Source organism: Aquiflexum gelatinilyticum (assembly GCF_024813435.1).
Taxonomy (GTDB): Bacteria; Bacteroidota; Bacteroidia; order Cytophagales; family Cyclobacteriaceae; genus Cognataquiflexum; species Cognataquiflexum gelatinilyticum.
This window is the reverse complement of sequence record NZ_JANAEZ010000005.1, coordinates 284,317-341,987: the sequence shown is the minus strand read 5'-3', so window position 1 is coordinate 341,987 and position 57,671 is coordinate 284,317. Positions and strand designations below refer to the sequence as shown.

At 39.5% G+C, this 57,671-nt stretch carries 52 protein-coding genes, 1 tRNA gene and 1 riboswitch (2 of these 54 only partly in view); of the genes, 30 read left to right on the top strand and 23 right to left on the bottom strand.

The annotated features are described in order from the left end of the window. The 3 genes from NK987_RS13410 to NK987_RS13400 form a co-directional block, all read left to right on the top strand. Positions 1-934 carry the 3' portion of an RraA family protein gene (locus tag NK987_RS13410; protein WP_258423131.1) on the top strand. Its footprint begins 17 nt before the window's first position, so 934 of the gene's 951 nt are visible here — the last part of the coding sequence; the start codon falls outside the window, past its left edge; the stop codon is at positions 932-934. Positions 935-991: 57 nt separating this feature from the next. After that, positions 992-2,476, top strand: a complete 1,485-nt coding sequence (locus NK987_RS13405) for a mandelate racemase/muconate lactonizing enzyme family protein (RefSeq protein WP_259264265.1) — start codon at positions 992-994, stop codon at positions 2,474-2,476. Between the two features lie 99 nt (positions 2,477-2,575). After that, entirely contained in the window at positions 2,576-3,655 is a 1,080-nt protein-coding gene (locus NK987_RS13400; protein WP_259264264.1) for a bile acid:sodium symporter family protein, read from the top strand. 79 nt (positions 3,656-3,734) lie between these two features. On the opposite strand, the gene thiL is transcribed toward NK987_RS13400, so the two are convergent. Together thiL and mce are read right to left on the bottom strand one after the other, a co-directional pair. Continuing rightward, positions 3,735-4,763, bottom strand: coding sequence for a thiamine-phosphate kinase (gene thiL, locus NK987_RS13395; RefSeq protein WP_258423134.1), 1,029 nt, complete (start codon positions 4,761-4,763; stop codon positions 3,735-3,737). Positions 4,764-4,874: 111 nt separating this feature from the next. After that, positions 4,875-5,279: a methylmalonyl-CoA epimerase gene (gene mce, locus NK987_RS13390; RefSeq protein WP_258423135.1), complete on the bottom strand. Its 405-nt coding sequence runs from the start codon at positions 5,277-5,279 to the stop codon at positions 4,875-4,877. Between the two features lie 91 nt (positions 5,280-5,370). Here mce and NK987_RS13385 point away from each other — a divergent pair, with 91 nt between their 5' ends. The 15 genes from NK987_RS13385 to NK987_RS13315 all read left to right on the top strand — a co-directional run bounded on the left by NK987_RS13385 (position 5,371) and on the right by NK987_RS13315 (position 21,125). Next, entirely contained in the window at positions 5,371-5,697 is a 327-nt protein-coding gene (locus NK987_RS13385; protein ID WP_113924754.1) for a HesB/IscA family protein, read from the top strand. 118 nt (positions 5,698-5,815) lie between these two features. Next, complete coding sequence (gcvT, locus tag NK987_RS13380; protein ID WP_259264263.1) at positions 5,816-6,910, top strand: glycine cleavage system aminomethyltransferase GcvT; 1,095 nt, start codon at positions 5,816-5,818, stop codon at positions 6,908-6,910. Between the two features lie 64 nt (positions 6,911-6,974). Further along, positions 6,975-7,697, top strand: coding sequence for a 2-phosphosulfolactate phosphatase (locus NK987_RS13375; RefSeq protein ID WP_259264262.1), 723 nt, complete (start codon positions 6,975-6,977; stop codon positions 7,695-7,697). 111 nt (positions 7,698-7,808) lie between these two features. Beyond that, positions 7,809-8,735 carry a ribose-phosphate pyrophosphokinase gene (locus tag NK987_RS13370; protein ID WP_259264261.1) on the top strand — a complete coding sequence of 309 codons (927 nt, stop codon included), beginning with the start codon at positions 7,809-7,811 and terminating at the stop codon, positions 8,733-8,735. A 40-nt stretch (positions 8,736-8,775) separates the two neighbouring features. Beyond that, positions 8,776-9,348 carry a 50S ribosomal protein L25/general stress protein Ctc gene (locus NK987_RS13365; protein ID WP_258423139.1) on the top strand — a complete coding sequence of 191 codons (573 nt, stop codon included), beginning with the start codon at positions 8,776-8,778 and terminating at the stop codon, positions 9,346-9,348. A gap of 86 nt (positions 9,349-9,434) precedes the next feature. Then, positions 9,435-9,995, top strand: coding sequence for an aminoacyl-tRNA hydrolase (pth, locus tag NK987_RS13360; protein ID WP_258423140.1), 561 nt, complete (start codon positions 9,435-9,437; stop codon positions 9,993-9,995). Between the two features lie 287 nt (positions 9,996-10,282). Then, positions 10,283-10,390: riboswitch (SAM riboswitch) on the top strand. 259 nt (positions 10,391-10,649) lie between these two features. Beyond that, on the top strand, positions 10,650-11,819 hold the full coding sequence (locus tag NK987_RS13355) for a trans-sulfuration enzyme family protein (protein ID WP_259264260.1): 1,170 nt from the start codon (positions 10,650-10,652) through the stop codon (positions 11,817-11,819). A gap of 56 nt (positions 11,820-11,875) precedes the next feature. After that, a complete protein-coding gene (locus NK987_RS13350; RefSeq protein ID WP_259264259.1) occupies positions 11,876-13,123 on the top strand; it encodes a serpin family protein in 1,248 nt (415 codons plus the stop codon). A gap of 142 nt (positions 13,124-13,265) precedes the next feature. Continuing rightward, positions 13,266-13,820 carry a YdeI/OmpD-associated family protein gene (locus tag NK987_RS13345; protein WP_259264258.1) on the top strand — a complete coding sequence of 185 codons (555 nt, stop codon included), beginning with the start codon at positions 13,266-13,268 and terminating at the stop codon, positions 13,818-13,820. 4 nt (positions 13,821-13,824) lie between these two features. Then, complete coding sequence (locus NK987_RS13340; RefSeq protein ID WP_259264257.1) at positions 13,825-14,250, top strand: DUF1801 domain-containing protein; 426 nt, start codon at positions 13,825-13,827, stop codon at positions 14,248-14,250. A 99-nt stretch (positions 14,251-14,349) separates the two neighbouring features. Further along, complete coding sequence (locus tag NK987_RS13335) at positions 14,350-14,763, top strand: hypothetical protein (RefSeq protein ID WP_259264256.1); 414 nt, start codon at positions 14,350-14,352, stop codon at positions 14,761-14,763. Positions 14,764-14,840: 77 nt separating this feature from the next. After that, a complete protein-coding gene (locus NK987_RS13330) occupies positions 14,841-16,337 on the top strand; it encodes an efflux RND transporter periplasmic adaptor subunit (RefSeq protein ID WP_259264255.1) in 1,497 nt (498 codons plus the stop codon). Positions 16,338-16,404: 67 nt separating this feature from the next. Continuing rightward, on the top strand, positions 16,405-19,494 hold the full coding sequence (locus tag NK987_RS13325) for an efflux RND transporter permease subunit (protein ID WP_259264254.1): 3,090 nt from the start codon (positions 16,405-16,407) through the stop codon (positions 19,492-19,494). Next, positions 19,491-20,672, top strand: a complete 1,182-nt coding sequence (locus tag NK987_RS13320; RefSeq protein WP_259264253.1) for a TolC family protein — start codon at positions 19,491-19,493, stop codon at positions 20,670-20,672. The genes NK987_RS13325 and NK987_RS13320 overlap by 4 nt, the downstream gene beginning before the upstream one ends. Before the next feature lie 57 nt (positions 20,673-20,729). Beyond that, on the top strand, positions 20,730-21,125 hold the full coding sequence (locus tag NK987_RS13315) for a hypothetical protein (protein ID WP_259264252.1): 396 nt from the start codon (positions 20,730-20,732) through the stop codon (positions 21,123-21,125). 20 nt (positions 21,126-21,145) lie between these two features. Here the strand turns inward: NK987_RS13315 and NK987_RS13310 are convergent, their stop codons facing one another. The 4 genes from NK987_RS13310 to NK987_RS13295 are packed head-to-tail and all read right to left on the bottom strand — an operon-like array spanning position 21,146 to position 24,767. Beyond that, entirely contained in the window at positions 21,146-22,603 is a 1,458-nt protein-coding gene (locus NK987_RS13310) for a sulfatase family protein (RefSeq protein WP_259264251.1), read from the bottom strand. A 21-nt stretch (positions 22,604-22,624) separates the two neighbouring features. Beyond that, positions 22,625-23,176 (bottom strand): NADPH-dependent FMN reductase, encoded by a 552-nt coding sequence (locus NK987_RS13305; protein ID WP_259264250.1) that lies wholly within the window; start codon positions 23,174-23,176, stop codon positions 22,625-22,627. Between the two features lie 52 nt (positions 23,177-23,228). Beyond that, positions 23,229-23,672, bottom strand: coding sequence for a DUF1572 family protein (locus NK987_RS13300; protein WP_259264249.1), 444 nt, complete (start codon positions 23,670-23,672; stop codon positions 23,229-23,231). Between the two features lie 3 nt (positions 23,673-23,675). After that, entirely contained in the window at positions 23,676-24,767 is a 1,092-nt protein-coding gene (locus NK987_RS13295) for a 6-phosphofructokinase (RefSeq protein WP_259264248.1), read from the bottom strand. Between the two features lie 169 nt (positions 24,768-24,936). Between NK987_RS13295 and NK987_RS13290 the strand changes: the two genes are divergently transcribed. After that, entirely contained in the window at positions 24,937-25,674 is a 738-nt protein-coding gene (locus tag NK987_RS13290) for an NYN domain-containing protein (RefSeq protein WP_259264247.1), read from the top strand. Positions 25,675-25,767: 93 nt separating this feature from the next. After that, positions 25,768-26,979: a tRNA 2-thiouridine(34) synthase MnmA gene (mnmA, locus tag NK987_RS13285; RefSeq protein WP_259264246.1), complete on the top strand. Its 1,212-nt coding sequence runs from the start codon at positions 25,768-25,770 to the stop codon at positions 26,977-26,979. Between the two features lie 80 nt (positions 26,980-27,059). Here the strand turns inward: mnmA and NK987_RS13280 are convergent. After that, positions 27,060-27,133, bottom strand: a tRNA-Ile gene (locus NK987_RS13280). A gap of 87 nt (positions 27,134-27,220) precedes the next feature. Here NK987_RS13280 and NK987_RS13275 point away from each other — a divergent pair. The 3 genes from NK987_RS13275 (at position 27,221) to NK987_RS13265 (ending at position 29,974) form a co-directional block, all read left to right on the top strand. Further along, on the top strand, positions 27,221-27,853 hold the full coding sequence (locus NK987_RS13275) for an HAD family hydrolase (RefSeq protein ID WP_259264245.1): 633 nt from the start codon (positions 27,221-27,223) through the stop codon (positions 27,851-27,853). Continuing rightward, on the top strand, positions 27,843-28,961 hold the full coding sequence (locus tag NK987_RS13270; RefSeq protein ID WP_259264244.1) for a site-2 protease family protein: 1,119 nt from the start codon (positions 27,843-27,845) through the stop codon (positions 28,959-28,961). The genes NK987_RS13275 and NK987_RS13270 overlap by 11 nt, the downstream gene beginning before the upstream one ends. 83 nt (positions 28,962-29,044) lie before the next feature. Beyond that, complete coding sequence (locus NK987_RS13265) at positions 29,045-29,974, top strand: DMT family transporter (RefSeq protein WP_259264243.1); 930 nt, start codon at positions 29,045-29,047, stop codon at positions 29,972-29,974. A 56-nt stretch (positions 29,975-30,030) separates the two neighbouring features. On the opposite strand, the gene NK987_RS13260 is transcribed toward NK987_RS13265, so the two are convergent. After that, positions 30,031-30,558 (bottom strand): hypothetical protein, encoded by a 528-nt coding sequence (locus tag NK987_RS13260; RefSeq protein ID WP_259264242.1) that lies wholly within the window; start codon positions 30,556-30,558, stop codon positions 30,031-30,033. Positions 30,559-30,690: 132 nt separating this feature from the next. Beyond that, entirely contained in the window at positions 30,691-31,047 is a 357-nt protein-coding gene (locus NK987_RS13255; protein WP_259264241.1) for a hypothetical protein, read from the bottom strand. 144 nt (positions 31,048-31,191) lie between these two features. Between NK987_RS13255 and NK987_RS13250 the strand changes: the two genes are divergently transcribed. Further along, complete coding sequence (locus tag NK987_RS13250) at positions 31,192-32,154, top strand: calcium/sodium antiporter (RefSeq protein WP_259264240.1); 963 nt, start codon at positions 31,192-31,194, stop codon at positions 32,152-32,154. A 30-nt stretch (positions 32,155-32,184) separates the two neighbouring features. Then, a complete protein-coding gene (locus tag NK987_RS13245) occupies positions 32,185-33,216 on the top strand; it encodes an LLM class flavin-dependent oxidoreductase (protein WP_259264309.1) in 1,032 nt (343 codons plus the stop codon). 28 nt (positions 33,217-33,244) lie between these two features. Here NK987_RS13245 and NK987_RS13240 read toward each other — a convergent pair whose 3' ends face one another. Beyond that, complete coding sequence (locus tag NK987_RS13240; protein WP_259264239.1) at positions 33,245-34,990, bottom strand: tetratricopeptide repeat protein; 1,746 nt, start codon at positions 34,988-34,990, stop codon at positions 33,245-33,247. Positions 34,991-35,950: 960 nt separating this feature from the next. Here NK987_RS13240 and NK987_RS13235 point away from each other — a divergent pair. Continuing rightward, positions 35,951-36,481 carry a hypothetical protein gene (locus tag NK987_RS13235; RefSeq protein ID WP_258423164.1) on the top strand — a complete coding sequence of 177 codons (531 nt, stop codon included), beginning with the start codon at positions 35,951-35,953 and terminating at the stop codon, positions 36,479-36,481. 116 nt (positions 36,482-36,597) lie between these two features. Here NK987_RS13235 and NK987_RS13230 read toward each other — a convergent pair whose 3' ends face one another. The 6 genes from NK987_RS13230 to NK987_RS13205 all read right to left on the bottom strand — a co-directional run bounded on the left by NK987_RS13230 (position 36,598) and on the right by NK987_RS13205 (position 42,513). Beyond that, complete coding sequence (locus NK987_RS13230) at positions 36,598-37,278, bottom strand: hypothetical protein (protein WP_259264238.1); 681 nt, start codon at positions 37,276-37,278, stop codon at positions 36,598-36,600. A gap of 3 nt (positions 37,279-37,281) precedes the next feature. Beyond that, positions 37,282-37,938 (bottom strand): NAD(P)-dependent oxidoreductase, encoded by a 657-nt coding sequence (locus NK987_RS13225; protein WP_259264237.1) that lies wholly within the window; start codon positions 37,936-37,938, stop codon positions 37,282-37,284. Positions 37,939-38,171: 233 nt separating this feature from the next. Then, entirely contained in the window at positions 38,172-39,608 is a 1,437-nt protein-coding gene (locus NK987_RS13220; RefSeq protein ID WP_259264236.1) for a S41 family peptidase, read from the bottom strand. Positions 39,609-40,019: 411 nt separating this feature from the next. Beyond that, positions 40,020-40,433: a hypothetical protein gene (locus tag NK987_RS13215; RefSeq protein ID WP_259264235.1), complete on the bottom strand. Its 414-nt coding sequence runs from the start codon at positions 40,431-40,433 to the stop codon at positions 40,020-40,022. Between the two features lie 71 nt (positions 40,434-40,504). Then, positions 40,505-41,836, bottom strand: coding sequence for a TolC family protein (locus tag NK987_RS13210; protein WP_259264234.1), 1,332 nt, complete (start codon positions 41,834-41,836; stop codon positions 40,505-40,507). Between the two features lie 2 nt (positions 41,837-41,838). Further along, positions 41,839-42,513: an ABC transporter ATP-binding protein gene (locus NK987_RS13205; RefSeq protein WP_259264233.1), complete on the bottom strand. Its 675-nt coding sequence runs from the start codon at positions 42,511-42,513 to the stop codon at positions 41,839-41,841. Between the two features lie 249 nt (positions 42,514-42,762). Here NK987_RS13205 and NK987_RS13200 point away from each other — a divergent pair, with 249 nt between their 5' ends. Both NK987_RS13200 and NK987_RS13195 read left to right on the top strand, forming a co-directional pair. Continuing rightward, positions 42,763-42,912, top strand: a complete 150-nt coding sequence (locus NK987_RS13200; protein ID WP_259264232.1) for a hypothetical protein — start codon at positions 42,763-42,765, stop codon at positions 42,910-42,912. Between the two features lie 146 nt (positions 42,913-43,058). Continuing rightward, complete coding sequence (locus tag NK987_RS13195; RefSeq protein ID WP_259264231.1) at positions 43,059-43,736, top strand: hypothetical protein; 678 nt, start codon at positions 43,059-43,061, stop codon at positions 43,734-43,736. A 215-nt stretch (positions 43,737-43,951) separates the two neighbouring features. Here NK987_RS13195 and NK987_RS13190 read toward each other — a convergent pair whose 3' ends face one another. Next, positions 43,952-46,348, bottom strand: a complete 2,397-nt coding sequence (locus NK987_RS13190) for an ABC transporter permease (RefSeq protein ID WP_259264230.1) — start codon at positions 46,346-46,348, stop codon at positions 43,952-43,954. Between the two features lie 313 nt (positions 46,349-46,661). Here NK987_RS13190 and NK987_RS13185 point away from each other — a divergent pair, with 313 nt between their 5' ends. Together NK987_RS13185 and NK987_RS13180 are read left to right on the top strand one after the other, a co-directional pair. Then, entirely contained in the window at positions 46,662-46,817 is a 156-nt protein-coding gene (locus tag NK987_RS13185) for a hypothetical protein (RefSeq protein WP_259264229.1), read from the top strand. A gap of 240 nt (positions 46,818-47,057) precedes the next feature. Further along, positions 47,058-47,771: a class I SAM-dependent methyltransferase gene (locus NK987_RS13180; protein ID WP_259264228.1), complete on the top strand. Its 714-nt coding sequence runs from the start codon at positions 47,058-47,060 to the stop codon at positions 47,769-47,771. Positions 47,772-48,417: 646 nt separating this feature from the next. Here the strand turns inward: NK987_RS13180 and NK987_RS13175 are convergent. The 6 genes in view from NK987_RS13175 to NK987_RS13150 are tightly spaced (at most 5 nt apart) and all read right to left on the bottom strand, a layout consistent with a single transcriptional unit that may run on beyond the window. Then, positions 48,418-49,467 (bottom strand): DUF3644 domain-containing protein, encoded by a 1,050-nt coding sequence (locus NK987_RS13175; RefSeq protein WP_259264227.1) that lies wholly within the window; start codon positions 49,465-49,467, stop codon positions 48,418-48,420. Positions 49,468-49,472: 5 nt separating this feature from the next. Beyond that, a complete protein-coding gene (locus NK987_RS13170) occupies positions 49,473-52,517 on the bottom strand; it encodes a type I restriction endonuclease subunit R (RefSeq protein ID WP_259264226.1) in 3,045 nt (1,014 codons plus the stop codon). Positions 52,518-52,519: 2 nt separating this feature from the next. Then, on the bottom strand, positions 52,520-54,487 hold the full coding sequence (locus tag NK987_RS13165) for a DUF262 domain-containing protein (RefSeq protein WP_259264225.1): 1,968 nt from the start codon (positions 54,485-54,487) through the stop codon (positions 52,520-52,522). Then, the gene (locus tag NK987_RS13160) at positions 54,475-55,908 is read right to left on the bottom strand and encodes a DUF262 domain-containing protein (RefSeq protein ID WP_259264224.1); all 1,434 of its coding nucleotides are present in this window, start codon (positions 55,906-55,908) and stop codon (positions 54,475-54,477) included. Before NK987_RS13160 ends, NK987_RS13165 begins: the two co-directional genes overlap by 13 nt. Then, positions 55,905-57,230, bottom strand: a complete 1,326-nt coding sequence (locus NK987_RS13155; RefSeq protein ID WP_259264223.1) for a restriction endonuclease subunit S — start codon at positions 57,228-57,230, stop codon at positions 55,905-55,907. Before NK987_RS13155 ends, NK987_RS13160 begins: the two co-directional genes overlap by 4 nt. Then, positions 57,230-57,671: the 3' portion of a type I restriction-modification system subunit M gene (locus NK987_RS13150; protein ID WP_259264222.1), read on the bottom strand. Its footprint extends 1,367 nt past the window's final position; the window shows 442 of its 1,809 coding nt (coding positions 1,368-1,809); its start codon lies beyond the right edge, outside the window; its stop codon occupies positions 57,230-57,232. The genes NK987_RS13155 and NK987_RS13150 overlap by 1 nt, the downstream gene beginning before the upstream one ends.

Here is a 57,671-nt window from a genome sequence, read left to right as displayed (position 1 = left end):
ATTAACCCAATTGATCCTAGGAGCTTTCCTTATCCTCGCTACAGGAATAGTAGAAGGCCAAAATGTGGGCTCCTCTCCTGAATATATCAAAGCACTGACTTCAGAATGGAAGGGTGAAAGGTTTTCAGACGGTAGGCCTAAAGTCTCTGACCAAATTCTGGAAAGGTTGAAAAACATCTCCATCGAAGAAGCTTGGGGAGTACTCAGAAACAAAGGATACCAAAATCAATATGAAGGGAATTGGCAGATAATGCTTGAAGATGAGGCCATGACAGGACGGGTTGTTACTGCCCAATACATGCCTTTGAGACCTGACTTGCAAAATCAGATAAAAGATCAGGGAGTCAACAAAGAAGGAAGATCACCTAAGGGAGGCACCAATTCTTGGCCTATTGATATCCTGACCAACGGTGATGTTTATGTCGCTGATGGTTATGGTAAAATTGCTGATGGCACATTGATCGGTGATAATCTTGGTAATTCCATTTATGCAAAATCAAAACGTGGGGTGATTTTTTATGGTTCGGTAAGAGACCAAGAAGGCCTTTCCGAAATCAAAGGATTCAATGCCTGGCATAAAGGCCAAGACCCTTCATTTATCAATCAAATGATGCTGACATCCATCAATGCTCCCATCAGGGTTGGAAGAGCAACTGTGCTTCCCGGAGATGTCGTTTTAGCTAAAAAATACGGAGTAATCTTCATTCCGGCGCATTTGGTGGAAGATCTGGTGATCACCTCAGAGGTGACAGGCTTAAGGGATGAATTCGGTCACCAAAGACTAAGAGAAGGAAAATATCTTGCCGGAGAGATAGACAGTGAATGGACTGAAGCTATCAAAAAAGATTTCTTGGACTGGTTGAACAAATATCCGGGAAAGCTGCCAATGACAAAACAAGAATTGGATAATTACCTCAAGGAACGAAATTATTGATTGTCTTAATCACTGGAACACTTTGAATAAAAATTTCAACAATAACCCATAGACAAAATGAAAAACACTTTAAAAAGCATTATTTCGGATCAAAAAGAAAAGGAGCGGCAGTATGCAATTCAAAGACAAGCTGAAATCGACCACATTGACACCAAAGCCAATAGAAGGGATTTTTTAAAAAAAACAGCTCTTGGTGGTATGTCACTGACCGCATTGATGGGATTGAGTTTTGAAGACTCAATGGCCCAGACAACATCCAAAGTTCAAAAGGCTTCAGCTCCTTCTGATCTGAAAATCACTGACCTGAGATATTGTGTTACCACAGTATTGGGACGGACAGCCATCATCAGGATTGATACCAACCAGGGAATTTATGGACTTGGCGAAGTAAGAGATGGCGCAGATCCGCGCTATGCCTTGATGCTTAAAAGCAGGATTTTGGGAGAGAATCCATGTAATGTAGAGAAGATTTTTAAAATTATTAAGCAGTTTGGTGGCCAAGCCCGTCAGGCAGGCGGTGTGTGCGCAGTAGAAATGGCATTATGGGACCTTTGTGGCAAAGCTTATAATGTCCCTGCATGGCAATTGCTCGGAGGCCGATACAGAGATTCTGTCAGACTTTATGCAGATACACCTACCGGTGAAAATCCTGAAGATCAAAAGGAAAAAATCAAGTACAGAACAGAAGTGCAAGGATATTCTTGGCTCAAAATGGATGTATCCATCAATCAGGTAAAAAACATTCCCGGCACGCTGAACAACACTTCAATAATGAATCAAAATTCAAGTCAGTGGCAAGGAGGATACATGTCGTATGCGAATACCAAACATGCATTTACCGGAGTTCAGATCACTGAAAAAGGTTTGGATGAACTAGCCAAAATTGTCCATAATGTCAGAGAAATGGTGGGATACGAAATTCCGATTTCAACTGATCACTATGGGCATATAGATGTCAACAATTGTATCAAATTGGGTAAAGCACTCGAAAAATACAACTTGGCTTGGTTGGAAGATATGGTGCCTTGGCAATGGACTGAGCAGCACAAAACAATTACAGATGCTCTTGAAACCCCAACAACAACCGGTGAGGACATCTACTTACTCGAAAACTTCAAAGACCTGATCCATAACCATGCAGTGGATATTGTGCATCCGGACCTTGCTTCTTCGGGTGGTCTTCTTGAAACCAAAAGACTTGGTGATTATGCAGAAGAATTTGGTATAGCTATGGCAATGCACCAAGCAGGAACGCCTGTTTCCTTTATGGCCAATGTTCATTGCGCAGCTGCAACACAGAATTTCCTTTCATTGGAACACCACTCTGTGGATCTTCCTTGGTGGGAGGACATGGTCAGGACCACTGATGGCGGCAAAATGATCGTTAAAGGATATGCTCCGGTTTCCCTTACTGCTCCTGGTTTGGGAATTGAATTGAACGATGAGGTCATCAAGCAACATCTTCATAAATCAGATACTTCCTACTTTGCACCGACCACCGAATGGGATGAAAAAAGATCCCATGACAGAACTTGGAGCTAAGTAGATTGATTGTAGTGATAGTGCCATCCGAAAGCCGGGAGCAATCCTGGTTTTCGGATATTTTTCCTACTATAGTATTTCCATTAAGCCTAAACCATTTTGAAAAATCCAGTTATCAAAATCGCCACCATTCTATCAGCCATTTTTTTGCTTTTATCCTTAGGAATCACCCTTTTTCAAGGATTAAGTAATTCAGGACCATATTGGATCCTATTTTTGATTGCCCTTGGAATCATGTTTAGAGGATATGAGAAGCTTAAGGGCTTTACTTATACAGTAATGATTTTCGCCTGCGTCACGGCAGCAATGTTTTATCCAATCACATTCGTACAGGTTGGGGATTATAAATTGAGCGGATTGATTGTTCCACTCCTCCAAATCATCATGTTTGGAATGGGGACTTCCATGAGCTTAGGGGACTTTGCAGGCGTGGTTAAAATGCCAAAAGGAGTCATCATTGGGATTATGCTTCAATTTACCATTATGCCTTTTATTGGATATACTTTGGCCAAACTGAGCGGTTTTCCTCCTGAAATCGCAGCCGGGATTATCTTGATCGGTTGCTCGCCGAGTGGCATGGCTTCCAATGTGATGAGCTTCCTTGCAAAAGCAAACCTTGCGCTATCGATTACCATTACAGCATTCACCACGATGCTGGCTCCATTTGTAACCCCGGTATTGATGGGTTGGTTGGCAGGAGAATTCGTAGAAGTGGATGTCTGGAAAATGGTTTGGGACATCATCAAAATTGTCATTATACCGATTGGTGCAGGTTTGCTTTTCAATAAATTCCTGAGCGGGAAAGTTAAGTGGCTGGATGCAGCGATGCCTTTGGTTTCCATGATCGGGATTGCTTTGATCATCACCATCATTACCGCAGCCGGAAGGGACAGCTTATTGAATATCGGCCCAATTTTAATTTTACTCGTAGTGTTCCATAACATGGCAGGCTACACTTTGGGCTATTGGGCCGCCAAGTTATTCAGGATGGACGAGCGGGATTGTAGAACATTGGCATTGGAAGTCGGGATGCAAAATGCCGGATTGGCATCAGGTATTGCCAAAGAAATGGGAAAAATTGCTACCGTGGGTCTGGCTTCTGCAGTCTTTGGACCTTTTATGAATATCACCGGATCAATATTGGCTTCGTATTGGCATAGAAAGCCACCGAAGGATTGAAATTATTTACGATTTAACTGCAAAAAGCCCTTGAGAATTTATTTCTAAGGGCTTTTACAGTTTTAATAAGATGCCAAACCTAAAAATGCTTCCAACCCTGAGCCTTTAAGGAAACCACCGTCCCACTTTTGGTTACCATAAGTTTGCCATCCTCAGCTTTGGTCACATGGCCGATGAAATGAATATCGGGGTGTTTTTCGAGTTTTGAGAAATCCTTTTGGTCGATCGTAAAGAGCAATTCATAATCCTCTCCCCCATTTAACACACAGGTAATCGGATCAAGATTCAGTTCTACCGCAGTATCAAAAGTTTGTTTGTCTATAGGTAACTTGTCCTCATAGATCGTGACCCCTACCCCTGAAGCTTTGCAGATATGAAAAAGCTCCGAAGCCAAACCATCAGAAACATCGATCATGCTTGTAGGCACTACTTCCATTTCCCGCAATTCGTGAATGATGTCCATTCTCGCTTCGGGACGGAGTTGTCGTCCTGTTACATATTGGAAGCCGTCAAGTTCAGGAGTCATTTCAGGATTAGCAAGATAGACTTGCTTTTCCCTTTCCAATATCTGCAATCCGACCAAAGCACCACCCAGATCTCCGGTCACACAAACGATGTCATTGACTTTGGCACCTGATCTGAAGCTAAGTTGTTCTTTTTTTGCGTCTCCGATGGCTGTAATGGATATGACCAAACCTGACCTTGAGGCCGTGGTATCTCCGCCAATTACATCTACTCCGTAATGTTCGGCTGCGGCGTTGATTCCTGAATAAAGCGCATCTACGGCTTCCACCGAAAACCTGTTGGATAAGGCAATACTGACTGTTATTTGTTTGGGGATGGCATTCATGGCTGCAATATCGGATACATTCACCGCAACAGCCTTAAATCCCAAATGTGGCAACGGCGCATAAGAAAGGTCAAAATGTACACCTTCCAACAACAAATCCGTTGTCACTACTTTGACATGGTCGCCTGCTTCGATAACGGCTGCATCATCACCGATTCCTCTCAAAGTAGAATTATGTTTTATAATGATTTTTTCACTAAGATGGTCTATCAAGCCAAACTCGCCTATCTCACCTATTTCTGTTCTTTTATCTGACATTATGTTCTTTTTAAATGGAGATTTCTCCAATTACGTTTTAAACAATGAAGAATTTTTCGAAGGTAATTTTCAAATCTTTCAATTTTTCAATTTTCCAATCTTTAAATTCTCTCAACCTTTTTTCTCTTGGCACAATTCCACCAACACCCCATTGGTCGATCGGGGATGCAAAAATACAACTATTTTGTTGTCTGCCCCTTCTTTGGGAATTTCATTCAGGATTTCAAAACCCTCACTTTTCAACCTGTCCATTTCAGCAAAAATATTTTCCACATCAAAAGCGATATGGTGGATCCCTTCCGATTTTTTATCCAGGAACTTTGCAATAGGGCTATCAGGTCTAGTCGCTTCCAACAATTCAATTTTTGTCTCTCCAATCATAAAAAACGAGGTCTTTACCCCTTCCCCTTCCACCACTTCTTCTTTATAATTATCCTTTCCCAATAATTTTGCAAACAGTTGATTGGATTGTTCGAGATCCTTTACCGCAATCCCCAAATGCTCTATTTTTCTCATTTCAATAATTTTTTATCTTTGCTATTGAATTTATTCAACTTAAAGCATGTTAACTTCATGCTTTATACAACTGAATTTAATACTTAAAGATATGATAACTGTTTCGGAAAAGGCAAAGGAAAGAATCCTTTCATTGAGAAAAGAGGAAGGAAGAACCGAAAATGAAAACATCAGGGTTTCTGTCAAAGGAGGCGGATGTTCAGGATTGATGTATGATCTTGGATTTGATGCCAGTTTGGTGGAGACTGACCATGTCTTTGAAGACAAAGGCATCAAGATTTTGGTGGACAGAAAAAGTCTTCTGTACCTAGCAGGAACCGTTCTTGAATTTACGGATGGTTTGAATGGCAAAGGTTTCCAATTTGTCAATCCAAATGCATCAAGAACCTGCGGATGCGGAGAAAGTTTCTCGGTATAAATCACAACTTCAAAATTTAAAAAGGAATGCTGATAAGTTTTATCAGCATTTTTTGTTTGTGGTAAAAAATCTTTTGTCTCAATTGTTACCTTTGCCCACAAGAAAATAAACCCCTGATATGTCAGAAAACATCAAAAAAATACAGCTCAATGACCTCCATGTTGCTCTGGGAGGCAAAATGGTTCCATTTGCAGGATTCAATATGCCAGTAAGGTATTCTTCAGATACTGAAGAGCACCATACCGTCAGACAGGGAGTGGGTGTATTTGATGTTTCTCATATGGGTGAATTTAAAGTTACAGGTCCAAAGGCTCTTGATCTGATCCAAAAAGTCACTTCCAACGATGCTTCCAAACTTGTTGTAGGCCAAGCCCAATATTCCTGCTTCCCAAATGAAACAGGTGGTATTGTAGATGATTTGATCGTATACAAATTCGGTGAGGAAGAATATATGTTGGTCGTCAATGCCTCCAATATCGAAAAGGATTGGAATTGGATCAACAAACACAATGACATGGGTGCCAAATTGGAAAATATCTCTGACAGCATTTCCCTTTTTGCCATACAAGGACCAAAAGCCATCGAAGCGGTCCAATCACTTACAAGTGTTAATCTCTCTGATATCAAATTTTACCATTTTGCAGTTGGGGATTTTGCAGGGGTTCAAGATGTCATCATCTCAGGAACAGGCTATACCGGTGCAGGTGGATTTGAAATTTATGTGAAAAATGAGGATGCAGAAAAAGTTTGGAATGCTGTTTTTGAAGCAGGAAAGCCGTATGACATCAAGCCGATTGGTCTAGGAGCAAGGGATACCCTGAGATTGGAAATGGGTTATTGCCTATATGGAAATGACATCAATGATGAAACTTCGCCGATTGAAGCGGGATTGGGTTGGATTACCAAATTCACCAAGGATTTTATCAACAGTGAAAATCTCAAAAAACAGAAAGAAGAAGGCGTTTCAAAAAAATTGATTGGGTTCATATTGCAGGAAAAGGGCATTCCTAGGGGCAACTACCCTATTGTCAATCTTGAAGGAGAAACTATCGGCGAGGTCACTTCAGGAACAATGACACCTTCTATGGGAGTGGGTATTGGAATGGGTTATGTCAGATCGGAATACGCTACTCCTGGCACAGAGATCGCCATAACCGTCAGGAACAAAAATCTTTTGGCCAAGGTTGAAAAATTCCCTTTGTACAAAAAATAAACTCAAATTAAACATTCACACCCGCAGAAGGTATTCCTTTGCGGGTTTTTTTATTAAATCAAGCATGAGAAATATTGAAGTCTGCGTGAGTCCTGAATTGATTCACCTGTATGATACCAAAGGGAAAAATGTGGTCATCGTGGATATTTTTAGGGCGACTTCTACGATGATGGCAGCTTTAGCTAATGGTGTTGAATCAATCACACCCATCATGGACCTAGAGACTTGCCGTGGATTTGCTTCCAAAGGTTATGTCATAGCCGGAGAAAGAAACGGTCTTGCAGCGGAGGGATTTGAATTGGGAAATTCCCCTTTGGCCTATCTCAACCAAGCCTATGCAGGCAAGAAGATAGCCATGACGACAACCAACGGTACTTTGGCCATAGAAAAAACAAAAGCAGAGGCAAATCAGGTTCTGATTGGAGCATTTGTCAACCTCAAAGCCACAGCAAAATACCTTATTGGACAGCCACAAGATATTTTGATCCTATGCGCAGGGTGGAAAGGAAAATTCAATTTGGAGGATTCTTTATATGCGGGAGCTTTAGTCAGTAGTTTACATCCACATTTCCAAACAGAATGTGACTCGGCAATTGCTTTAAAGAGTCTTTATGAAAGCAATTCCCACAGACTTCAGATTTTCTTGGGACAAGCTTCCCACGCCAAAAGATTACAAAATCACAACATCGAATCAGATATTGATTTTTGTCTGACTTTGGATATTTATCAGATAGTCGGCTTGCTTTGCGGAGAGGTTTTGAAAGGTATTGATCCCAATGCCCAATAAAGTCAAATAATATCCCAATTATCGTTTGTTAAATTCTGAAAGCAATCAATTTTCAATACCTTTGCACCTACAAAGAAGCCTTTCTATTCACAGATTATCCTGTATACCATCATGTCTGAGGTCAAACTCTTCTCCGGAACCAATAGTATCCAACTTTCAGAAAAAATTGCCAAACATTACGGAAAACGTCTCGGGGACCTGACACTCTCCAAATTCAGTGATGGGGAAATGTCTCCAAGCTACAATGAATCAATAAGGGGCTGTACGGTATTCTTGATTCAGACCACCAATCCCACCGCCGATAATCTTTTAGAACTTTGCCTGATGATTGATGCTGCCAAAAGAGCAAGTGCTTACAAAGTATGTGCAGTGATTCCTTACTATGGGTATGCAAGACAAGACAGGAAAGACAGGCCTCGCGTTTCAATAGCAGCGAAACTCATTGCCAATATGTTGACCTCCGCAGGTGCTGACAGGATCATGACTTGTGATTTACATGCAGGACAAATTCAGGGTTTTTTTGATATTCCTTTGGATCATTTAAATGGATCAGCTATTTTTGTGCCCTATTTGGAAAGGCTGGCTTTGGACAATATGATTTTTGCTGCCCCCGATGTGGGAGGTGTTGCAAGGGCAAGAGCCTACGCCAAGCATTTCGAAGTAGAAATGGTAGTCTGTGATAAGCACAGAAAAAGAGCCAATGAGATAGCCTCTATGCAGGTTATAGGAGATGTGGAGGGTAAGGATGTAATTTTGGTAGATGACTTGGTGGATACTGCAGGAACACTTTGCAAAGCCGCACAAATCCTGATGGAAAAAGGTGCTACTTCTGTAAGGGCAATTGCCACACATGGGGTTTTATCAGGAAATGCATACCAAAATTTGGAGAATTCTGTTTTAAAAGAATTGGTAATCACAGATACCATTCCGATGAGTCAGTCATCCACCAAAATCAGAGTCCTTTCGGTTGCGGATTTGTTTGCCAAGGCAATCCATGCTGTGACAGGAAACACCTCCATCAGTGCATTATTTATTTAGGATTACTTAATCAATTATATACAAACAAATTAAAAAATTTATGAAATCATTAGAGATTATAGGGTTTAAAAGAGCAAATCTCGAGAGTGGAGAGTTGAAGCAGATCCGTGAAGAAGGTAGTGTACCTTGCGTAGTTTACGGTCCTGCGATCAAAGAACAAATCCACTTTTATTCTCCTGCCATTCTTTTCAGAGACCTTGTTTACACACCAGATGTGCACATGGTTGACTTGAATATTGAAGGCACCAAAATGAAAGCTGTATTGAAAGATTGCCAGTTTCACCCTGTAAGTGACGTATTGTTGCATGCGGATTTCTTGGCATTCAGTCCTGATAGACCTATCAAATTTGAAATTCCTGTAGAAATCGTAGGAACTGCTCCAGGTGTTCAAAAAGGTGGTAAGTTGGAATTCAAAACAAGAAAAATCGCTGTAAAAGGATTGGCAGCAAATCTTCCGGATAAAATCAGAGTTGACGTATCAAACTTGGATCTTGGAAAATCATTCAGAGTAGGCGAAGTTAAAGCTGAAGGCTTTGATATCCTGACAAGTCCAAATGTTTCGATCATCTCTATTGGTATCCCAAGAGCGTTGAGAGGTAAAAAAGGTGAATAATTTCACTTCTTTAACCAATAAATCAAATCCTGCTTAGTCCATAAGCAGGATTTTTTATTTTTGCTTTACATTTGAAATTTGAATTGATGAAATATTTGATTGTTGGACTTGGAAATATCGGTCCTGAATATGAACTGACCCGACATAATGTTGGATTTTTGACTGTAGATAGACTGGCAGACAAGCAAGGCGTTACTTGGAAAAGTGACCGGCTTGCATTCAGTACCAATTTCAAATACAAAAGCAGACAGATTTATTTGATCAAACCTACCACTTACATGAATCTCAGCGGTAGGGCTGTGAATTATTGGATGAAAGAATTGGGTATTCCCAAAGAGAACATCATGGTCATCGTGGATGATGTCGCATTGCCTTTTGGTAAATTGAGAATGAGGGGAAAAGGATCTTCAGCCGGTCACAATGGATTGAAAAACATCGAAGAACTTACAGGTGGTCAAGAATATCCCAGATTGAGATTTGGTATTGGAGATGATTTTCCCAAGGGAAGGCAAATAGAATATGTTCTCGGCAGATGGACTCAAAAAGAAATCGACGAACTTCCGATTTTTATGGACAAAGCCATAGATATGGTGCTGAGCTTCTGCACGGTCGGAATCAATATGACGATGACACAATTTAATGATTAAATGAAGATTTGAGATTTGAGATAAGAGATGTGAGACATGAGACACAAACCCCAAATCCTAACCGAATCCAATGTCCATTAATATCCACTATCTATAAATATCCATTATTACCCTATTCACAATTTATTTCAACCTTATTTCTATCATTTTTCTATAGTATTTCAACCTTATTTCCAGCGTATTTCAACCTTATTTCAATACTATTTACCTTCAATGAAAAAGTATTATGGAATAATCTTTTGAAATCAACTTTTTCGAAACTTAATTTGTGAACACTTCAGGCAACTGATTTATAAAGAAGAGGCAAGAGAACAGGCTCGCTGACCCTCTGGCAACCACCCCGACACTTCGGGAAAGGTGCCAATACCTGCCCGAACTAAAGGGAACTATAAATTAGACATTATGCGATTTTATTTTCATTTATTGGGTGTTTTCAAGTTTGATAAGTACGATGTACGAAGTACGATGTACGAAGCACGAAGTACGAAGAATGATGAAGCGCATATTTCTAATTTTTCATCTATCTTAAATAATCTGTTTCCTTGCCATAAATTTATATTGGCACTGATTTTTTTTTTCTACCAAATTCCAATCACGCATTTCCTTATTTCAATACACTTCTAACCTATTAACCAATAGCTAAATACCATTTCTATGTCCCGTTTTGAAACAGATGCCATCCGCATCAATGCAAGCAAATCAAGCCAAAGAGAGCATTCCTCGCCGATTTACCTGACTTCAAGTTTTACTTTTGATTCAGCAGAGGAAGCAAGGCAGATGTTTGCAGAAGAAATTGAAGGAAATATTTATTCAAGGTATTCGAATCCCAATTCCTCTGATCTGATCCAAAAAGTATGTGCAGCAGAAGGAACAGAATCCGGAATTGCGACCTCGTCCGGAATGGCGGCCATGTTTGGAAGTATTGCATCCCTTTTGCAGCAAGGAGACCATATATTGGCTTCTCGCTCTCTTTTCGGTTCTACTCATCAGTTGCTTACGCGCATATTTCCAAAATGGGGAATTACTTCTACTTACGGAGATATTTCGGATTTTCACCATTGGGACAAACTGGTGCAGCCCAACACCAAAATGCTGTTCATCGAGACACCTTCCAATCCGGGATTAGAAATCATTGACCTGGAGTGGGCAGGAAAATTTGCGGCTGCGCACAACCTGATCTTAGTAGTGGACAATTGCTTTGCCACACCTTACCTCCAGCAACCTGCAAAATGGGGAGCGCATATCGTCACGCATTCTGCCACCAAGTACATCGACGGTCAAGGTCGTGTTTTGGGAGGATTGATTTTAGGAAAAAAAGAACTGATCAAAGAAGTGGAATTTTTCACAAGACATACTGGCCCATCGATCTCCCCTTTCAATGCCTGGATTTTGTCAAAAAGCATGGAAACATTGGCTGTCAGAATGGACAGGCATTGCGAAAATGCTTTGAAAGTGGCCTCCTATTTTGAGGGGAATACAGAAATTGACTTTGTCAAATATCCTTTCCTTCCCTCCCATCCCCAATATGATCTTGCCAAAAAACAAATGAAACAAGGAGGAGGCATCATCACCCTGACCTTGAAAGGAGGATTGGCAAGGGCACAAAAATTCATAGATTCCCTTCAGATGGTATCCATCACTCCAAACCTCGGAGACAGCCGCAGCATCATCACCCATCCTGCATCTACCACGCATAGCAAACTCTCGGTGGAGGAAAGGGCTAAAGTCGGGATATCGGACGGATTGGTAAGACTTTCAGTCGGTTTGGAACATTATGAAGATATTATTCAGGATGTAGAAAGGGCATTGGTGAAATCTAAGTAATTTTCTTTGTAGCGTTTTGCCACTATTCTCCGTTTAGTCAATCAAATGCTCAAACTATGAAAAAACTTCTCTTTCCCCTCTTTTCATTTGGTGCACTATTTTTTGCCTGTGTGCCTTCCGAAGAAATAAAACCAGTAGAAGCAAATTTGAGAACATTGGCCACATATGAGAAAGAACTGGCCAATTCAAGTACAAAATTCGCGCTTGATCTTTTTGCACAGTTGAATGACCCTGAAGAGGCCAATCAGTTTTATAGTCCTTATAGCATTCATCAGGCACTTTCTATGACCATGAACGGAAACGAGAGTGAAGTTCTTCAAGAATTTATAGATCTTCTGCGGTATGAAGGGATGAGTATAAATGATGCCAATCGAGGCTCCAAAGAATTGACCGAGTTTTTGCTCCAAGTTGATCCGAAAGTTAAATTGGCCATTGCCAATGCCATTTGGTACAAGCAGGAGTATCAAGTACAAGTGCCTTTCAAAAATACCGCTAGGGAATACTACAATGCTGAAATCGCAGGACTTGACATGCTCAATCCCAATTCAGTCAACATCATCAACAACTGGATAGCCCAAAAGACCAACAACCTGATACAAGATATGCTGGATGAAATCCCCACCGATGCAGTCATGTACCTGGTCAATGCTATTTACTACAAAGCTGATTGGAAGTATCAATTTGTAGCCTCCAAAACTAAAAAGGAGCCCTTTTATTCCAACCCAGAGAAAACTATTCAGGTAGATATGATGGACTTGGATAAACCATCCGCATTTAGAAGTTATTTTGGAGATGGATACCACTACTTTGAAATACCCTATTCCACAGGCCAATATTCCATGGCAATTCTGTACAATCCGCAAGGAGATCTTGATCAGGTAAGCCCATATTTAAACCTTGGTAACATTGAAATGTGGCGAGAGAATGCCCAAGAAAGAAATTTCATTCTAAAAATGCCAAAATTCAAGATGAAGTACAAAATGGCAAACATGAAAGATGACCTCAAGGAAATGGGATTGGTCAAGCCTTTCTCTTTCCATCCCGATAACTTCACTAAATTGTTTTCTAATCCCACTGATGATCTGAAAATCTCAAGGGTCATTCACGATGCAATGATTGAAGTGGATGAAAAAGGCAGCGAGGCGGCAGCAGCTACCATTGTGGAAGTCATAGAAAAAACTTCAGCCGGACCTTCCTTACCTTCAGTAGTTACTTTGGACAAACCTTTCATTTTCTTTATTCAGGAAAAACACAGTGGTGCGATTCTATTTATGGGAAAACTGGGTGATCCTTCAAAACTTTGATGTTATGTGAGTTAGGACCAATAGGCATAAAAGGCCGACTTTTGTGCCTTTGGTGCTATTTCATTATTTTTTGTCCAAGCCTAAGGCTGGTATTTTATCTGAATCAGAATTAAATTAGATTCTGATTCAAATCCTTCCCAAAATGATCAAAAACCCAAAGGAAATATTGGAAAAACTGAAATCCGTTATTTCACAAACGGAACTTGTGAGAACTGTCAAATGGGGAATTGATGTCTATACTTATCAGGGTCAAAATGTTTTGGGCATCGCCGCATTCAAATCCTATGTCGGGATTTGGTTTTATAACGGAGTATCTCTTTCGGATCCTGCGCAGGTTTTGGTCAATGCACAGGAAGGGAAAACCAAATCCCAAAGACAATGGAGATTCCATTCCATAGAAGAAATCAATCGGAATTTAATAGTTTCTTATGTTAAGGAAGCAATTGAAAATGCAAAAAAAGGATTTAAGCCAGTAATCCAAAAATCCGAAGAAATAGAATTTCCACCTATACTTTGTGAGGCTTTGGGTTCGAATGAGGAACTCAATTTCTGTTTTGAAAAACTCAGCTCCTCCAAACAAAAAGAATATGCTGCCTATATTTCAGAAGCCAAAAGGGAAGCAACTCAAATTGCGCGGATAGAAAAGATAAAACCGATGATCATGCAGGGAATCGGCCTTAACGACAAATACAAATAAAACCATGACCAAGAACAAAACCCAGGAAACTGAGAGCCCAGTAATTGATTTTATCAATTCCATTGAAAATGAGCAAAAACGAAAAGACAGCTTTGAACTGATCAGAATTTTTCAAGAGGTGTCAGGATTTGAACCCAAAATGTGGGGAACAAGCATCATCGGTTTTGGAAACTATCATTACAAATATGAGAGTGGACATGAAGGAGATGCTCCTTTGACAGGATTTTCACCAAGAAAGGCTGCTATTTCCCTATATTTTTCTTGTGATATAGAAGATCAGCATGGTTCTCTCCTTGCCCAGTTGGGAAAATTCAAAAACGGTAAATCCTGTGTCTATATCAACAAACTTTCTGATGTAAAAGAAGAAATAATCAAAGCCCTAGCCAAAGAATCCATCCATTTTATCCAGGAAAAATATCCTATTAAGTGACATCTGTCATAAACCGTTTTATTTAGAGTCTTTATATTTAGAGCAGAAAATCAGGAAATTGTTGAGATTCCTTTCGCCCGTTACATATATTTGAGTTAAATGATAAAAAGGTACTTCTCCTTATTTTTTCTTGCCCTCTCTACATTGATTATGTTGGGACACAGCATTATTCCTCATCAACATCCCGGATATCTAGATAAATCTCACCACAATCACCATTCAGACCAAGGCAAAATCCTAGGATTCAATACAGCAGATCATCATGGCGTTTTGGATAATGTCTTTTCCTTTGTTCCTCATGGACAAAAAGGTGTCGAATGCGTCTCTTGTCCTAATATGGACGAAACATACAACAAACAATACTTTGATTTCAATGCCATAATCCCAATCCATAATCTAATAAATTATAGGATATCCGACATTCAACCATACTTTTTTGACTATCCTGATGCTTTACTTATTTCAAGATATTTTCCACCGGGCGGCCTAAGGGCACCGCCGTTTTTCTCCTAATTTTCCCCTGACATCAAATCCACTCAGATTTGATAAATTACCCATAATTTCCAATTCAAAACTTTAATTGAAATTCCATGAAAAAGGTTTTTACCCTTTTGGCTTGGCTACTGATTATTGCTTTCAGCTGTAATCAACCACATGACCACAGCCACGATGAAGAGGAGGCTATCCCTCCTGTAGCGTTGACTTCTTATTCAGATAATACTGAACTTTTTGTTGATTTTCCTTATCTGATTGCAGGCAAGCCAACAACATTGATGGTTCACCTTACCCGACTTGGAGAGAAATTCCAACCCATCCAAGATGGAAAAATTACGGTAAACCTCAATATTGAAGGAAAAACAAATTCAATCAAAACTGAAAGTCAATCGAATCCTGGAATCTATGAGGTGGAGATAATCCCTGAAATCGCCGGTACCGGAAAACTTATTTTTGATATCCAAAGCGCTGAAGTTTCAGAGAAATTTGTTTTTGAAAATATTGAAGTATTCAGTGACTTGGTAGCTGTAGTCAGAAACCAGAAAGAAGCAACAGCCGCAAATGAAATCTCTTATTTGAAGCCTCAGGCTTGGAACATTGATTTTGCAAATGAACCTGTTCGCAGGACCACTTTCAGGGAAATCCTCAAATCGAGCGGTCAAGTCCTTGCCGCACCCGGTGATGAAACTGTAATCACAGCCAATTCAAGCGGAGCTATACTTTTTGCCAGCAATAAAACCATAATCGGCTCTACACTGAATGTTGGAGATCACTTATTCACCATTTCGGGAGGAAACCTTGCTCAGCAAAACCCAGAAGTGTATTACAAAGAAACCAAAGCCAAATATGAATTAGCAAAAGCTGAATTTGAAAGGGCCGAAATTTTGGTCAAAGACAAGATTATTTCGCAAAAAGATTACCTCCAATCCAAGCTTGAATTTGAAAACATGCAGGCTAACTTTCAGGCTGTATCCAAAAATTATTCAGCCTCCGGCCAAAAGGTAACTTCGAATTCAACCGGTTTTCTTAAAAACCTCTTGGTATCCGAAGGGCAATATGTCGAACCAGGTACTCCATTGGCAATCATCAGCAAAAACAAGAAAGCACTGCTTCAGGCTAATGTTTCCCAAAAATACTTCCAAAAGCTAGCCGTAATTAGTGCAGCAAATTTCAAAATTGTAAGCGATGAGTCGGTTTTCAATACAGAGGAAATGAACGGAAAAGTCATCTCCTACGGAAAAAGCACTTCTGAAAACGCCTCTTACATTCCTATCACTTTTGAAATTGACAATATTGGAAACATTATTCCAGGTTCGGTAGCTGAGGTCTTCCTAAAATCTAGCACAATTCCGGATGCTTTGGTTATTCCTATTTCGGCTCTGATGGAAGAGCAGGGCAATTTTTTTGTGTTTGTACAAACAGGTGGAGAAACTTTTGAAAAGAGGGAAATAAAATTGGGTGGGAATGACGGGAGGCACGTACAGGTACATTCAGGGCTGAAAGAGGGAGAAAGGGTAGTCACCAAAGGAGCTTATGCCATCAAACTGGCAAGTGCATCAGGGGCGATTCCAGAGCATGGTCATTCACATTGACCTTGAATAGTTTTGTAGGTAAATAAATATATCCTACTGATTTTCAATTTAATAAATCAAAAAAAACATGCTCAACAGAATCTTAAAATTCTCTCTTAATAATAGACTTTTGGTCATAGTCGGCTTTGCCCTGCTATCACTTTTTGGAACATACATCGCTTTCAATATGGAAGTGGATGTATTTCCTGACCTGACAGCCCCTACAGTAGTGGTTTTGACTGAAGCACATGGAATGGCTCCTGAAGAAGTCGAGCGGCTAGTCACTTTTCCCATAGAAACTTCAGTCAATGGTGCAAGCAATGTCAGACGTGTCCGCAGTGCTTCCTCTGGTGGATTTTCTGTCGTATGGGTGGAATTTGAATGGAACACAGATATTTATCTTGCAAGGCAGGTAGTCAATGAAAAACTGGGTACAATCGCAGATAAACTTCCTGTGGGTGTTGGGACCCCTACCATGGCCCCTCAATCTTCCATAATGGGAGAAATCATTTTTGTCGCCTTGACTGCTGACAGCACTTCTATGATGGAACTGAGGACAATGGCAGATTGGATAATTAGACCACGGCTTTTGGCCACAGGAGGGGTAGCACAGGTTATCGTCTATGGCGGAGACTTCAAACAATACCAAATCCAGGCCAATCCCCAAAGGATGAATTTCCATCAAGTTTCACTTTCAGAACTCATAAAAGCTGCCAAAGAATCCAACGGCAACTCTTCAGGTGGGTTTTTAAATGAATATGGAAATGAATACATCATCAAAGGAATCGGCCGGACAAATGATATAAACGAAATCGGAAGATCCGTCATCAAAAAATCAAAAGGACAAGTCATCCGAATTGAAGACATCGCAGAGATCAAAATCGGAGCTGCGCCAAAAATCGGAGATGCCTCAAGCAATGGAAAGCCTTCGATTGTTTTGGCAGTTTCCAAACAACCAAACGTCAATACCTTGGTTTTGACAAACAAGATCGACGAGGCAGTCATTGATTTACAAAAATCACTTCCCGAAGACATCAATTTTAACACCAAGGCTTTCAGGCAGGCCGATTTCATCAATGCCTCCATCAGCAATATTCAAAGAACCCTGATGGAGGGAAGTGCCTTTGTAGTGATCATTCTTTTTTTGTTTTTGATGAATTGGCGGGCAACAGTGATTTCCCTTTTGGCAATTCCGATATCTTTATTGGTCGCGATCCTGACACTGAAATGGCTTGGATTTACGATAAATACCATGAGTTTGGGAGGAATGGCGATCGCAATCGGTGATTTGGTTGACGATGCCATCATCGATGTAGAGAACGTTTTGAAAAGGCTGAAGGAAAATGCCAAAAAACCTCTCAAGGAAAGGATAAATCAGCTTGAAGTGATTTTCAATGCTTCTTTTGAAATCCGTCAGTCAATCATCAATGCGACTTTCATCATCATTGTGGCTTTTCTCCCTTTGTTTTTTCTTTCAGGAATGGAAGGAAAACTTTTGGCTCCTTTGGGCATTGCCTTTATTGTGGCTCTTTTTGCTTCTTTGATCATTGCTATCACTCTGACGCCTGTCCTGTGCAGTTACATGCTGACAAATGAAGCTAGACTCGAAAAACAGGAAAAAGAAAGTTGGCTTGTGACAAGGCTTCAAAATTATTATGTCTCCTTCTTGGAATTTGCGATGAAGTGGAAAAAAGCTTTCATCGGTTCCGCGTTGGCGATGTTGGTGGTAGCGGTTTTGGCATTTACACAATTGGGGAGAAGCTTTTTGCCTGAATTCAATGAGGGAGCTTTGACTATTGCGGCTGTATCTCTCCCGGGACTTTCTCTTGAAGAAAGCAATAAAATCGGTAAAAGAGTTGAGGAAGCTTTGTTGACTGTTCCTGAGGTCATCTCGACCACAAGAAGGACAGGCCGGTCTGAACTTGATGAACATGCACAGGGAGTCAATTCCTCTGAAATCGAAGTTCCTTTTGAACTTGGAGAAAGAACAAGAGCGGAGTTTTTGGCGGATGTGAGAGAAAAGCTTTCCGTAGTCAAAGAAGCCAATATTTCCATTGGTCAACCGATTTCGCATAGGATTGACCATATGCTTTCGGGCACAAGAGCAAACATTGCCATCAAAATATTCGGCTCGGATCTCAACAGGATGAATTCCCTAGGCAATCAGATCAAGAATGAAATACAGGATATCGAAGGATTGGTGGACCTCAGCGTGGAACCCCAAATCGAAATACCCCAAATCCAGATCAAAGCTAAAAGAGAACTCCTGAGCCATTACGGGATTACCATCGGGCAGTTCAATGAATTTGTGGATGCGGGATTATCGGGTGAAAAAGTGTCTGATATATATGAGGAAAACCGCTCTTTTGACCTTATTGTGAGGTTTGACCCACAAAATAGAGAAAAAATGGAAGACATTCTCAATACTCAGATTGACACCCATTCTGGAGAAAAAATCCCGCTTCATTATGTCGCTGAAGTCATTTCCACCAGCGGGCCAAATACCATCAACAGGGAAAATGTCCAAAGAAAAACAGTGGTATCTGCAAACGTGGCCGGCAGAGACCAAAAATCTGTGGTGGATGAAGTGCGTCAAAGAATCAATGACAATATAAAATTGCCGGAAGGCTACCATGTCGAACTTGGTGGTCAATTTGAAGCTGAGGAAGAAGCCTCTTCTACCCTATTGATCGCTTCCCTGTTTTCCATTTTAGTGATTTTTCTAATCCTTTTTCAGGAATTCAAAAACGGAAAAATTGCAGCCATTATCCTGATCAACCTCCCATTGGCTCTGATTGGTGGTATTTTGAGTATTTATTTTTCCAATGGGATTTTGAGTATTCCTGCCATCATCGGATTCATCACATTGTTTGGAATTGCAACAAGAAACGGGATCTTGCTTGTATCGCACTATGAAACCTTGAAAGAACAAGGAATGGACCTTTACCAAAGAGTCATCCAAGGTTCCAAAGACAGATTGAGTCCTATTTTGATGACTGCCATTACAGCAGGTCTTGCTTTGATACCATTGGCACTTGCAAGTGACCTTCCGGGAAATGAAATCCAAAGCCCGATGGCAAAGGTCATTTTGGGCGGATTGACGACTTCAACGCTTTTGAACCTTATCATTGTGCCAATGGTGTACTATTTATCCAAATCCAAATCTGAGATAAAATGAAAAAATTGATTCATTCATTCCTGCTGACATCCGTACTTTCCTTTCAGGTATTGGCCCAGGTGAGCATGGAGGACATTTTGGGGGAGATTGAAAAAAACAACAAAACCTTACAAGCCAATGCCCAAAATTTAGAGGCGCAAAAGCTTGCTTTTAAATCCTCCAATCCTCTTTACAACCCAAATGTAGCATACGATTTTATGTATGGATTTCCTTTAAACGCCGGAAACCAAACAGATTTTCTGATCAATCAGGCCTTCGATTTTCCTACTTCCTACGGAAAAAGAAAACAACTTGCCGAGGGGAGATCTACTCAATCTGATCTTCAATACAATGCAGGAAGACAGGAAATACTCTTTGACGCACAGAGTACCTGTCTTGAACTTGTCTATAGAAACAAACTTCAGGTTCAGCTTCAGGAAAGAAAAGCGTATACTGAAGGTTTGTTGGAAAGCTTTGAAAAAAAACTGAATACAGGTGAAGGCAATATCCTTGATGTCAATAAGGCCAAACTCCAACTCATTGAAATCAATAAAGACTACCAGCTTAACCTTTCCCAGATCAACCAGCTTACCCAAAAATTAACTGGCTTAAATGGAGGAAATGACATCATGTTCCTGTCCACCCAATATCCAATAATCGATCACATTGGGGATTTTGAGGAGCTATATGCAGAAATTCAATCCAAAGATCCTACTCTGAAGTTCATCGAAATGGATATTTCTTCAGCCCAAAAACAGGTAGAACTTTCCAAAGCGATGGCACTGCCAAAACTCGAAGCGGGTTATCGACACCAAGCTATTCTGGGCCAGCGCTTCAATGGTTTCCACCTTGGAACTTCCATCCCACTTTGGGAAAATAAATATAAAGTGAGACAAAGTGAAGCTGAACTTTCAACTTCTAGCCTCAAAGTTCTCCAATATCAAAATGACAAATACGCGTCCTCAAGACAGCTTTTTGAAAAATATGAGAAGCTAACCCTCACTTTGAATGAATACAAAACAGTCCTATCGGCTCTCAATAGCAAAGAATACCTGGACAAAGCTTTGGCTGTGGGGCATATCTCTACCATCGAATATTTTTTGGAAAGCAATTACTATTACATGGCATACAACAATTACCTTCAAACAGAATTTGAATACTATGCCACCATTGCGGAAATCTTAAAATTCAGATTATGAAATTGATGCTCAATTACCTGATTATTTGAGACCATATCATATTGAAATTAATCGCCAATGAAAAAATTTCTTACTCAAAACTTCGCCGCAAATGGAATCCTGCTAATTACCTCAGCTACATTGGTGTTCCATTTTTTAATTCTCTTTGGAATAATTCCTTTTGAGAATACCTGGGGTGGAAGGTTGGAAAATAGAGAGCAGATGATTGTTTTTGAATCCATTTCCATATTAATTACCATTTTGGTAATCATTGCGGTAGGGATTAGGATTGGATATTTGAATTGGGATGTCAAGCACAAATTACTTAGCGTATTTTTTTATATTCTCTCACTTGTCTTTGGACTCAATACTTTGGGGAATATTTTCGCAGACAATGACTTTGAAAAATACTTTGCAACCCCGTTGACCTTGATTTTGGCTATTTTTTGCTTGAGGCTCGCAAAAGAAAAATAAACTTTCCTGAAATCTTGGATTCAATTGACATTACCTGGTTCCCTGGTATTTTTGCCTTGTCGGTTTTGTAGGGCATCTCCCATATCTGCCCGTGCTTTTTCTGCCAATGCATTCATTTTGAAGACAATTTCAGGATTTTGATCAAATACATTTTTTGACTCTGAAGGATCTGTCGGAATATGGTAAAGTTCCATTTCTTTCATATCAATCATGTAATAATCGATCGGATTACCATCATTTCTAAAAGCTTGACCCGGAGCAATGCTTCTGTATTTGTGGGGGAAATAGAGTTTCCAGTCTCCCATGACCACCGCCTGAAGTTCATTTCTGTTGTAATAAATAAAATAGGCCTCCTGCTGTGAGGTTGCATTTGCATCGGTAAGCATGGGAAAAATGTTTTTCCCATCTATAGGTAAAGAAGGTAATGATGCTCCTGTCAACTTTGCAATTGTCGGCAAAATATCAATACTCATGGCAGGATTCTGCTGTACCAAACCCGCAGGAATATGACCTTTCCACTTCATGATGGCAGGAACTTTGACACCGCCATCCCAAGATGTACCTTTTCCTTCCTTTAGTGGTCCTGCCGAACCTGAATGTCCCGAATAAGAAAGCCATGGGCCATTATCTGAAAGGAAAATAACCAAAGTATTTTCTTCCAAACCGCTATCTTTCAATGCCTTCATTAACTCACCCACTGACCAATCAATCTCCATGACTACATCTCCATATAGTCCTTTTGGAGACTTTCCTTTAAACTTATCAGAAACAAAAAGAGGCACATGAGGCTGAGGATGTGCGAGATATAGAAAAAAAGGCGATTGCTTATTCCGCTTAATAAATTCTACAGCCTTTTGGGTAAATTCTGTGGTCAACGTGCTTTGGTCTGAAAAAAGTGTATCGATAACTTTCTCATTATAGTACAATGGAAGCGGTGGATAGTAATTTTTGGTTTGTGGATGGTTTGGCCACATGTCATTGGAATAAGGAATTCCATAAAACTCATCAAAACCCTGATTGGTAGGTAAAAACTCAGGCTGATGTCCCAAATGCCATTTGCCAAAGATAGCAGTTTGGTAACCTGTAGGCTTCAGCATTTCCGCAATTGTAGTTTCCTTAGGATTCAAGCCATGCTTTGCCATATGGTCTAAAGCCCCATGTATGCCAATCCGATTGGAATATGTCCCGGTCAACAATGCTGCTCTTGAGGCTGAGCAAACTGCCTGAGCTACGTAAAAATTGGTAAACTTCACTCCTTCTTTGGCCATTTGATCAAGATTTGGTGTGGCAATATCAGGAGAGCCATATGTTCCCAAGTCACCATAACCCAAGTCATCGATGAAGATCAAAACCACATTGGGTTTTTTTTCATCTGTTTTTGAATCCAAATCCGCACCCGATAATATGGTCGGAAAACCAATTTTGAAAATAAAAACTATGGTTAAAATCAGCCTTTGAATTGAAATGATGTTATTCATATATTTTCCTAAGACTGTCAACTATTTACCCAATCTTTCCACCAACCAAAAATAATCTTCTAAAAATCTCTCAATCGGCTTTTCAAATGAGGCATCCAAAAGTTCTCCTTTTTCATCAAACTTTTTGTCCATCTGGGGGGTGACCAACAAAGTCGGGGAAACAATCCCAAATAGTGCAACCGACAATTGGACAAGCTGTTGTGCAGCACGCATCCCTCCCATCAGTCCTGTTGATCCTGTGACGATGCCAAAGGCTTTTTGCTTAAAAATAGGTTTTGAAAAATAGTCAAGGAAATTTTTCATCACAGAAGAATAGCCCCCATTGTATTCCGGTGATACGATTATAAATCCATCTGCCTCATCCATTTTTGTAAACAAATCCAAATATTCAGCAGGGACATCATCCTTTGATTGCCAGACTTTTTGGATAGGTGGCATGAATGATTCTTTCATGTCGATCAAGTCGATTTGGAGATTTTCTTCCTTTGCCAACTTTTTAAAAAGGTTTACGGCAATTCTATTGGAAATAGAACCATTCCTTGGACTCCCAGAAATAATTACAATCTTTTTCATCAAAAATACTTTAAAATACTGAAAATAAATTACTTATGAACCCATTACTTAATCAATTGTCCAATAACCTTCTGTGGTAATTTACCTGACCCATGTGGTAATTCAAATGCCCTTGTAAGTGCATCATGAAATATTCGTAGGTCATGGGTTTACCAAAAACTTCAAGTGGATAGTTTGAAGAAAAGTTGTTTTCCCCAAAACCTGACATTGTTTCATTGATGACTTCGATAGTCTCCAAAACCTGAACAATTAATTGGGCTCTCGGAATATTTCTCAAGGAAAATTCCGCCTCTCTGTTTCTGATATATCCGGTATTTCCCATCACAGCACCAATAAAATGATTGAGATTACCGACTAGGTGAAGCGCCAAGGTCCCTGCGGAATTGGTGATAATCCCTGATACCTCCCATATATTTTTCTCATCCTTGTAGGCCTCCAATTCGGATATGAGTTTCTTCAAATCCCTTTCAAACAATTGAATCAATACATCTTTCATAGTCTAATCTCCAAATGTAATACCGAGGTCTTTTGCTCCTTTTACAATAAAACTGTCTTTTTTTACAAAATTATAATCCTTTGTTGCTTCCTCTAAAGGGACAGCTATGAAATCGTTATTTTTGAACGAAACCATTTTTCCAAATTCACCATTGGCGACCATCTCAAAAGCTTTGACCCCAAACAAGGAAGCCAAAACCCGGTCAAATGCTGAAGGTGTTCCTCCCCTTTGAACGTGACCTAATACTGTTTCCCTGATTTCGGCAGTGATACCGGCATCTTTGAGCTGTTGGGTCAATTGATAGGCTACACCTCCCAATCTCACATGTCGGGAACCTTCATCACCAGCATGTGATACTATGGTACCTTCTTTGGCTTTTGCCCCTTCGGCAATAACAATGATGACAAATCCTCTTCCTTTATCATATCGGGATTGGATTTTCTCCACCAATTTCTTGATATCATACGGAATCTCCGGAATTAGGCAAATCTCTGCTCCACCCGAAATCGCCGTATGCAATGCAATCCAACCGGCATCCCTTCCCATGACCTCCATGATCATCACCCGATGATGGCTTTCGGCTGTAGTCACCAACTTATCTAAACTGTCGGAAGCAATTTGTACTGCCGTCTGAAAACCAAATGTCATATCAGTGGCAGAAAGGTCATTGTCGATGGTTTTGGGAACTCCCACGATGTTCAGCCCATGTTTGAAAAGCGCTTGGGAAATCTTTTGTGAACCATCTCCCCCGATATTGATGACAGCATCAAAACCAAGTTCTTTGATCCTGTCAGCCAAAACATTGGTTCTGTCCACAAATTTGAAATTACCTTTTTCATCTTTGACAGGAAAATGCAAAGGATCAGCTTTATTGGTGGTTTTCAGAATGGTGCCCCCCTTCACATGGATGCCTGCAATTTTCTTCTTTGTAAGTTTTATAATTTCAGGAGGATCAGAATAAACCCCGTTAAAAGCCTCCCTGCTTCCATATACTTCCCAATCTTTTTCTTTTTTGGCTCTTTTGCAGATCCCTCTGATCACTGCATTCAACCCGGGGCAATCTCCTCCTCCGGTTGCTATTAAAAGTTTTTTCATGTTGTCTTAAAATGCTTAGTATGGAATCTGCAACTTACGAAATTAGTACCTTAATTCAGGAATACAGATTAAGTAATTCCTTCCATAGGTAAAAGAATGCTGCCAAACCTGGCAGTTTTTTTATACATTTAATACACCAATATTTTTATTTTAAATCTTACCTAGCTTTATGCAAACCGATATCAAAATAGCCGTACTCATCGATGCAGACAATGTTCCTGCAGGACAGGTCAAGGAAATGATGGAGGAAATAGCCAAATACGGCAACCCTACCATCAAGCGGATCTATGGTGACTGGACCAAACCACAATTGGGAAAATGGAAAAACGTCCTACTCGAAAATGCTATAAATCCCATGCAGCAATACGGCTATACCTCCGGCAAAAACGCCACGGATTCTGCCATGATCATCGATGCCATGGATATCCTATATTCGGAAAAAGTCAATGGATTTTGCATTGTGTCGAGTGACAGTGACTTCACCAAACTTGCAACAAGGTTAAGGGAAGCAGGTATGGTGGTCATCGGGATGGGAGAAAAGAAAACCCCCGATCCTTTTATAGTTGCCTGTGATAAATTTATTTACCTCGAAATACTCCAAAAACAAACAGAAGAGCCTGTTGACCAAAAAGACAAAACTACCCCTGCACCTCAGGTGGACAAGATTAATGAAAAAATCATCAGGCTGATAGCTGCCACCATCTCGGATTTGGCGGATGATGAAGGTTGGTCATTTTTGGGCGATGTGGGCAATTTGCTGCAGAAAAAACAGCCCAACTTCGATGCAAGAAACTACGGATTCCAAAAACTCACTCCACTGATCAAATCCATTCCTGCCTTTGAAATCGACCACCGTGAAAACATCAAAGGAAAGACAAAGCTGATTTATGTAAGAAATAAGTCCTAATGGATTAAATTTGCGAACCAAAATCCAACAGAATGATGTTGGATGCTTATGTGAAACCTCATGGACCTTGAACCCATGAATAATTTCAAAACCATGGAAAACAAAAAAAGGGTAGTCGTCGGACTATCAGGCGGAGTGGATTCATCCGTCGCTGCATACCTCCTCAAAGAACAAGGCTACGAAGTCATCGGCATGTTTATGAAAAACTGGCACGATGAATCTGTCACCATTTCCAACGAATGTCCTTGGATGGAAGACAGCACAGACGCCATGCTTGTGGCCCAAAAGTTGGACATTCCTTTTCAAGCCATCGACCTCAGCGAAGAATACAAAGACCGGATTGTGGATTATATGTTTGCCGAATATGAAGCAGGCAGAACTCCGAATCCCGACATCCTTTGCAACAGAGAAATCAAATTTGACATTTTTCTAAAAGCCGCCCAAAAGCTCAAAGCAGATTTTGTAGCAACAGGACATTATTGTCAAAAAGATGAAATTATAGTAGAGGGAAAACTGGTTTACCGCTTGCTTGCAGGTGCTGACAATAGCAAAGACCAAAGTTACTTCCTCTGCCAACTCAATCAGGAACAGCTTTCAAAAGCATTGTTTCCGATCGGCCATCTTCAAAAATCCGAAGTCAGGAAAATTGCCAAGGAACAAGACCTAATCACAGCCGACAAAAAAGACAGTCAGGGACTCTGCTTTATCGGAAAAGTTCGTCTTCCCGACTTTTTGCAGCAGCAGCTCCAACCAAAAAAAGGAGCTATTGTAGTAATTTCGGAGGATCTTCCCATTTACAGTAACAAAAAAATCCCTGCCGGAATCGATCAGGAAGATTTTGAATTGGAGAATTTGGATTCCATTTGTTTCCCAATCAAATACCATCCGGAACATGGAAAGAAAATCGGCGACCATAACGGTGCACATTACTTTACTGTGGGACAAAGAAAAGGGCTCCAAGTGGGAGGAACAGGAAAGCCTCTTTTTGTGATCGCGACGGATACCAAGTCAAATGTAATCTATACGGGCCTGGGCGAAGACCATCCGGGATTGAACAGATATGGACTTTTTGTACCAAAAAACGACATCCATTGGATACGGGAAGACCTGAAAATGGAAGTTGGCGGATCCAGGAGATACCTTTCTAGAATTAGATACCGTCAACCGCTGTCATGGGCAACCTATCTGATGAAGGAAAATGGGTTATACATCCTATTTGACGAGGCGCAACGGGGAGTTGCCTCCGGCCAGTTTGTAGCTTGGTATGATGGCAATGAAAGTATTGGTTCGGGGGTGATATTCTGATTTCAATTAGAAAAAAATAAAACTCCTTTATTGAAGGATCATTAAAAAAGCCACTCATTTAGTTTTGAGTGGCTTTTTTGTGGGCCCACTTGGAATCGAACCAAGCACCTACTGATTATGAGTCAGTTGCTCTAACCGAATGAGCTATAGGCCCGATATCTGCGCGGTTTTTTTGAAAACTACCTTGCAAATGGGAGTGCAATGTTACATATTTGGTTTTAATTTTACAACCTGAGTGCAAATGAAAAAACTTAAGAATATCGATTTTTTGATCTTCGATTTAGGCAATGTGATCATTGATATCGATTATAGTTTCAGTATCAATGAGTTGAAAAAAATCCTTCCTGAAGCCAAACATTCCTTGACAGACAGATTTTTTCCTTCCACTTTTCACAAAGATTATGAGAAAGGTTTGATCAATTCTGCCCAATTCAGAGACGAAGTTCGGAATCTCTATCAGGAAGATTGGTCTAATTCACAGATTGACCATGTATGGAACAGTCTTCTAAAAGATATACCATTAGAGAGAATTGACCTGTTAAAAAAACTAAGGATGGATTTTGGGACGGCTGTTCTCAGTAATACCAATGAAATACATATCGAAAAGTTTGATGAACTTCTTGTGGACCAAACAGGTGAAAAATCAATTTATGATCTTTGTGACAGAATTTTTTTGAGCCACCTAATGGGCCTTGCCAAACCTGATGAGAAGATTTATGAAGCAGTATTGAACGAAATCCAAATTAAACCCGAGCGGGTTCTTTTTTTTGATGATTTATATACAAACTTAGAAGGTGCAAAAAGAGTTGGGTTACAAACATTTCACATTACCCACGAAAGAGCATTAATCCAATTCTTTGAGAATGTATACTAAGAAAGAATACCTGATCCATATTTCACTTTTTGTCCTGACGCTTGTCACTACCACTTTGGCTGGCGCAGAATGGTTATTTGGTAAATCAATTTTAGCTGAAGGGGAACATGCACTTACTTGGGAATACTTCGTCAAATCTTTGCATTTTTCTGCTCCGTTTCTTGGGATTTTGCTTGTTCACGAATTGGGGCATTTGTTCACCTCATTACACTATAAAGTAAAAACCTCCATGCCGTTTTTTATTCCCGGATGGTTGGGTTTTTTGGGAGCCCCTTCAATCGGTACTTTCGGGGCCATTATTAAATTGAAAAGTTATATCAACAGCCGCAAAAAGTATTTCGACATTGGCGTTGCTGGGCCGCTTGCAGGATTTATAATCGCTTTCGGGGTGCTTTGGTATGGTTTTACACATCTTCCTGAGGCAGATTATATCTATCAGATTCATCCCGAATACCTTGACCCTGAATTCAAAGGACACAGTGCCGAAGAAGGCTACCTCAATATTGAAATGGGTTACAATCTGTTGTTTTATGGGATGGAAAAAGTTCTTGCAGAACCTGAGAAAATGCCCAATATGTCAGAAATCATCCATTTCCCTTACATATTTGCCGGGTACTTAGCCTTGTTTTTTACAGCATTGAACCTGCTTCCTATCGGACAATTGGATGGAGGTCATGTGGTTTTCGGTCTTTTCCCAAAGCATCACAAACAGATATCCTTGGTTTTCTATATTGCTTTTGTCTTTTATGCTGGACTTGGCTCCATCAATCCTTATCATAGTATTGATAGGCTGATCTTCAGCATCCCCTTGTATATCGGTTTCCTTTATTTCTGCTTTAGCCGATCAAGGATATTGGACACACAAACAAAGTGGATGGTGATTTTGGTGATTGCTTCTGTTCAATATGCATTGGTTTATGCTTTCCCGACTTTACAGGGATACAGTGGGTGGTTGCTTTTTGCTTTCCTTTTGGGCCGGGTGATGGGACTCGAGCATCCGGAAGTTTCAGGTTTTAAACACTTGGATAGGAACAGAAAAATCCTAGGTTGGATCAGCATCATTATCTTCTTGCTATGCTTCAATCCACAGCCATTTCAGATCAGTTGAAATTCAAAAAATTACCAGAATTCTTTTTTTAGAGGATACCAAATCACTTTTTCATTCAGTAAATTTGAAACTCATCCATCCTTATGATCTCAGCCTCTCTGCCTGCGGGTATTGCTTCCAAAAAATCAATAAAAGGTTTTTCCATGGCCTTGGCGGCAGCGGTGTTTTGGGGTGTTTCAGGAACTTGTGCGCAATTTTTATTTGAACAAAAAGGAATCAATCCCGCTTGGCTTGTCTGTTGGAGATTGCTGTTGGCAGGGATAATTCTGATGACATTTACCATAACCCGCAAAAATTCCGACGTCTTCAAAATCTGGAAAAATCCAAAAGATGCGCTTCAATTATTATTCTTCAGCATTTTTGGTATGGTGGCGGTCCAATACACTTATTTCTACAGCATCAACCTTTCTAATGCGGCCACAGCAACTGTTTTGCAATATATAGGTCCTTTGATTGTGGTGGCGTTTTATGCAATACACCACAGGAGATGGCCCATTTTGGTGGAGTATGCTTCTCTGGCTTTTGCGCTGACAGGTACTTTCCTGCTCGTCACCCATGGAAGTTTTCAACAGCTGGTTATCTCCGAAAAGGCTTTATTTTGGGGGATCCTCTCAGCATTTTCTCTGGCATTTTACACGATCCAACCTGTCCGATTGCTTAGAAAATATTCGGCGGCTACAGTTACAGGGTGGGGAATGCTAATAGGTGGAATCGCATTCTCTTTTATCAGCAAGCCTTGGGATTTTCATGGAACATGGGATGCTGGAACATGGACAGCTTTTGCCTACATTGTTTTGTTTGGTAGTGTCATTGCCTTTTATTTTTTCCTGACTTCGGTGACCATAATCGGTGCACAAACAGCAAGTTTGCTCTGTTCTGTAGAACCACTTTCTGCGGCTGCCGTAGCGGTGATATGGCTGAACGTCTCCTTTGGAGCAATGGATTGGTTGGGAACGCTCTTTATCCTGATCACCATATTCTTGCTCACTTTGGGGACAAAGCAAAAAGCATAAAAAAAATGCCAACGGAATGAATCAAACCGCTGGCATTACAATTATCCTTTCGGATATTAGATATAAACATTTTTTTTAACTTGACTTTGGCTATTTTTCTGGAAAGGCTTAAGTGTTTTTTCCCATTTCTGAATCAATGGCAATTCACCCAAATTATCAGAAAATAATTCCGAGTCATAAAACTCCAACATTTTTGTCTCGGTCTTTTCTCCATAAATTTCAATTTTTAAGGTCAAGCTGTCAATAACATTCAAAGTCTTCCCTTCTACATTGACGGGTGTTTCCATTTTGAGAAGCTTCACATCGGTAACTTTATCGAGGTCGATTTTGTGAATAGTGTTTTCGGTTCCAAATTTTACATAAACTAAAATTTTTCTAACCGAATCCATCCCGATAAAATACATGTCTCTCCAATCATCAGTTTGATCAAACTTAAGGTAAGAATTGCTTTCAAGCTGTTCCAAAAACAGCTTTTGAGATTTGATTTTTTCGGATTGTTTCCTTTTAAAAATTATAAAAGGAATTGAAAATAAGACAATAAGGACCATGGAAATAACCAGGGACACAGGTTCAATGTCAATCATGTTGCTGTAATTTTTTAGTTTTTTATATAGAAGAATATAGACAGACCTGATTTGTATCCATTACAAATCAGAAAGTCCGTTTGGGTCGATTTCGATTCCTCAAAAGAATGGAAATCATGTTTTAAAAAAAGATTACCAGAAGTAATGGAAGGGATAAAGAAAAATATGTATGCTAAAAAACAGGTTGTCCCTTTGCAGCCAATTGACTTTTAAGGCATCGTGTTCTGTATGGGAAAACAAAAAATCAAGAGGCACATTGACCAAGTCAAATACCGTTTCCAAAACTTTGAAACCGGGAACATGGATATTGGTTTGGGAAAACTCAAGGCCCTGATCAAACTCAGGAATCAAATCAGAATACGAAACTATTTTGGTTTTTTCCGTTCCAATTTCTTGGCAGGATTCCAAAAAATAGTCACTCCCAATACCGGTGAACCCGATAAGGGTAATCAAAAAGAAGGAAATGAATTTCTTAATCCGGATTTCCATAAAATTCCAAGAATGGAATCAAAATGAGCGATTTCAATTTTGACACGACAAATAACCTGCTATTTTTCTACATAAAAAAATAAATCATTTCGGAAAAGAAACTTCCCCTAAATACCACATATCTTTCGGCAAAATTCAAATCTTATGATACTATCCATTGTCTTGTTATTGATCGGATTTGTAGTCCTGATCTTTGGCGCTGATAAACTTGTCGACGCAGCCTCGGGTCTTGCCGCAAATTTTGGGATTCCCAATATTGTAATCGGATTGACCGTAGTGGCATTTGGTACCTCAGCGCCTGAGCTTGTAGTCAACGTATTCGCAGCTGTAAACGGATCCTCCGAAATGGTAATGGGCAATGTCTTGGGGAGCAATATTTTTAACGTTCTCGGGATATTGGGTATCTCTGCCATTATTTTTCCGTTGACCGTAAAATCCAATACCACTTGGATAGAAATTCCCCTCAGCTTCTTGGCCGCTTTGGTGGTATTGATTGTCGCCAATGATTTTCTGTTCAATGCAGGCAATACCAACCTGATTTCATTTGGAGACGGAATAATCCTGCTCTTGTTTTTCAGTGTTTTTCTGGTGTATAATATAATGGTTTCCAAACAGCCGGGTGGACTGACAGAATCCCTGGAAATAAGCAAATTCACCACGGGAAGTGCCATACTTTGGATCATAATCGGGCTGGCAGGACTTGTTTTGGGAGGAAAACTAATCGTGGACAATGCTGTTTCCCTAGCAGTCGAATTTGGCTTGTCCCAAAGATTGATTGGCCTTACAATCGTCTCTATAGGAACTTCCTTACCCGAACTCGCTACTTCCATAGCCGCTGTCAGAAAAAAGAAAGTCGACATCGCCATCGGAAATGTTGTTGGGTCCAACATTTTCAATATTTTCTTTGTCCTTGGGGTATCCTCCATAGTCAATCCTGTAGCCATCGCAGAACCAAATTTCATCGATATTTACATGAATATTCTTTCGGGTTTGTTATTATTCCTCTTCCTGTTTACAGGAAAAGGAAGAAAACTCGAAAGGTGGGAAGGTGTGATTCTTCTAATTTTATACATCGTATATCTGACTGCACTGATCATGGAATGGTAAGATGAATTCTAATTTAAATAGGTTTTGATGATGGAAATAGGGATAGACAGTTTTGCGGCAGCAGCAATCGGTGAAGGACCGGATCGGACAAAAAACAGCATGCAGGCTTTGTCTGAATTACTGGAAAGAATCCAAATTGCCGATCAGGTGGGATTGGATGTTTTTGGAATCGGAGAGCACCATAGAAAGGAGTTCCTAGACTCCGCCCCTACAATGATTCTGGCTGCAGCGGCTGCACAAACAAAAAATATCAAACTTACCAGCGCAGTCACTGTCCTGAGCGCTGCCGATCCTGTCCGGGTTTTTCAAAATTTTGCTACCTTGGACCTGATCTCCAAAGGCCGGGCTGAAATGGTCGTGGGCAGAGGTTCTTTCACCGAAGCATTTCCACTTTTCGGATTGAATCTTAAAGATTATGATGCGCTTTTTTCAGAAAAACTTGACCTCCTGCTCAAAATCAGAGACAATGAATTTGTGACTTGGTCAGGAAAATTCAGACCTGCCTTACATCAGCAAGCTATTTATCCAAGACCATTGCAGGATCCATTTCCTATTTGGTTGGGTGTTGGCGGTACACCAGAATCATTTGTCAGGGCCGGAACTTTGGGCTTACCTTTGATGGTCGCTGTGATTGGTGGGGAAACGCACCGGTTCAGTCCATTGGTTGACTTGTATAGAGAAGCGGGAAGAAGAGCGGGACATGGACCCGATAAACTTAAAGTTGGTCTCCATTCCTTGGGTTATGTCTCAGATACAACAGAAAAAGCTGTTGCTGAATATTACCCCGGCTATGCTGAGACCTTTACCAGAATAGGAAAAGAACGGGGTTGGCCTCCGGTGACTTTTTCCAGATTTGAAGCACAGCGTGGCCCAAGAGGTGCCTACCTTGTAGGAGATCCTGAGGAAGTAGCAGAAAAAATCCTGAGACACAGTGAGTCTTTGGGGGGTCTAGCCAGGGTTTCTTTCCAGATGGACAATGCCAACCTGAGCCATGCTCAATTGCTGAAAGCCATTGAGATCATCGGAACGAAAGTGAAGCCATTGGTGGCATCCAATTCTTAGAAAATTAATATCAGTAAGAGCCTATTAATCACTTAATCCTTGAAGAACTCAATGTGGCATCAGCATATTTCCAGGTAAGATCAAATTGTTCTTTTGCCGTTTTTGCTTCAGTTTCATTTCCGGATTTCTCCAATGCCAACATCAACCCGTAATAAGCCCAACCGTTGTTGGGAAATTCTTCCAAATCTTTTCTAAAAACAGATTCAGCTTCTTTGTATTTCTCAGCCTCCAAAAGGACTGCTCCTAAATGGTGTCGGGTAGATAAAAACCAATCAGGTGGTTCATTGTATAGAAGCTTATCTTCCAATTCAGAAGCTAAAGAAAGCTTATGGATTGCCTCTGAATACTTTTTATTACTTGCCAAAATTTCTCCTTCCAAGACCAAAGAGGCGATATTTATGATTGCTCCAAAGGAATTTATTCCCCATATGGTCAGGTTTTCAAGACTTTCTTTAGCAATGATTTGCTGTATAGCCTTAAGCTCTTTTTCTGCATATTCCAACTTTCCTTTTCCCAAATAGGCCATTCCCAAAGCATAATGCCTGATTCCTTCTTGGTAATCCGTTCCTTTTTCCCATAAAGAAAGATTCAAAATCTCATCCCACATTCCGAACTTGACCCTTACAAAATAGGGAATGGTCGAAAAGTGTTGGATTACTTCCAATCCTTCCTCTTCCATCAGACTTTGATCCAAATGGTCAAAAAGCCGGTCTGCTGCAAAAACAGCCCATTTACTACTGCCTTCCAATATTGCTGTACCTGCCATGAAATGATAATTATGGGGAAAGTAAGCCAGGGGATAAGTCCCTTGTGCCTTACAGGTCTCAATGTAAAGGCTATCTACCTTGGCTGCACGGAGATTGGAAAGTGTACCTTCGTGATAATGGCCTGTACGGATATAAATATGGGAAGGCATATGAACCAAATGACCTGCCATAGGTGTCAATCCTTTATCAAACTTTCTGGCTGAATTCAATCCTTTATCAGGATTATTTGATCCTTCTACAGCATGGATATACAAATGGTGGACGCCAGGATGATCGGGATGCTTTTTTATAACTTCTTCCAATACTTCCAAAATCAGGGTAGTATTACCTTTTGGATCGCCTTCTTTGGTCCAAAGATCCCAAGGCTGAAGGTCCATCAAGGCCTCAGCATAGAGAGTGCCTGCTTCTGCATCTTCAGGGTATTTTTTCCATAGCTTGGCCATATACTGCGCATAAGCCTCATCCAAAGCCGACCTATCTTCCAAATATTCAGGTTTATACCTTTGGTCCATGGCCATAATAAAAGCCGCTTCCTTAGCCGAAACTTTGGTTAAAAGGCTTTTGGCTTTCTGAATTGCTTCGAATGCCAATTGATAATGTTCAGGTTCCATACCCGCATTGTAATTGGGACCTAGGACATAGGCCTGTCCCCAATAAGCCATAGCAAAATCAGGATCTAAAGTTGCTGCATACTGAAATGACCGCTCCGCTTCGGCATGGTTGAATCCATAAGCCAATAGAAGCCCCTGATTAAAATACTTTCTTGCTTCAGGATTGTTGGTTGAAACAGCAAAATCCAAAACATCCATTCCTTCCAAAAAAGGCGCTTTTCCTTCCGAAAAATCCCATTTCATGCCCGCAGGAATAAAACAAAGACTTATTGCCTGCTGAAATGGATCAGGCTCAGAATCAGCATTGATATTTGGTTTTTGGCAGGAATATAGACTGCAAAACAGACCAATAACTGTCAAAGCATAATTCCTTTTTACCGAATTTGCGATTGTCATAATTTCTTGAATGTAGACGGTTAAATTCTATTTGATTTTGGCACACACGCGTTAATCGGATATTTAATTAATACAGAATAACCCAATAGATAATAGTTTAAAATTTGAAAAAAGTTATGAAATGGAGCAACAATACCATCCTGTTGGTAATTTTAAATTTACCATTTCATCCAATCAATTTCAAGATTCAATTAGAAGTTATTTGACGGGAATTATTTCCGGACCTACCTGATATTTTCCCGCTTATTCCCTTGAATAATTAATTACCAATCCATACACAATCGAAATTTATCGTCAGCCATTTTTTTGATTTTGAAAGAAAAAGATTCAGCATCCAAAACGGGGGTTTACAGTTTCAATACGGTGGAAGCATTTAAAATTTTCCAGTAAGATTGATTTGACCATTTTCCACATTGGCAGTTAACTTACCTAAAGGTGAAAGTTCAATTTCAGGATCCCCAATTTCAAACGAACCAACTTTCATTTATTTTAAATATTCCTTTCCTACAAGTTCAGGCTCTGCTTCATCGGATTTCAAAACCACTGTACAAAATTCAAGAATAGATTTTCCTTCACCATCCATTTAATTGCTAAATACTTCCCTTCCGCGGCTCATCATTCCCCGATAATCGGATTGAAATTGGGTTTAAATGGCGTTGCTTGCTATGAATGTTATTGAGAGCATGACCAGACCAAAAAGGTATGTGTATTTATACTATTTAAGTCCAAAATTGAACTTTAAATATTTATATAAGAATTATTTTGATTAAACCATTTGGCTTGATTATAAGCTGATTTAATGAGTGATTTAGATTTTCAACACTCAAATTAATCACCTAAACAATTGAGAAAATATCTGTGAATTTCATAATTCAAAGGTAGATTGGTATAAAATATTCCATCATTTTATTGCAAAATTTACTATCCCTGAAAAGTAAGTAAGCCTAAATGCATATAAATATGGAAACTCAAACTGAAAATCCCCCCCAAAATCCCATCCCCTCAGGATCGGTATATGGCGTGTTCAAAAACCATAAAGATTCAAAAGAAACCATTTCTTTGATTCTGGATCGGGGTTATGAACTTGATGAAATCGAAGTCAATCCTCCTGATATGGGATATATCATACCAACCCCCACATCAAATCACCATCCTTCAGGAGATGAATTCATGAAAGAAGCAATCAAAAGCCTTAAAATTGGGTTAATTATTGGTTTTGTTCTCTCTGCTGTTTCAGTTGGATTATACTTTCTCATCAATGGAGATTTTGAAGATGGTATTTCGCTTTTTACCATTAATTCTGCTATTATCGTGGGAACCATATGGGGAGGTATGATGGGATTTTTTGTGGGACCACATTTACCATCCCCTATTTGGAGTCTTTTTTATTCATCACCAAAAGAAAATAATGTAACTGTAAACTTTCAGGCCCATAATATGGTGGACGTTATTTATTTCGCAGAAAAAGGAAGGCTTAAAGTTGCCCAATAGGATCAAAAGAAGCTTTTTGTTTGTTAGTTAGCTTGAAATAAATTTTTGGCATTTAGAATAATTGTCTTTTAGGATTTTGATGAGATAGCTCGATTTATTGGAATTCAATTACCAATCTATTGAATCACAAAAAACTCAATCCAAATCCCGAGCATTACATGCCAAATCAGGTACAATCCCATTCGACATAGTAAAGAATATAACCATCCCATTTTCCTGAAAAAATAAATTTGGAGGAAATTGAATGCAAATCCTGAAGCAAAGGCATACACCACAAACCATAAAGGATCAGTCGGCAATTGTGAAATCGGTTCCCAGATCGAAAGCAAAAAAATGATCAGGAAAGTCATGTACTTTTTCAGATTTCCTCGGAGATATTTCTCAAAAATCAAAAGGAAAACGGTCAGGGGAATGAGTTTATAGAACAATTCCATATACAAACCTCCGGCGAAGTACAGAAAAACAGAATAAGGAAAAGGTTGGGTATAGGGAGGCAGTGTTTGATGTGGTTCGTTTCTTAAAATGAATTCGATCACCAAGACGTCCAACAATGCAAAACAGATCCCTACCAAAAAAGGGATAAACCATTTTTTCACATCTCCGGCTTTTCCAAAAATATCAGGCAATCCCGCTTCCTTTTGGAAGTTTGCCAATACCCAACCGATGCCAAGCCAAAGGAAATCCATCCATCCGATTACCCGGATGAAGCGCTCACCGTCCTCCATTTCCAAGCCATAAAGCCTGGTAGCCAAAAGGGCCAATGCAAATCCAAGAAATAGGAAATTAATCTTTTTCATCACTTAGGAATATATGGTAGGGACTTTTTGGAAGTAATCCGAATGGTCCAAAATATCAATCATAAAACCGGCAGTATCTTTTCGGGAAATGGTCAATGAGGGTTTTTGTTCATTGCCAAAAATCACTTTGACGGCCTTGGGTTTCTGACTGTTGGTCAGCCCGACCGGTCTGACTATGGTCCAGTCCAAACCTGAATTTCTGACCAAGGCTTCCTGACGTTCGTGTTCAAGGTAAGGCACAGACAACTTGCTGTTGTCTATCAGCCAGGCAAACCAAGAAGGAATAAATGGCCTGCTGTCACCTACTCCCCATGCTGAAGTAAAAATCAACCTGCTGAGTTTGTGGTCCTGACAGACGTTGATAAGGCTTTTCATCGTCATCGAAAGGAAATCTTCCGGTGTCCTTAATGAAGCCCATGGAAAATCCGAGTTCCTTGAAATATTCAGACAACTGATTACTGCCTGACAATTTTCAATGGCAAAGTCCAGGTCCTTTGGTATCCTGGTATCTCCTTCAAAAACCCGGAGTCTTTCATGTTCAAGGGTGATTTTCTTACAATCCCTCACCAAGACATTGGCTTGGTATCCCCGGTCTAAAGCTTGCTGAAGTAATTCTTTGCCAGTGCGGCCAGTTGCTCCGAGTATTAAAATCTTTTTCATCAGTATTGAAAAATTAGCTGGATGTTTTCTAAAGACTAGATTCAATTTCTTAGGAAAAAGTTGCAGGAGGTGAGGAGTATTTTTTCAATAAATCCATGATTGGTTTCTGACTTAACCCAATTAATCAGGTTAAAAAAAATTGAGGTATTTGTTGAATCAATTGATGTTCAACAAATACCTCGATTTTGAATTTCAAAGATAAACCTGTCCAAGGATTAATTTGGTTCTGAAGCCTAAGGTTTGACAGTTTCGCTTGTGGCATTTGACTTTCTGATCAATTCCAGAGAAAAATCCCGAACAGCATCTACCCCGTTTTGGACATTTTCCGCATGGGTTTCGATGGTATAATCAGGGAGGATTCCCCTATCCTTCGGATTGTTTTCTGCCAAACCGGCCATATGGAAGCCAAGCAAAGGAATACCCAAATCGATCTTGGAATGAGGTAAGGTCACAATGCTGAAAAATCCGCTTGTATTCATCGCATAGCCCCCTGCTGTTTCTGTGCCAATAATTATACCTCTTTTTTCGGATTTAAACCGCGATGCAAATTCGGTAGTCACAGAAAAACTCTGCCCGTCCAATAAAAGATACACATTTCCCTGGAAGGCATTTTTATTAGGTTTTTGTGTTTTCAATCCCTTTTGGAGAGTGAATTCACGACCGTACTCACCGTTTTTATTAAAAAGAGAAGCAATTTTGAACAAAAAGGAGGTATTTGTCTCAAAATCCAATTTCTCTTTATTCTTCACCGAAATGCGATCATAATAGCTGAAGGGTGATTCTGCGAGGTATTTGTACAGTTCTATTCCATAACTTTCATTTCCCCCTTCATTCCCTCTGAGGTCAATCACCAGATCGCTGACGTTGTTTTCCTTGATCTGTTCAAAAGTGGCTTTCAAAAACTTTTTGAAATCAGGTTCATTTGGATAAGCATAAAACCTATCAATATCCAACCAAGCTGTATTTGCCTCCAAGATTTCCAACCTAAAAGGATCTTCATGTTCTTTATTTTTAGATGATTGGTAGGCTTTAATCTGATGGTGTGAGACTCCTTCAAAAGTCAAATTCTTGGTTTTGCCATCCCGCAATACCTCAACATCATAAGTTGGTTTTGTTCCAAAATGGGTTGAAAATATCCCGGGAAATGCGTGATTGAGTTGGTAATACTTTCCGGCTTGGGAAAATCCATCACCGAAGCTCAACTTAGGCAGAAGACTTTTGATGATTTCCCCCATTTTTTCCCCATTGATGCTGAGGACTTCTGCTGTAACCGGAACCTCATTTCCATCAAAATGGCTAATTACGTAGGCTTTGTCATTTTCAAAATGTAATTGTAAGGGAAAAAGGTCAGCATCAAAGAAAGGATAATACATATCCTGACCTGCCACAATCCATTTGGTATGCCCACAATGGAGCGCAGCGATAATTGGAGTCATTTTCAGGTAAAATTCCCTGACCGACATATCCCGGCTCAAGTGGGGTTTGACCTGATCAAACAAGGACTCAAATTCTTCTGCTGAGGTGTAGCGGTACATCTCCGGATGTTTGGCTTCCAAAGCTTTTTTAAATATTTCGACGTCCGATTTCATCTGGGCAGGTTGTAATGTCTGACCAAAAAGAAGTCCGATGTAACCGAAAAGAAAATACATCAAAAAAAGATTCTTTTTCATATTTATAGAGGTTTAGCTTGGCTTAGTTTGGGTAAATGTCTTTGCAAAACAGATTTCGGATTGTACAGATCTAAAAAGGCTAAACTGAAGGAATTTCCCTGACTCCATTGAATCGGCAGGAACAAAATTCTCAAACTCCATTTATGCCATCGCATCAATAAGTAAAGCCTTTTGATTTTGACCTGCTATCTGCTTTGCTATAAGAGCATTTTTAAATTAGATGAAATCCTAATAAAAAAAGTTGCATTGATAACGGGAGATTTTTTTAAATAAAAAAAAAAGTAAGAACCCAATCATACAAGAATATAGGCAAAAGAATCAAAACCAAAGCAAATCAATTGCATTTCAAATCTACAATCTACTTTTCATCGGTTGTTTTGAAAACCACCACAGGATTTACGCTCAAATAACTTAGGTAATGGTGATGTCAGCGCGGTAATTTTTTTCTTTGATTTGCTTGGAAATCTCAGGATAGGGAGTCAATCCGTTGAGTTTTATGGAATATCCCAATATCTCTTTTTCATTTTCACTTCCCTGCATAGATGCATTTGTGTCCAAAGAGAACTCCGTTTCCTCATCACCATTCCTAAAAATAAACACCACTTCTGCATTCCCCGCCCATACACAATTGGCGTTGGAAGGACACCTTGAATCATTTTCCACCCGCACCAAAGTTATGGAAAGCTGACCGGGACAATCCTGATTTATTTCTCCTGCCTTTACAACGAAAGGGGTTCCCAATGTAAAGTCTTCACAATTGAATTTTTCATCACAACTGAAGGTGAGAAATAATCCCAAAATGAGAATTAAGAAATTCCGTTGCATACATTTTTGAAGTTGAGTTCTAATTGTTAGACGGTATATATGTCCATTTTGTCCCAATTTCAAAAAAGATGCTAATCCACTGCCAAAACTCCCAATTGGTAGTTCAAGATCACTTCCTGAAAGTATAGCGTGTACAAAGCTTGGGCATAGTCTGATTGACCAGTCACCAGCTGTTGATTAGCAGTAGCAAGGTCTACAAAGTTGCTGACACCAAGCCTAAACCTCTCGGAAATCGCAGTCTGTGCTTCCACAGCAGCAGCAAGTTGCAATTTTGTTGCTTCCTCCCTCTTGATACTCGCTTTGTAATTTTCATAAGCCAGTTTGATCTCTTGGGATATCCTTCTTTCCAAGGCTGTTTTCTCCAACTGTTGGTTGTGGTACTGCACCTTTCCTCGGGTTACGGTGAGCTTGTTGTTGAAATTATTGAAGATAGGAATGTTCAGTGATACACCGATGGTCTGCTGTGGGTACACCTGCCAAAGCTGTTCAGAAATGGTTCTTTCATCAAGAGAAGTAAAAAAAGTACTGTAATTGAAGAAAGCATTGATTTGGGGATACATGAATGACCTGGAAACGGCAAGTAGTTTTTTGTTGCCTGATTCCAACAATTGCTGCTGCTTGAAGTCCTTGCGGTTTTCCAAAGCTATTTTATACAATTCATCCACCGACATAGACAAATATTCACTTTTTCCGGGACTCAGACTGACCTCATCGAGTTCAGGAATGACATTTGGTTCCAACTGCAACGTTTCTGCCAAAGTCCAGGCATCTGTTTCCCATTGGATCTTGGCGTTCAATGCCACCGTTTCCAGCCTTGCCACCTCGGATTGCTGGTTATATTGATCAGAAAGTGTTCTCAATCCTGCCTCCACAAATCCTTCAATCTGCTCCAACTGTTTCTTTTGGTTTTCAAGGTTTTCCAAAGCGATTCGGTACAACTCTTCATCCAATAGGACCTGCAGGTATTGCCTGCCGATATTGAACATGACTTCCTGTGCCGCTCTTTGCAGGCTGTTTTCCCCGGCTTCCTCAAAAAACCTTGTAGCCTGTGTGTTGTTAATCCTCCGCCCGCCATTGTAGACAGGCATGGCGGTATTCAAATTAGAAGTGATGATGTTGTTGGAAATATTGGTCACAATCAATTGGTCTTCCACCTGTTGGTATTGTTGGCCACTTTGCCTAAATCCACTGTTATTGATGTTCAGGTTTGGCAAATGGGCCAATTGTGCCGCCTGCTTTTCCCTTTTCAAAACCTCCTGCTGGTTTTCGAGCTGTCTGTAATTGAGGTTTTGCTGTAGACCAATTTCCACAGCCTCACGGAAATTAAGTCTCAAGGTATCCTGGGCGTTCAATTTTGAAATGAAAGCCATCAAAATCAAAGCGGTGATAAGTATCTTATTCATAATTATATGGCAATGTCTTTGTCAATTTTTCCATCCAACATCTCAATCAACCTTGTCCCATAATCAGCATTTTCACGGGCGTGGGTAGCTTGGATAATCGTAGTTCCTTCTTTGTTGAGTTCTTTAAATACTTCCATGATTTCCTTTGCCTGTGCAGAATGGAGGTTTCCTGTCGGTTCATCTGCCAACAATACCCTTGGTCTTCCTGCTATCGCCCTTGCTATTCCGACCAACTGCTGCTGTCCGCCTGAAAGCTGTTCCGGGAAAAGGTCTTTTTTGGCCACCATATTGAACCTGTCCAAAAGGTTGGCAATGATGCTTTTCCTTTCACTTCCAGAAACATTCCGGTAAAGTAAAGGGGTTTCGATGTTTTCATACACCGTGAGTTCGTCGATCAGGTGGTAAGCCTGAAAAATATACCCAAACTCAGATTTATGCAGTGAAGACCTTTCCTTTGACTTCATGTCATTGATCGACCTTCCATCAAAGGAGTATTTGCCTTCATAATCCTCATCCAACAATCCTATAATATTGAGCAAAGTCGATTTTCCGACTCCGGATGGTCCCATCAGGGTGAGAAATTCTCCTTGCTCGATGGTGAGGTCAATTCCTTTCAATATAAATACCCGCTGAAACCGCGATTCGATGAATTTGTCAATTTGGTTAAGCTTAATCATTATTTGGACATAAGATGTGAGACACTAGACTGAATTGGTTGTATAGAATGGAATTTGCTCCAAACTTTGAACAATTCCCCTTATCCCAATCCTATGCCATAAAAAAAGCCCAATATTGTTCGAATAAGGGCGTTTTTTGAAGAAATTCGGTTTGAAGGATCGAACATTTTTGTTCGCTGACGGACGATAAGGTGTCTTCTCCCTCAACCAAGGATATAAGGGAGGGAATATTAAAACACTAAAGAAACAATGAAAACAAAGGATATCAGCCTTTGCGCCATTTGCGAAACCATAGTTTCCATTGCGGTAAAAATAATGTGTCCAGATTCCGGACAGGCAGGATATCTGACGACCTTGGAAGTTCTGTGTCAGTCTGTGGTATCTGCGGGAGAATGTTAACCACAAAAGAAACAAAGAAAACAAAAGTTATTACCCTTTGCGCCCTTTGCGAAACCTTTGTGGCCACTGCGGTTAAAAAAACGATTTATGAGATATTCCCTTACATCTCCAACAATACCACCTAACTTATACCAAAGTCAAAAATCATGAAATTTCAGATTAAAATTACATCCTTCAAAACATTGGATCAGGTCAAGGATTATTGGTCCTCAGCAGATTATATCCAACTTTTAGATCTTTTTGGTTTCCCTGATGCCGAAAGTGCAGAAGAAGGGTCTCTCAGGGAATTGTTGATGATGGCCATTACGGATTATGAACCCAATGAAGCTGCAGCCATAGTCCTAACCTACAAATTAAGCGGGGACTTGTCCAAAGGTCAAATCGAACAGATATCCAACGACATGCTCTTAGACAAGATCGCTGAAGAATATCCCGAAATCAGCCTGCATGCCACACTTTTCCAAGTCAACCAACTCCTGTACAAGGCCTTCAACGGCAGATTCCCCAACACCAAAGCCAGTCAGTATGAATGTACCCTAACCCCGTTTGACAATACCGCGAAGGTAGAAATGACCAAAGAAGGCATGCTCAAGTTATTGGACAAGGGCCTTTCGGACAGCAACCTGATCAAAAGACTCTTTGGAGATAAAATGACAGGAAATGTTCCTTTTCCTGAAGCGGAATCCATTCTATGGGACATGCAGACTATAAACGGAAAAGACTTCAAAGTCCTGACATCAGAATATTGGTTGAGTCAAGATGATTGGATAGCAGATGAATTTGAAGGAAATTATGAGGAGAGGGATGAAGAGGAGGAGAATTGATTTCCCCTTCAGCCTATGCATACTTCATAATAAAATTCAGAATTCTTAATTTTTATTCTAAACCTTTTTACCGCCTTAGGCTCTTTGCGAGATTGATTTTTTAGATTTTTCTCTACGTTCGAAATGACAGGACGATGTGTCTTCTGCCTTGTGTATTTTGTACCATTCAGCAGAATCAAACCATTCTTCATTCCGAATTTATCATTCAAAATTCCCTACTCGTCCTTAAGCGTCGTTGCCGGATTTTGTCGGTTGACTTTGACAGTGCGGTACCCGATTGTTAAAAGAGAAATCCCAGCCACTATCAGGATCGCAACCACATACACCATCGGGGAGACAGTAGTTTTGTAGGCAAATCCTTCGAGCCATTGCTTCGAAAACCAGATTCCGAATGCTGTCGCCAACACAGCCGATATTCCCAATAACACAAAGAAATCAGCGGAAAGCACTTTCAGGACATCGACCTGTGTGGCTCCGAGGACTTTGCGGATGCTGATTTCCCGGGTTCTTCTCAAGGCCACATAAGAAACCAACCCAAACAAACCCATGCAGGCGATGAAGATCGCGATCCCTGCAAAAAGGCTGAATACAGACCCTATTTTCTCTTCTGTTTGGTACATGCGGGCATATTCCTGGTCGACAAATTTGTAATTGAAAGGCCTGTCAGGGGCGAGGCTTTTCCAAATTCCTTCCATTTTGGCTAAGTGCTCTGCCGGATTTCCTTTCGGCAGTTTTGCCAGAATGACATTGGCTTGTTCGGGATCCACCATGATGGCCAAAGGTCCAACCTGATGATGCAGTGAATTGAAGTAAAAATCTCCCACAACAGCTTTGACATAAGTCGGCGAACCGAAGTTCAGCTTTTTGCCTACGGCTTCTTCATTCGTCCAACCCAATTCTTTCACAGCAGCTTCATTGAGCATGACTGCATGTTCGATTTCTTGCTTATAGGCAACCGTTCTCGTGATTTCTTCAGCAGCAAAATCCTCTCCGGCGACTATTTTCAACCCCAAAGTCTTGACCAGATCCGGATCTACCGAATAGCCGGTGATCATCATTTCTTTGTCCGTATCCAATCCCGGGAAAATCTTGTAGCCGGCTTTGATATAAATCGGCATGTCTGCAGCCAAAGTGACTGATTGGGCAGCACCCGTCCGCAGGAGCTCATTCTTAAGACTTCCTACGGATTTTCTCATGTTGTAATGATAGCTTAGGGCGACTACTTCTTCCCTGTCATAGCCGAGGTTGACGGATTGCATATATTCCAGCTGACGTTGTACGATCAGAGTCGCTACCAACAAACCTATAGAAACAAAAAACTGAAATACGACCAGACCTTTGCGAAGCCAAGCTCCCCCTCCTATTTTGACGTTTTTGCCCAAAGCTTTCAAAGGTTCCATGCCTGACAGAATCAAGGCAGGATATACTCCCGAAAGAAAAGCGATCAACAGCAACAAGCCCAAAATCACGGCAAGGCCAGAAGGTGTCAGCAGCAATCCCAACTGCAAGGGTACTCCGGATATATCTCCGAATGCATCCACCATAAAATAAAGGGACAATAGACTGAATACAAGGGCGGAAAAAGTCAGGATAAATGATTCGGAGATAAACTGTCCAAAAAGCTGCATCCTGCCTGCTCCCATAACTTTACGCAAACCCACTTCCTTGTTCCGCTCTGTGGCTTCGGCAGTGGCAAGGTTGACATAATTGATGATTCCGATAAATATCAAAAGCACTGCCACAATTCCAAAAATGTAGAGGTACTTGATGTCGGAAGTGGGTTTGATACTTTGGAGTTGATTTTCTCCCAAGTGGATGGAGGTGACAGGCTGAACCTGAAAGGAAGTCCTAAACCCGTAATTGTTCATGTCCTCTCCCATGTATTTTTCGACCATCTGATCCAGCTTGGACGAAAAAGTAGCCATATCTGCATTCGGAATCAGTTTGGCATAAGAATAATAATTGGAAGGTGACCATTCGGGTTTGGTCCCGTGCCGGTGGGTTTTGAAAGATGCTATGAAATCAAAGTCCAGGTGGCTATTGGAAGGAAAATCCTGCATCACTCCTGAGACAATGTATTCTCCTCCATCTATTTTGAGTGGTTTTCCGGTAGCGGCATTCACTTTTCCAAAATACCTTTTGGCAGTGCTTTCTGTCAAAACAATCTGATTGGGTTCGGAAAGGACCAGGTCGGGATTTCCTTCCAAAACCTCAAAATCAAATACTTTGAAGAAGTTCTCATCAGCAAATGCAAAACGCGATTCCTCCTGATTTCCCTTCCCTGCATCTACGACGACGGAGGAGAAAATACTGAGGTCAAAAACCAAAGTACCGATTTCTACTTCCGGAACTTCGGCCATCAAGGTGGGAACAAGGATCGAAGGTGTGGAAGAGACAAGTTGTCTTTCACCACCCGAAACAAACTCCTGATTGAATTGGTAAATCCTGTCCGCATCGGTGTACATCCTGTCATAGCTCAGTTCATGGTAGATGTATAGCGAGATCGCCAAAAAACTGACGATGGCAATGGTCAGACCAAGGATATTGATACCGGTGTAAAGCTTCCGCTTGGACAGGTTTCTAAAGGAGACTTTAAAGTAGTTTTTCCACATATTATTTAGATGTGAGATGTGAGATTTGAGACGTAAGATAAAAGAAGCGAGAACCGAGAACCGAGAAGCAAGAAGCGAGAAACAAGAACCGAGAGCTGAGAAGCAAGACTTTGTCTTATCATCTAGAAAAAACGCTGAATGGTTGCCATAACATTCAATCATTGATTTGCTTCGTAAATCGTACTCCATACTTCCCTACTTCCATCCCTCTTAACCTCCTAACATCCTTCCCACTTCCATGCCAATGCAAAAACAGCCAAAACATTGAAAAATCACAGATTGAAGGTAAAAACCCATCAAATCACGGACATTAATGTTCGCATACGGTCAAAAAAAAAAGCAAGGCCTGGACAGAATCCAGACCTTGCTTTGTATCAATAAACTAAAATACCTCTATGGAAAGAACGTCGTGGTTTATGAGGCAGGAAACCTTGGTTCGGATGATGGCTTTTTAAAAGGCCAAGAATGAATAGTTGGTTTAGCTTTCACCAAAAAACAATAAGTGTTTTAATAGTTGGCTTCAAGGTAATGTCCTAAAAACATGCCAAACACCAAAAGTGGGTAAATTTGGCTTTGGAGGCTGTTTTTGATTTCCATCCACATTAAATGCGAACAGTATTCGTCCAATAGCGGTCAAAACAATTGTTTCAGAAGGGTGTTTTTTTGGTATATTGTTTTGGCTTCCAAAATTTTCCTGTTCAAGTTTACTATGAAAAAGCTATTCCTTTCCTTCCTTTTTATGTTTTCAATGTCTTTCCTTTTCGGCCAAAGCCAAACCAAGACTGATGAAATCTACACTTACAAAACCCCTGACCGTGACGGTACAGGTAAGGTTTATTTGGGAAGGGAAATATCCCAGGTCATGAACTTTATGGGAATGAGTTGGTTGGAACGATCTACCCGTCCGCAGGAAGAAAACACCGAATTGGCGATCAAAAACCTTCCCATAGATAAAAAGAGCGTGGTAGCAGATATCGGAGCAGGATCGGGATATTACACATTCCGGATTGCCAAGAAAGTACCAGAAGGCAAAGTGTATGCCGTCGAAATCCAGGATCCTGCGATCAAATACTTGGAGGATCGCAGCAAAGAACTCGGTTTTGACAATGTGATTACCATCAAAGGAACAGAGAAATCTCCAATGCTTCCGGATAATTCCATCGACCTTGCGATCATGGTTGATGTCTACCATGAGTTGGAGTATCCGCATGAAGTCCTGCAGAATATCAAAAAATCCCTCAAACCTGGTGGAAAACTTTTATTGATTGAATACCGCGGTGAAGACCCCAAAGTCGCCATTAAAAGACTTCACAAAATGACTGTCGAGCAGGTTACCAAAGAGTTGTCAGCCAATGGCTTTTCCCTGATCCAAAACGGTCAGTTTATGAAAATACAGCACTTTTTGGTTTTTGAGAAGAATTAAGGCGGTTATTTGGTTAATTGATTAACTGGTTAACTGATCAACAGGTTGTAATTGTTCTAGTGGTTGTAGTTGTTGTTTGCTTCGCTTTGTCTAGTTGTTATTGTTGTCAGGTTTCGTCACCCTGAGGAACGAAGGGTCTCTTTTTAAAGAGTTTTAATTGTTGTAATGGTTGTATTTGTTTTAGTTGTTGTCTGCTGCACGCCTGCCTACGGTAGGTAGGTTGTCAAGTTGAGGTCCCGTCATTCTGAACCGGAGCTTGGGCAGGTGTGATAGTTAAAATTCTGACTAACGGTCAAGTATAAGAGCTGTAACGGATTTCAAGGCGATTACATGTCCGTTTATCACAAAGATTTTTAGAAGCACAGACCTTCGATTTACCAATTTAATCGCTATAGCCACATACACGCTGTTGTGTGCTGGCATTCTTGTCCACCGTGTCTGTAAACCATTGCTTTTTGTTAAAGTTCTGTTTCATTTTCTTTGTCGTTTTGGTCTGTGCCGTTGGGTGTTTTATTTTTTTAAAGCGTTGTAAAAAATATTATAAAATTCATTCTTTAGATCGGAAAGGTGGAAGCTCTATTGCAATTTTTGGTCTATGCGTTAGCTTGTGCGAATTGCAAATGTGCTTACACCTGTGCGTTGGCTATTATCTTTCCTTCCATATTTCTTCAATCGATTTTGTTTTTAGTCCATCCTTTATTTTTTCTCTTGTCTTTTGTGAGTACCTATCGAAAAATGTTTTACCAATTTGAATTCTTTTAAAACATTCCGGGTCTTCTTTAACTCCGAAATGTTTTACTGCTGCTGTCGTCTTTGGGCCAGTCAAACCCAATTTCTTTGCTAATTGGTCTCTTCCAAGATTGTAAAAATCCAATTCATTCACACGTTTAATAGCAACCACACCGGCACCTGGTGTTCCTTCGGGAACAACTGTCACAGGAACACCTTCTGATTTTGTAATTCTCAGGTCTAAAGAAGGACCATATCCGTTTTGTGTAAATGATAAAGTTGAAACACTTGGGAAGAGCTGTCCCCAATTTGTAGCTTTTGGTAATTGTTTAGCTAAGGATTTTAGTTCTTTGTCTGACGGTTGAGATTCGTTTCCCTGAATAGCATTTTCCATAATAGCTAATGCCCTTAATTTTTCTGTTGCTTCAAGCTTCTTTCTACTTTTTGGTGCAAGTAGTTTTTTAATTTCCTGAACTTCTGAACTGAAAAAAGCCTGAATGTCCATCGGTGGGGTCGTCGAAAGAGGCAATACCCTTACCGGTAACTGGGTCTTTAAGTCAATATTGAAAACCTTTTTGGCTATGTCTCTGAAAAGGGTCAAACCTGCTTGGGCTTGGAAATACAGATACTGCTCCGACATTTCAAGTGTGTAATGTTGTGCTGCGTCTCTCAATCCGTTAATGGTCTGCAAAGTGAGAACATCCGTGTCAGATAAAAACTTGATTGTATTGTCGCTAAATCCTTTCCGCACACAAGCACCAAAACCAATAGTTTCTTTTGCACCTTTTTCTTTTATTTTTCCGCCTTTATGAATGATGCTTGCTTTGAGTAACATTTCAAATGAGTGATCCATAAAAATCAAAACACCATGTATCCGTCCGCAATCATTCGGGCGGTTAAAAAGCTCTATGCTCAATGTCAGTGAGTCAATGGCTTTATGATACAAATGCTTTGCTTCTTTTCTCATTTAATTTATTTCTGTGTATTAATCCCTCTATTTATCAATTCCTTTACCATACCAAACACCATAGAGTTGAAATCTTCTCTAGCATCTCTATTGTCTGTAATCAGTTTGTAAAAATCAAAATTTGTAGTAACGTGTTTCAGCAATTCTTCCTGGGCAATTTTATCACTAGTGATTCTTGCATTTTGATCGTCTGAATATCTCAAAGAACTGACCATATCTTGATTTTTTGCAACATCATTTACAATGTCTTCTGCCATTCTTCGCACTTTATCAGCATCTTCAAATTGGGTTCCATAACGGTCATTGAATGTTTTCAATATGTTTGAAAGTCTATCTTTATCACCATCTATATGACCACCTCTCATATCTGTAGGAATAGGCTTTAGATCTTCCCCTTGTTCCATAGCAATGCTTGTGGTCGATTCCAACTGCAAACGATAGCTGTCCATATCGATATTATCTAAAATCCCTTGGGCCAAATCAATTGGTGTATCTCCGCCTAATTTGTTTTGCAAGTGATTCAAGAAAATATACAAACGCTCTAAATAAGGATTTTCAAACGGGACAATTTGAGATAGAAAAATGTAAAGACGAACGTATGTTTTTACTTTGGCTCTAAAGTCTGCTTGTTGTTCTTCTGAAAGGTCGTTTCTAAAAATTTCGGAAGATGTGTCCAACATTGCATGCAATTGGTCAACAGGAACATTGGCCAAAATCTTTTCTGAAAATTCAAAAACTTGCTCTCTGGTATAAACTTGAAAATTGTCCAAAGCATCTTTCAAATCAAACAACTTGTTTGGATCGGTTGCTTCTCCTAAAATAGTACTTTCAAAATAGGGTTTAAAGGCTTTTTCAATGTCTTCCGCAGTGTTTGCAAAGTCCAAAACAAAGGTGTCTTTCTTTAATGGATGACTTCTGTTAAGTCTTGAAAGCGTTTGCACAGCATTTACTCCGCCTAGCTTTTTATCTACATACATTGTATGCAGAAGCGGTTGGTCAAAACCTGTTTGATATTTATTGGCTACTAATAAAAATCGATATTCATTTTTTTCAAATTCGCTCGGAATATTAGCACTCGAAAATCCGTTTAAACTGGCTTCTGTTTGTCCATCAATTTCTCCTGAAAACGCAACCACTGATAAAAATGGGCTGTTGATTTTTAACAAATAATCATCAAATGCCTTTTTGTACTTTACTGCATTGGCTCTCGAACTTGTTACCAACATTGCTTTTGCAAATCCTCCCATTCGCTTTTTACGGATTACGTTTTCCATAAAATGCTCAATGATTAAAATTGCTTTCTTCTTAATGGCGTGTTCGTGGCTCTCTACATAGTGTTTGAGTTTCTTCTGTGCTTTCAGTTTATCATATTCAGGGTCATCCTCAATCTTTTTCAGTAAAGCATAATAACTCTGGTAAGTGGTATAATTCTGCAAAACATCCATAATAAAACCTTCCTCAATGGCTTGTTTCATTGAATACAAGTGAAAGGCTCTGAATTTAGTTTTGTCCCCCTCTTGAAATGAGACTCCAAAAAGTTCTAAGGTTTTATTCTTTGGTGTAGCGGTAAAAGCAAAATAACTCGCATTGGGTAATAGCTTTCTTGATTTCACCAATACCCTAATTAAATCTTCACCTGTTACTGTTTCTTCCGCATCTTCAACCTCTACCATATTTGAAATATCTTCCAAATCTTCTTCTAAGTCGGCTTGTGTGGCTTGGTCTAGGTTGAGTTTGGAAAGTGTTTCGTTCAGTTTTCTTGCCATTTGTCCACTCAAACTGCTGTGAGCTTCATCTATGATGATGGCAAAATTGTTTCCAGGCAATTCGCCAATATCTTCAACAATGTGTGGGAACTTCTGAATGGTGGTAATGATGATTTTTTTACCTTCTTCCAGTGCTTGTTTCAGTTGTTTACTGCCTTCGGTAATGGCTTCAACCACCCCTTTTACTTGCTGATACTGTTTGATGTTCTCTCTGATTTGAGCATCTAACACCCTGCGGTCTGTTACAACAATTACGGTATCAAAAATATTGTCTTGTCCTGATTTGTCGTGTAATCCAACCAACTGATGAGCCAACCAAGAAATGGAATTGGATTTGCCCGAACCAGCGGAATGTTGAATCAAATACTTTTGACCTGAACCTTTTTCTTGTGCATCTGCCAATAAATTGCGAACGGCAACTAATTGGTGGTAGCGTGGAAAAATCAATTTCTTTTCTTTTCGGGTTCTGATTTTGCCTTTTTCATCCAAGAACTCTTTTTCTTCTGTAATGAGCTGACAAAAATTTTGAATAATATCTGTCAGACTACTTTTGGTCAAAATGGCTGCCCACAAATAGTCGGTTTTTATGCCACCATTTGGTGGATTTCCTGCTCCGTTGTTGTAGCCTTTATTAAAAGGCAAAAAGTGTGATTTCTCTTTTTTGAGCTGTGTACACATCCAAACCTCTTCCGTGTCCACAGCAAAGTTTACAATTAACCTGCCTAAGCGAAACAGTTCTTCATTTGGGTCTCGGTCTGTTTTGTATTGTTTGATGGCGTGTTCTACATTTTGCTTGGTCAGTTCGTTTTTCAACTCAAAGGAAATAATCGGAATACCATTGATAAACACTACCAAGTCCAATGACTTTTTATTTAGTGGCGTAAAATATACCTGACGCATTACCGAAAAGCGGTTGGCTTGATACAAGGCATTGGCAGAAGCGTTGTAATTAGAAACAGGTTTATCGTAAAACAAATGCAGTTTGGTATCGGTAAAGCCGTCTGTTATTCCTTTTCGCAATACTTCAATCACGCCTTTTGCTTGTATTTGGTCATTGATGCGTTTGATTATTTTTTGCTTGTAAAGGTCTTTGTGGTAGGTTTTAAGTATGGTAACCGATTTAGGTTGCGTAGCTTCTAAAAATTCAAACAATAAGGCACTATCCAAACAAGCCACATTATCGTAAGCGGTATTTTCACGAAGTAAATAGCCATTCTCACTGACCAAATATTGGGCAATGTGGGTTTCTAATCCTTTTTCTGTGGTGTCTGTTTGTTTTGTCATTATTAATTTAATTTGTGCTCCTCAAAGTATGTATTCAAAAGCTGCATAATCTTTTCAAAGTGTTTCTGTGCTAATTTGTCATTCCAATTTTGATGCTCATAAATCAAATCGGATTTTAGGCTATCAATACTTCCTTTGCTTTTTTTATCTAGGAACATACTCTTTTTAACCCCGAAAGCTTTATCGCTGTATTCGGAATTGATACTTCTAGTTACTAAAACCAAATTGCCCATAGTATCAAGCATTTCATCACACACTTTATCTTGTGAAGACCTTGGATTTTGTGGCCCAATATGTTCAATTGAATTTCTTGCAGTCATCTTATAGTCTTTCCAAGCCTCCGCTTTACCGAGTTTATTTCTGTAATACCATAAAACAAATTCAATTTTGTAAAACCAATAATGCGGAAATGCTGTGCCCTCTTTATTAAGATTATCAATGCTTCCAAAAATAGCTTCCGGTGCTGGTTTATACTTTAAGTATTCAGAAATTGACTGAATTGTTCTTTCAGGCAAGGGGATTTTCTCTGTGTTTGAACTTAATAAGGTGTTATCCAAATGTCTTAAATAAAGAAAAGCATCATTAAAACTCGGCTTCTCGTCAATCATCCAATATAGAAAAGGAGTTAACCAATATTGCGTGGTGTTCTGCTGGGAATGGTATAAAATACTTTGAAGCAAACCGATTCCGTGTAATTCTTCCTTTTTAAGCCTTCGCAAATAATAGGTTTGACCTCTTCTTTTTTGATTTTGTTTGTAGATGTCTTTTAGAATGTGCTCCTCTTTTTGGTCTCCTATTGTTACCCATTTTATTACATAACGGTCAAAAGAGTTTCTGACTTCAAAAAGTGTTTCAATAAAAGTAATTACAGATTTTTCATCAATAAAATCAGACTTTAGGAAATGCTTATCAAAAATTTCTAATAGTTCTTTCTCATTGATTCTTTGAATGTCTTCTTTTTTCTGGTCAAATAAGAATATCCTTAATGTATGAAGCAATAACTGTGGAAAGCTTAAAACACTTCGAACGGGCTCAAATTCATCTTCAGTTGCTTCAGGGTGATGATTAAGTTTTTTTTTGAAAGTATCGGATAAAGTAGAATATTTTTCTGGTTTTTGAATTACATCACTTAGTGACAATTCCTTATTTGACTCACGATAATCAAAAAGCTCTAAGACGTTTTTTATAGAAAAACCATTATGATATATAGCTGCAATATTTTGAGCCGACCCAATTTCTAAGGCAATCACTCTTTCAATGTAATTGTCCATTACACTGCAAGCTTGCCAAAGCTTAGCAAATACTTGTCTTTTGTTTACATTTTTTATGAAGCCTAGTAAACGAGCTTTCAAGATTTCGTGATGCTCTAATTGTGCACCTCGATTGTTTAGTGCTTCAAACAGTTTGTTTAAGTCGTTGGAAGGAGGAACGGTTGTTTTTACCATTTTAAGCTTTTCAAAAATGAAGTTAGAAAATGCTTGTTTTTCCGCCTCATCCACAAGATGCTTGTCTATAAGTTGTATAATCAGATTTCTTGCTTTTCCAACCTGCATTAGATCTGAAAAATCATTGCTTGCTTCGTTTACCTTATTTGATATTTGGTCTATGCTTGTGAAAAATTCAGATACATTTTCTCTGATTGAGAATTGCAACCTCAATTTTTTGCCATTATACGTAAAAGGGAGTAGGGCTCTTCTCAATTCATTTGACAATAACCAAAGCGTGGTAAAACGTTGCTGACCATCTACCAAATCATACAAATTTGGTTTTAAAGCGTTCTGTACTAAAATAATTCCTCCAATGTAATAAAGGTCTTTTTTAGCTGTGAAGGCAGTATGTAAATCTTCAAAAAGAGTTTTGACTTGTTCTTCTGTCCAAACGTATAGACGCTGGTAAATCGGGATGTTAAATTCCCAACCTTCTTCAACTACAGAAGCAATATTGATTAGCTGTGATTTTACCTTATCCATTGCTTTCTGCTTTTAAACTCATTCAGATACTTATCATTCTTAATATCCACACCATAAAAATCACACACCCTTTTAATATATCGTTCAATCACCGAGTTTTTTAAATTTCCTTTATCGTTCAAAAATTTTTTATTCCAGTATACATCATCAATTGATTTTGCCCCTTTTATGAAGCTAAAAATCTCATTGGGCAAATAGGCATTAATAATTAAGTCAATCAGGTTCAGTTCCGCAATTTTTAAACTGTTCTTGATTGCTTCATGCCTTACATAGTATTTTTCCAACCGCACACTTCCTATGTAGTAATCAAAATACTGAATCGCATCAAACAGTTTTTCTTCTCCAAAATTATCATAATAAGCTACTAAGCACATTTGCATATAGTATCGGAGATACGCCGACATATCTCTTGTGTAAATGGCATTGTAGAAATTAATTGAATCTTGTATAGCTTTTGTTTTCTTGCCACTTTCATTAAAGAACAAATCAAAAATGGAATGGTATTTTTCAGTGAAATCAAAAAAGTTCTGCCCTTTATAAATCGGCTGTCTGATGGCGAAAGGATATTCAATGATGGATATTGGCTTTTCTCTGGAGATAAAATTTAGCCCATCATTGTTGACTTCTATTTCCTGAAATCGCATATTGTTTCTGTTGGGAAACAGTCGGAAGTTTTCCTCATTATTCGACTTGTGTGTGTTCTTTTGGAACTCACCTAATACATTGTTTTTATTGGGATATGGAAATGTGGTCTGACCTCTCCATTTTCTCACTTTAAAAAGAACCTCATTAAACAAATGCTTTAAATCGAGTAAATGGTCGTCCTGTTTTTTTGCTTTGAATGTGATGGCTTCCCAATCTTTTGCTCGTTTGGCTTGCAATGGTTCAGGAAGTGCTCTTAAATGATAGGCTTTTAAGTAGTCGTCAACCCCCAAACTTACTCCTCGGTTGTTTTGAGAATCAAAAAATGAAAAAGCGTGGTCTTGGTTGTCGCTTACAATTATGGTAAAATCTAGTTTGCTAAAAATGTCAGCTTTGTTGAATTGTTGAAGTTGTTCTTTTTTACTAGTTAAAAAATTGAAATTGTTGGCAATGTTGTAAGCGGAAATCATTTGATTATAAACCAAATCCTGACCGCTTAAAAACTCTTTTTTAATGATTTGGTATATTAAAGCTAAGGTTGTTAATCGTTGTTGTCCATCAATAATTTCATAGCCCTTTTTTTCCTTGTCATAAAAAAATAGTAAAGTGCCCATATAGTAGGAATGTCTTGGTTCTTTTTGAAGATACTCATCCCAATCTGTAAGTAATTCGTCAACCTTCTCCTTATCCCATGTATAGGCACGTTGATAGTTTGGCACTACAATATTTGGGTACTTTTGATAAATATCATAGAAGCCGTATGTGCTTACCTCCATCATAAATCTTCACTTTGCATTTCATATTCCTCCCCATCCTCAGCCGCCATACTGATTTCATCTTCTATCTCCTCATAGGTTTCTTCTTCTATTAACTCAGGCACTTCATATCCTCTTACATCAATTTTCCCTGTAACCGCTTCGGCTATCAAAGCCGTTTTGTATTCTTCGGCTAGTGAGATTTCTTTTTTTATGATAGCTTTTAACTCATTTTCTCTTTCTATTAGCTTTATCAATTCTTTTTGTAACGCAATGTCGGGTACTGGAATTTTTTCCTTAATCAAATACCGAGGATTTAGAGGTCTATTTCTACCTGCAGCGCCCCTTGAATGGTAATCTAGTAGTAAATGGCCTTCAGAAATTGTAAAAAATGAAAACAGATATTCGGGGATAATAATATTTAAATTACAATCTAACACAGGATATCTGTGAGAGGCAACGCATCCATCATCTTCCAAATCAACTAATGCAACGGCTCCTTCCCAAGCAAACTGTCCACTTAAAATAACGTCACCTTTATTTATAAAATAGAAACTTGAATCTCCTAATTCTTTTCCAAGAGTTGCTTCCTTATGAAACAGTCCACGACCTCTATTATATAAACCAACTGGAGTATAAAACTCATTTTCAAATGCTTCAATTGGTCTTTGTATAAGTTTTGCGACCGAAGACAATCTTAAGTATTTTACATTTTTAGAGTTTATCAATTCTCGTGTTAATGACTTTCTTTTTTCAGCATACAAAGAAAGCAATTGCTTTTTCTTTTGGATAAAGCGGTTGATTTTTGCCAGTTTGTAATCTAAAAATCGGACAATGGCGGTTTGTTCTTCTTTGGGGGGAATTAAAACTGTTTCTCTTCCAAACTCTTTAAATGCCAATGATTGCCTAACTCCACCACCTAAATTATAGAAGTATTTTATCTTGTCTAAAAAGTGAAGTTGATAATAATAGTATTTGGAATGAATATCTGCTTTTGGTGCAAGTCCAATGTAAGCACTCGTGATAATTCCCCTTTCTTCAACATATCCAACACGCAATGATTTCTTGTCATTTTGCAAATCTGTAAATCGTAAAACAATAAAACCTTCATCAATTATTTGATAACCCTCAAATGATGCAGGAACTAATCCAGTGGCATTATCTATGTCTTTCCGTTTCAGTTTTCCGTAACTAAGCGAAAGTAAATTTCTTTCAACAAGACCAATATTTTTGTTCTTATTGTCTGCAAACAACATACGTAATTCAGTTTCCTGCCAATGGCTCGGTATTTCTCTTTGCCAAAGTGTTTTAGATGATATATATGATTGATATTTTGTCTTTGCCATTACGAAACAATTTCATTTAATAATCCATCTGTTTCTTTTTCCAATTGCATTATATCATTTTCAATATCGGAAAGGTCTCTCAATGGTTCGTGTTTGTAGAAGTACTTAGTAAATGAAATTTCATAACCCATTTTCATCTTCTCCTTGTCATACCAAGCATCAGGAGCAAAGGGCAGAACTTCTCTTTTGAAATACTCTGCAATGCTTTCTTTCATTGGTACTTTCTCATAATCTTTCAAATCACTATCAGATTTTGGATTGCCTTTTAAATCCTCAATTATTTTTCCGTTTTCATCTCTTTCAGGTTGGTGTACAGCGATTTGATAAAAGCCAAAGTCTTCATTTTCAAAAATCATACTGTACTCGTTCTCTTCAAAGGCAAAGTATAGTTCTTGGATTTTTAAAATATCTTGAGTTCCAAGCTCTACTCGTTTATCCCCG

Coding starts and splice junctions, on each gene's coding strand:
- NK987_RS13370 (WP_259264261.1), top strand. CDS start 7,809: ATGTCTGAGGTCAAACTCTTCTCCGGAACCAATAGTATCCAACTTTCA.
- pth (WP_258423140.1), top strand. CDS start 9,435: ATGAAATATTTGATTGTTGGACTTGGAAATATCGGTCCTGAATATGAA.
- NK987_RS13230 (WP_259264238.1), bottom strand. CDS start 37,278: ATGAAAAAGATTAATTTCCTATTTCTTGGATTTGCATTGGCCCTTTTG.
- NK987_RS13300 (WP_259264249.1), bottom strand. CDS start 23,672: ATGAAAGATGTATTGATTCAATTGTTTGAAAGGGATTTGAAGAAACTC.
- NK987_RS13220 (WP_259264236.1), bottom strand. CDS start 39,608: ATGAAAAAGAATCTTTTTTTGATGTATTTTCTTTTCGGTTACATCGGA.
- NK987_RS13350 (WP_259264259.1), top strand. CDS start 11,876: ATGAAAAAACTTCTCTTTCCCCTCTTTTCATTTGGTGCACTATTTTTT.
- NK987_RS13295 (WP_259264248.1), bottom strand. CDS start 24,767: ATGAAAAAACTTTTAATAGCAACCGGAGGAGGAGATTGCCCCGGGTTG.
- NK987_RS13155 (WP_259264223.1), bottom strand. CDS start 57,230: ATGGCAAAGACAAAATATCAATCATATATATCATCTAAAACACTTTGG.
- NK987_RS13335 (WP_259264256.1), top strand. CDS start 14,350: ATGATAAAAAGGTACTTCTCCTTATTTTTTCTTGCCCTCTCTACATTG.
- NK987_RS13305 (WP_259264250.1), bottom strand. CDS start 23,176: ATGAAAAAGATTGTAATTATTTCTGGGAGTCCAAGGAATGGTTCTATT.
- NK987_RS13375 (WP_259264262.1), top strand. CDS start 6,975: ATGAGAAATATTGAAGTCTGCGTGAGTCCTGAATTGATTCACCTGTAT.
- NK987_RS13225 (WP_259264237.1), bottom strand. CDS start 37,938: ATGAAAAAGATTTTAATACTCGGAGCAACTGGCCGCACTGGCAAAGAA.
- NK987_RS13265 (WP_259264243.1), top strand. CDS start 29,045: ATGATCTCAGCCTCTCTGCCTGCGGGTATTGCTTCCAAAAAATCAATA.
- NK987_RS13255 (WP_259264241.1), bottom strand. CDS start 31,047: ATGGAAATCCGGATTAAGAAATTCATTTCCTTCTTTTTGATTACCCTT.
- NK987_RS13405 (WP_259264265.1), top strand. CDS start 992: ATGAAAAACACTTTAAAAAGCATTATTTCGGATCAAAAAGAAAAGGAG.
- NK987_RS13355 (WP_259264260.1), top strand. CDS start 10,650: ATGTCCCGTTTTGAAACAGATGCCATCCGCATCAATGCAAGCAAATCA.
- NK987_RS13200 (WP_259264232.1), top strand. CDS start 42,763: ATGAAAACAAAGGATATCAGCCTTTGCGCCATTTGCGAAACCATAGTT.
- NK987_RS13235 (WP_258423164.1), top strand. CDS start 35,951: ATGGAAACTCAAACTGAAAATCCCCCCCAAAATCCCATCCCCTCAGGA.
- NK987_RS13320 (WP_259264253.1), top strand. CDS start 19,491: ATGAAAAAATTGATTCATTCATTCCTGCTGACATCCGTACTTTCCTTT.
- NK987_RS13365 (WP_258423139.1), top strand. CDS start 8,776: ATGAAATCATTAGAGATTATAGGGTTTAAAAGAGCAAATCTCGAGAGT.
- NK987_RS13195 (WP_259264231.1), top strand. CDS start 43,059: ATGAAATTTCAGATTAAAATTACATCCTTCAAAACATTGGATCAGGTC.
- NK987_RS13240 (WP_259264239.1), bottom strand. CDS start 34,990: ATGACAATCGCAAATTCGGTAAAAAGGAATTATGCTTTGACAGTTATT.
- NK987_RS13270 (WP_259264244.1), top strand. CDS start 27,843: ATGTATACTAAGAAAGAATACCTGATCCATATTTCACTTTTTGTCCTG.
- NK987_RS13325 (WP_259264254.1), top strand. CDS start 16,405: ATGCTCAACAGAATCTTAAAATTCTCTCTTAATAATAGACTTTTGGTC.
- mce (WP_258423135.1), bottom strand. CDS start 5,279: ATGAGAAAAATAGAGCATTTGGGGATTGCGGTAAAGGATCTCGAACAA.
- NK987_RS13245 (WP_259264309.1), top strand. CDS start 32,185: ATGGAAATAGGGATAGACAGTTTTGCGGCAGCAGCAATCGGTGAAGGA.
- NK987_RS13185 (WP_259264229.1), top strand. CDS start 46,662: ATGTTCGCATACGGTCAAAAAAAAAAGCAAGGCCTGGACAGAATCCAG.
- NK987_RS13210 (WP_259264234.1), bottom strand. CDS start 41,836: ATGAATAAGATACTTATCACCGCTTTGATTTTGATGGCTTTCATTTCA.
- NK987_RS13330 (WP_259264255.1), top strand. CDS start 14,841: ATGAAAAAGGTTTTTACCCTTTTGGCTTGGCTACTGATTATTGCTTTC.
- NK987_RS13175 (WP_259264227.1), bottom strand. CDS start 49,467: ATGAGAAAAGAAGCAAAGCATTTGTATCATAAAGCCATTGACTCACTG.
- NK987_RS13215 (WP_259264235.1), bottom strand. CDS start 40,433: ATGCAACGGAATTTCTTAATTCTCATTTTGGGATTATTTCTCACCTTC.
- NK987_RS13310 (WP_259264251.1), bottom strand. CDS start 22,603: ATGAATAACATCATTTCAATTCAAAGGCTGATTTTAACCATAGTTTTT.
- NK987_RS13160 (WP_259264224.1), bottom strand. CDS start 55,908: ATGATGGAGGTAAGCACATACGGCTTCTATGATATTTATCAAAAGTAC.
- NK987_RS13345 (WP_259264258.1), top strand. CDS start 13,266: ATGATCAAAAACCCAAAGGAAATATTGGAAAAACTGAAATCCGTTATT.
- NK987_RS13290 (WP_259264247.1), top strand. CDS start 24,937: ATGCAAACCGATATCAAAATAGCCGTACTCATCGATGCAGACAATGTT.
- thiL (WP_258423134.1), bottom strand. CDS start 4,763: ATGTCAGATAAAAGAACAGAAATAGGTGAGATAGGCGAGTTTGGCTTG.
- NK987_RS13340 (WP_259264257.1), top strand. CDS start 13,825: ATGACCAAGAACAAAACCCAGGAAACTGAGAGCCCAGTAATTGATTTT.
- gcvT (WP_259264263.1), top strand. CDS start 5,816: ATGTCAGAAAACATCAAAAAAATACAGCTCAATGACCTCCATGTTGCT.
- NK987_RS13170 (WP_259264226.1), bottom strand. CDS start 52,517: ATGACAAAACAAACAGACACCACAGAAAAAGGATTAGAAACCCACATT.
- NK987_RS13205 (WP_259264233.1), bottom strand. CDS start 42,513: ATGATTAAGCTTAACCAAATTGACAAATTCATCGAATCGCGGTTTCAG.
- NK987_RS13315 (WP_259264252.1), top strand. CDS start 20,730: ATGAAAAAATTTCTTACTCAAAACTTCGCCGCAAATGGAATCCTGCTA.
- mnmA (WP_259264246.1), top strand. CDS start 25,768: ATGGAAAACAAAAAAAGGGTAGTCGTCGGACTATCAGGCGGAGTGGAT.
- NK987_RS13190 (WP_259264230.1), bottom strand. CDS start 46,348: ATGTGGAAAAACTACTTTAAAGTCTCCTTTAGAAACCTGTCCAAGCGG.
- NK987_RS13250 (WP_259264240.1), top strand. CDS start 31,192: ATGATACTATCCATTGTCTTGTTATTGATCGGATTTGTAGTCCTGATC.
- NK987_RS13275 (WP_259264245.1), top strand. CDS start 27,221: ATGAAAAAACTTAAGAATATCGATTTTTTGATCTTCGATTTAGGCAAT.
- NK987_RS13180 (WP_259264228.1), top strand. CDS start 47,058: ATGAAAAAGCTATTCCTTTCCTTCCTTTTTATGTTTTCAATGTCTTTC.
- NK987_RS13385 (WP_113924754.1), top strand. CDS start 5,371: ATGATAACTGTTTCGGAAAAGGCAAAGGAAAGAATCCTTTCATTGAGA.
- NK987_RS13165 (WP_259264225.1), bottom strand. CDS start 54,487: ATGGATAAGGTAAAATCACAGCTAATCAATATTGCTTCTGTAGTTGAA.
- NK987_RS13260 (WP_259264242.1), bottom strand. CDS start 30,558: ATGATTGACATTGAACCTGTGTCCCTGGTTATTTCCATGGTCCTTATT.